The sequence below is a fragment of the Ochrobactrum sp. BTU2 genome, assembly GCF_024539785.1.
GTDB lineage: Bacteria > Pseudomonadota > Alphaproteobacteria > Rhizobiales > Rhizobiaceae > Brucella > Brucella anthropi.
This window is the reverse complement of sequence record NZ_JAHWRG010000003.1, coordinates 115343-172019: the sequence shown is the minus strand read 5'-3', so window position 1 is coordinate 172019 and position 56677 is coordinate 115343. Positions and strand designations below refer to the sequence as shown.

Genomic DNA, 56677 nt, shown 5'->3' with positions numbered 1-56677 from the left:
ACCGATATGGGTCAGGTCTTCTAGACTGACCGATCGACCGAAATGTTCCATTCCGTCAAGCCAGGCTGCGGCTTTCTCCAACCCCGGGGGAACGGATCCCGGTTCGAGCAGGAGAAAGCCGCGCTGCATGCCGTAGGTCGGCATGATGAATGGTGTACCCGACATGATCAGGCGACGGCGCAACTCGATCATGGAATTATCTGGCGTCACAAAAACCAATTTGGCTTTCGCAATCCCTTCAATCGCCAGCAAGCGATCCGTAGCTGCCTCTACTCCTTCAAAGTCCGGTATGAATTCCGAGAATTTGAAGTGGAAGCGTGCATCAGGGCGCGCGACGTCTTTCAGCCGATCCCAGATGCGCTGCCGTGTATTGCGGGAATACGCCATGGAGAATCCATGAATTTCAATGTTTCACTATCAATGAAACAAATGTTTCAGTATTGCAAGAGGCGATGATAAGCTTTTTTAGTGCACAGAGAGATTCGGAATAAACGCACATGGCTTCACGTCTGGTACTGCGCATACAGGAGCGCTACGCAAAGCTCACGGCAGGCGAGCAGAAAATCGCGCAGCTCGTTCTCGAGCGCGAGGACGACATTCTGATTCATTCCGCTACCGAAATCGCGGAGATGGCCGGCGTATCCAAGGCTACCACAGCTCGCTTCTTTCAGCATCTGGGCTATGCCGATTTCAATGAAGTGAAACTTCAGGCGCGTGAAGAGCGCAATCGCACTGAACCTTTTGAATATTCGAGTACGGTTGACGAAGAGGTGCCGCTGGTGCGTACCATCAGCGCACATCTCGATCTGGAGATCGCCAATATAACCCGAACATTCGAGGCGCTTCGCTCCGACAAGATGCGCGAAGCTGCCGAACTTATTGCAGAAGCGCCGCGTGTCTGGGTGATCGGGCTTGGTGACGAGGAAGGGTTTGCGCGCTACGCGCGGCTTCTGTTTTCAAGGCTGCGCCACAGCGTGATGCTCCTGGGCATCAACCAGGGGTCATGGGCTGAGGACCTGGCCATGACTGGTCCGAAGGATGTGTTGCTGCTGATCACATTGCCGCCGCATCGGGCATTGCTGAAACAAATTCTGGGCTACGCCGCAACGAGCCGGTTGAATATCGTGACTATTACAGATCGTGGATCAGTTTTTGAGGCACAGCGTTACGCGCGTGTTGTTCTCCCATGTCATGTAGACAGTATCGCATTGGGCGCATCTTATACCGCCGTCAGCAGCGCCATCCGGCTTTTGGCGCTGACCTATGCTTCATATGCGGGGAAATCGGCGCAACAGCGGCTGGAAATCGTCGCCGGTATTCACGACGAACTTGACGATATGGACTGAAACTCAGCCGTTCAGTTGTTTCTGACATGTTCCGGGCGGAAGCCGACACCGATCAACCTGCCCGCAAGATGTGCAAGAATGGGCCAGCGTGCGAGGTGACGCATAAAGGTGGGTGGCCCATCGCGTCTGGTATTGTTTGTTTCACGCTTGCGACGATCACTGCGCATCATCAGTTGCAGTTTCTGCGTTGCCTTTGTGGGAAAGCGACGTCGGGCTTCGACTGCTTGGAGATACGGTTCCAAAGTTTGGTTATCCTTAAGCGGTGCGGCCAGAATATTGGCTGCTGCAACGGCATCCTGAATGGCGAGATTGACCCCAAAGCCACCAATTGGCGACATGGCATGGGCGGCATCGCCGATACACAGAAGCCCCGGTTTCCACCACGTTTTAAGTCGGTCGATGCGTACGCTCAAGAGATGAATGTCATCCCATGTGCCTATTTCGTTCATTCGGTCAGGAGGCAATGGAGAGACTTCTGCAACTGCCTTGCGGAATGCATCGAGTCCTCCCTGCCTGACTTCGGCAAAGGTCTGTTTGCGGAGTACATAACCGCATTGCCAGTAGTCACCGCGATCAATCATGACGAAACCTTGTCGAGGGCCGCCATGGCCCATCGTATAGGGTGGGTCATTGGGAGCGTGCGACAGCTTCATCCAGAGAATTTCGCTTGGCGAGCCAAAACTTTCGACCTCCAGACCGGCTTTTGCGCGCACCACGGAGTTTCTTCCGTCCGCACCCACAACAAGTTTGGCATTGATATTTATGGTTTCAACTGGTGTTGTCGCGACGAGGCCGGTAACACTTCCGTCCCTCTCGGTCAGATTGATCACACTTGCAGGCATAAGGAGCCTGAAGTTTGAATATTTCGCAGTTTCGCGTGCAATGTAATCCAGAAATTCCCATTGCGGCATGAAAGCGATGAAACGACACTGAGCGGGAATTCTCGAAAAATCGGCTATCGTGATGTCCTTGCCGCCGATTTCCGCATGTAGCCGATGCGCCTTGGTATGGGGCAAGTCAAGAAGACCGTCCAGCAAGCCGAGTTCATGCATGACTTGAAGCGTGGACGGGTGAATTGTGTCCCCGCGAAAATCACGCAGAAAATCTGGATGCTTTTCGAGAACGGTCACGTTCACACCAGCGCGTGCAAGCAAAAGTCCCAGCATCATTCCTGCTGGCCCACCACCCGCTATCGCGCAATCGGTTTCGATATAGCTTATTGGCTGCGTCATGACTGTTCCACTCGACCGCGCTTGTTTTGCACAAGACATAAAAAGACCGGCGCTCTCAATAGGTCAAGCGCCGGCTGGAAGTCTACGCGACCAGTAGAGGTCAAAACATGAATTAAATTATCAAGTTTAATTTGTCAAGCCGGTGAGCCCCGTCGTTGGGTCAGTGATTGGAGCTGATTTGACGGAAAGTACTCGAAACCTCTGACTCGTCGGTATATCAGGCATTGAGAATTGAAACCTATCCAAGCGCGGGTGGATTTCTTTTGCCAAGCTGCCGCTCGCGGAAGACCGAGAACAATCCGGCGCTGACGACGATGACCGCACCGGCAATGATGTTCCATGTCAATTGCTCGTGGAACACTGTGACTGCGATACACGCGCCGATAACGAGCTGCAGATAGGTAAGCGGTTGTACTTCTCCTGCCTCCAGAATGTTGTAGGCACGGATGAGGAAATAATGGCTTGCTATACCGCAGGCACAAAGGGCTGCCATCCAAAACCAGTCGCTTCTGGCAATAGGCATGAGATAGAAACTGCCGACAAATGTGAGGGCAACAGCACCTGCTATGCCAGTGTAGAAGAAGCTGGTCATGGCATCGTCGCTCTTGCTGACGGCGCGTGTCGCAACCGCGTAAACGGCGAACATGACCATCGCCGCCACGGGTAGAAGCAGGCTTGCGTCGAATGTCGCGTTCACTGGATTGATAATCAGCAGAACACCGATCAACCCGACAATAATTGCAGTCCAACGTCTCCAGCCAACCTTTTCGCCAAGGAAGGGCACCGAGAGCATGGTCACCAATAGCGGCGCGCCCTGAAAAATCGATTGTGCCGTTGCCATGCCCGCGCGACTGAGGGCGAATATGAATGTAACGATTTCAGCAGCAAGCAGGATGCCGCGAAAAACCTGCAAAAAGGGACGTTTCGTTGCTGCGGCCTTGGCAATGCCTCCGGAGCGGATTGCAAGCAGGAGAACGAAGGCAGCAAAGACCCAATAGCGGATCATCGTTATGAGGATCGGCGAATAATGGGTGCCAAGATACTTCGAGATACCATCCTGCGTTGCAAAAATGGTAACCGCGAGAAGTGTGAAGAGATAGCCCTGGCCTTTGCGTGTCATGGCGCACTCATATCGACACAGCTTTGGTGCTGCCACCCATAAAATCCGAAATGCCCACATTGTATGAGCATTCCATCGTTATCGACGGAAGATTTTCAGTCGATGTACTTTGATGGATTGACACCTCCAAGTTCTCGGTTATTCTTTTATAAAAGCCTATATAACATAATTGTGGAACAAATCAAAAATGGGGGTTCTGCCTTGCGGATCAAATTAGCACTCCTTCTGGCTTCTGCCATGATCTTCAGTCCCGGCGTTTCGCTGGCTCAGGACAAGGGTGGTGTCATCAATGTCGCGACCATTGGCGAGCCGCCGACGCTCGACCCGATGGTATCCACTGCCGATCTTGTGGGTATCGTCACGCAGCATATCTTCGAAACGCTCTATACCTTCGACAAGGAATGGAAGCCGACGCCATTGCTGGCAGAAAGCCTGCCTGAAATCAGCGCGGATGGAAAAACCTATACGATCAAGCTGCGTTCCGGCATCAAGTTCCATGACGGTAGCGACATGACGTCGGAAGACGTGGTTGCGTCGCTGGAGCGCTGGACGAAGCTGGCTTCGCGCGGAAAGCAGGCGTCAGCCTTCATCGAAAACATTGCCGCTACCGATCCGGCTACGGTGACCATAACGCTCAAACAGCCTTATGCGCCATTGACCTCTTTGCTTGCCTTCAACAATTCTGCGGCGATCATCATACCGTCAGAAAAGCAGGCTGAGCCGATGAATGAATTTATCGGTACCGGTCCCTATATGCTCAAGGAACGAAAGGCAGACCAGTATATTCAGCTCGTGCGTTTCGATGGTTACAAGTCGCGCGACGGTGAGAGTGATGGTTACGGTGGCGCACGCCATCAATATCTAGACGAAATCCGTTTCGTGTCAGTCCCGGATGCTAACACCCGTGTCGAGGCAGCGGTTTCCGGACAGTATGATTATGTCGATTCCATTCCGGTTGAATCATTTGACAAGATCAAATCTTCCACAGCTTCCCAGCCATTGCTTCTCAAGCCCTTCGGCTATCCTGTCTTTGTTTTTAACACCAAAGAAGGTGTGGCGTCGAAACTGCCGGTCCGAAAGGCCGTGACACATGCGTTGAGCATGGAAGACATGCTTGCAGCGGCATTTGGCAGCACGGAATTCTATGCATTGGACGGCGCTTTCTATCCGTCCAATTTTGTCTGGAATACAGAAGCTGGCGTCGAAGGGAACTACAATGTGGCCCAGCCGGAAGCTGCGGCGGAAGAATTGAAGGCGACCGGCTACAACGGCGAGCCGCTGCGTATTCTGACCAGCCGCCAGTACGAGTTCCATTACAAGATGGCACAGGTGGCTGCCGAATATCTGAAACTTGCCGGTTTTACAGTGGATTTGCAGGTTGTCGATTGGGCGACACTGACACAGCGCCGCGCAGATCCCAAGCTCTGGGATATCTACATAACGCACAGCCCCTTCCTGCCCGAGCCTGCTTTGATGGGCTCTCTGTCGACCAGCTCGCCGGGTTGGTGGGACACGCCAGCGCGTAAAACCGTAGTCGATGCTTTCACGTCCGAATCCAATCCGGAAAAGCGCGTTGCGCTGTGGGCGGACGTTCAGAAGACCATCTATGACGAACTGCCCCTGATCAAGATCGGCGACTTCAATGCCGTTGCAGCGATGTCCACCAAGCTGGAGGGCGTCGAGCCAGCGCCGTGGCCTTACTTCTGGAATGCTTCGTTGAAGAAGTAACTTCCAGCAAGGCGAATGCCGTCCGTCTGGTCGGCATTTGCTGAATTGTTCAATCTGGAGAATCTGATCGCATGGTGCGCTACATCCTTCAGCGGTTTGTCGGCATGGCTGTCGTCATGTTTCTGGTCGTAACGATCGTATTTGTGATCGTTCGTGTGACGCCCGGCGATCCTGCCGCCGTCATGCTTGGGCCGGACGCATCGGCGCAGGACATTGCCGATCTGCGCGCTCGGCTCGGACTCGATCAGTCGCTGGTCATCCAATACTTCTACTACATCGGTCAGCTACTGAAGGGCGATCTCGGTCAGTCGATCTTCCTCAACATGCCGGTTGGTGCAGCATTGCTCGACCGGGCTGAGCCGACCTTCTTTCTGACCGTTCTTTCGCTTCTGATTGCCTGCATCATTGCGCTACCGGTTGGAGTTTATGCAGCTTATCGGCGTGGTTCTTTTGTCGATCAGGCGGCGACAACGGTCGCTATGCTTGCAGCGAGCATACCGAGCTTCTGGCTCGGTCTCATCCTCATGCAGTTTTTTGCCGTCCGGCTGAACCTGTTTCCGGTATCCGGCTATGGCGGGCCGGGTTCGAGCTTCATCGATCGAATGTACCATCTGATCCTGCCAGCCATCGCGCTGGGGCTGGTTTCCTCCGCTCTGATCCTGCGTTTCACGCGCGCCTCAATGCTTGATGTTCTTGGTGACGATTACATCCGCACGGCGCGCGCAAAGGGGTTGATCGAGCGGCGCGTGATCATGAAGCACGCATTGAAGAATGCGCTTATCCCTATCCTCACAGTCGTCGGTCTCACTGCTGCTGTTCTGATCTCCGGCGCTGTGGTGACGGAGACTGTGTTCGGCCTGCCGGGGGTTGGCAATCTTGTCGTGTCTGCGGTCCTCCGACGGGATTATCCGGTAATTCAGGGCGCGCTGCTCGTCATCGCGGGGCTCTATGTCCTGATCAATTTCATCATCGACATGCTCTATCTGTTCGTAGATCCGAGGGTTCGTTACTGATGGCCGATCTTGTTACGACCACGCAAAAAGCCCCTTCGGAACGCGCTTTGTTCATCCGTCGGCTGTTCAAACGCAAGACGGTGGCGGCAGGCATCATTGTGCTTGCCGTCTTCGCTATCCTCGCGCTGCTGGCACCCTGGATCGCGCCTTATTCACCGTCGAAGCTTTCTATCGTCAACCGGCTCAAGCCACCAAGCGAGATGTTCTGGTTCGGTACGGATGAGTTCGGGCGCGATGTCTTTTCACGCACGATCTATGCCGGGAGGCTGTCACTTATGGTGGGCGCGGCGGTCGTTGTCCTGTCGGCGATCATAGGGGTTACGCTCGGATTGCTCGCAGGCTTCTTTCATCGTCTGGATACACCGATCGCTCGCCTGATCGATGCGATGATGGCATTCCCCGACATTCTGCTGGCCATTGCGCTGGTCGCGGCGCTCGGCCCGTCGCTGGCGACGGTCATCGTTGCGCTGTCTGTTGTTTATGCACCGAGGCTGGCGCGCATTGTGCGCGCCTCAACGCTGGTCATCCGTGAGCTGCCCTATGTCGAAGCGGCCCAATCGCTTGGAATTTCGACATTCCACATCATGACGCGGCACGTGCTGAGAAATCTAATCTCACCGATCATCGTGCAGTGCACTTTCCTTTTTGCGAGCGCAATGCTCGCCGAAGCGGGGCTCTCCTTCCTCGGTCTCGGCGTTAGCCCCGAGATTCCAACCTGGGGAACCATGATTGCGGCAGGACGCCAATATATCGGTCAGGCCGACTGGATGACCTATTTCCCCGGCTTCGCCATCATTCTTTCCGTCCTCTCGCTCCAGATGGTGGGGGATGGACTACGCGACATGCTCGATCCAAGACTGCGAAGGGATTTGTAATATGATTTCCGGTGAACAGGCGAAGCCGCTTCTTATCACCAATGTCAAACCGGTAGCCTTCGGGGTGGAACACTCCGACGCGACGACCGATATTCTGGTCGGAAAAGACGGTAGTATCAGCGCCATCGGCAAGTCGTTGAACGCACCAGCCGATGTGGAGCGTGTCGATGGCAAAGGAGCCTGGATTTCGCCGGGTTGGGTCGACCTGCATGTCCATATCTGGCATGGCGGTACGGATATTTCGATACGCCCTTCAGAGTGCGGCGCTGAACGAGGAGTGACGACGCTCGTCGATGCCGGTTCGGCAGGAGAGGCCAATTTCCATGGCTTCCGGGAGTATATCATCGAGCCGTCCAAGGAACGGATCAAAGCCTTCCTCAACCTCGGCTCAATCGGCCTTGTTGCCTGCAACCGGGTTCCGGAACTGCGAGACATCAAGGACATTGATCTCGACCGTATTCTCGAATGCTACGCAGCCAACAGCGAGCATATTGCTGGGATCAAGGTTAGGGCCAGTCACGTCATAACCGGGTCATGGGGCGTTACACCGGTCAAGCTTGGCAAGAAGATCGCCAAGATACTCAAAGTGCCCATGATGGTGCATGTGGGCGAACCGCCGGCGCTCTATGACGAAGTTCTGGAAATCCTTGGGCCAGGCGATGTGGTCACGCATTGCTTCAACGGCAAATCCGGCTCCAGCATCATGGAAGACGAAGATCTCTTCAATCTCGCGGAACGCTGCTCAGGCGAGGGCATCCGGCTGGATATCGGCCATGGTGGGGCATCCTTCTCGTTCAAGGTCGCCGAAGCGGCAATTGAACGCGGTCTCCTTCCATTTTCGATCTCGACGGACCTGCATGGCCATTCGATGAACTTCCCTGTTTGGGATCTGGCGACAACCATGTCCAAACTGCTGTCGGTCAACATGCCGTTTGAAAATGTCATCGAAGCCGTCACACATAATCCGGCGTCGGTGATCAAGCTCTCGATGGAAAACCGGCTGTCGGTTGGGCAACGTGCTGATTTCACGATCTTTGATCTGGTTGACGCCGACTTGGAAGCGACGGATTCCAATGGCGATGTGTCTCGCCTGAACAGGCTATTTGAACCCCGCTACGCCGTCATCGGTGCCGAGGCCATTACGGCCAGCCGCTATATACCGCGTGCGCGCAAACTCGTTCGCCATAGCCATGGCTATTCGTGGCGCTGAAACTGTCGGCGCAGCATTGAATTTGCGGGAACGTCCCGTGACGAAATGATGAGGAAAATTCGTGTCTCATTCTCCCCAAACGACCGAAGTACAGCATTCTCCCTACGACCGGCTGGCTTCACTTGGCATAACTTTGCCGCCACCGCCGCCGCCTATCGCGAATTTTGTCACGCATGTTCGGGAAGGCAATATCCTCTATCTTTCCGGGCAAGGGCCGCGGGAAGAGAGCGGATATTTGCGTGCGGGTAAAGTCGGTGGCGACATCGGCGTGGATCAGGCTTATCAGGATGCACGTCTGACGGGTATCAATCTGCTGGCCGTCATGCACGAGGCGCTTGGTGACCTTTCCCGTGTCAAGCGGGTCGTGAAGCTATTGGGTATGGTCAATGCCGTGCCAGATTTCGAACTGCACCCCAATGTCATCAATGGCTGCTCCGATCTTTTCATCGAAGTATTTGGCGCTGCCGGCCAACATGCGCGTTCAGCCGTCGGCTTCGGTTCATTGCCGGGCAATATCACGGTTGAAATCGAAGCGATCGTCGCCCTGAACGACTAGGACAGCGTCAATGATTGCGCCAGCCCATCAGCTTTTCGATCTTCGCTGCCGAAGCACGCACCTGACTGGTGTAGCGGCTTTCGTCGGAAAGCACCTTCTGTTCGGGAAGCACGATGGAAATGGTCGCAACGCATTGTCCATCGCGGTCGCAGATCGGGGAAGCAATACAGGCCACCGCATAGTCGGATTCCGCAATCTGGATCGAGAGCCGCTCATCGAAGGCTTTCGCTGCAGCCTCCGAGAGACTTGTGGCGTCGATTTCGGCCCGACCGGTTGGAGAAGTCCGGGCGCAGCGCTTGAAAAGCTCGATCCGTTCATTCGCAGCCAAATGACCGACCAGAAGGCGTCCGGACGCGGTCCAGTTCAAAGGCACTCTTGTGCCGACACGCGAGGCAACCTGAAACGGGCTTGGTCCGTCCGCCATGGCCAGAACGAGCATATGATCTCCGTCCCGGCCGCAAAGCTGCACCGCTTCGTTTGCTTCGCGGCAGAGATCATGCATCTCGTGCGTAGCGACGCTCATGAAATCAAGCGACCGCGCATAGGCAAGACCGTAGTGGTAGAGCCGCGCGCCGAGCCAGATTGCACCATCCGCGTTGCGGGCGAGCATGTTCTTTTCAACGAGATCGTCGATGGTCACATAGACTGTCGACAAAGGCGCCTTGATCGCTTTTGCAATCGCATAGGGACCAGCTGGAGCGCCGGTTTCATAAAGATAATCAATCACTTGCAGTGCGCGGTCTATGCCGCTCACGCGCGAGCGGCGTGTCGACTTGTTTTCAAGGTCGTCCGCAGGGGACGTTTCGGCGGGGACGGTGGGTGATGATGTGCTCACTCAAGTGCTCCATGTGAAACTCAAGAAGTTATTACATTATTATGGCATATTCGTCTATGCCCGAGGCAGTGAAAGAAATGGGAGAAATGAAATGACCGATGATATTCGCCGCAAGATCGGGCTTCGACCGGTCATCAATGTTTCTGGTACGATGACATCACTTGGTGCATCCATCGTTGTGCCCGAGGCAGTAGAGGCGATGGCGGCCATCTTGCCACAATTCGTCGAGGTCAATGATCTGCAGCGTAAGGCGAGCGAAGTGATCGCACGATTGACAGGTGGCGAAGCTGGCTTCGTCACCGCGTCCTGCTCATCAGGCATTACGCTTGCCGTTGCCGGAGCTATGACAGGCAACAACCTCCTAGCGATTGAACGATTGCCGGATATCACGTCGGAAAAGAACGAAGTTCTGGTGCAGACCGGTCACGTGGTCAGCTACGGCGCGCCGGTCGATCAGGCAATCCGGCTTGCGGGAGGCAAAGTCGTCCTGATCGGACAGGCAACATCGACCCACCGTTATCACATGGAACATGCGATTACCGAAAAGACGGCTGCGGCGGTTTATGTCGTATCGCATCATGTCGTGGACTACGGCCTTCTCCATCTCAGCGAGTTTGTCGAGATCGCACATGCCAAGGGCGTGCCGGTGATCGTGGACGCTGCATCTGAATATGACCTGAAGCTGTTTCTGGAAAAGGGCGCAGATATCGCAATCTATTCGGGACACAAGTTTCTGGGCGGCCCGACCTCTGGCATCGTTGCAGGCAGGAAGGAACTTGTCCGTAATGCTTTCCTGCAGAATCTTGGCATCGGGCGAGGCATGAAAGTCGGCAAAGAGAGCATTTACGGCGTCATGGCAGCGCTGGAAGCGTGGGAAAAGCGTGACCATGCTGGAATTCGCGAGAGGGAAACCGGATATCTGGAACTGTGGAAGAAGACGCTGGATGGTCGCCCCGGTATCACGGCTCTGATCGAACCAGATCCGACCAACAATCCGCTCGACCGCCTGCGAGTAATTGTATCAGCTGCTGATGCCCACATCACGGCCTGGGATTTGGTAACCGCTCTTGCGCGAGGGAACCCACCGATCATCACACGTGACCATGAGGTAGAGCACAACTATTTCTATCTCGATCCCTGTAATCTTCATCCCGGTCAGGAAACCGTTGTTGCGCAGCGTCTTGGTGAGGAGCTCGATAAAGCCCGGGCGTCTAATGAGATTATCGCCACTCCTTTTGAGGACCGAAGCAGACATCGTTTCGACGGTTTGCTGCGTTGGCCGGATTGATACTCGGAAGAGCCTGAGTAAAGCGGAGGAACATCATGACGTCTGAGAAAATAGCGACGGTTGGAAAACACGAACCTGTTTTATCCGTTCTAGGACTAACCACTTCTTTTCTGGTCGATGGTGTCTGGAAGCCTGTTGTCGATGATGTTTCCTTCGATGTCCACCCCGGAGAAACGGTGGCAATCGTCGGGGAATCCGGCTCGGGCAAGAGCGTAACCTCGCTGTCGATCATGCGGCTTCTGCAGAAGGATACGAGCCGCACCGAAGGCAGTATCAGGTTGGGAGATCGGGAGCTTCTGACGCTCCCGGAAGAGGAAATGCGCCGGATACGCGGCAATGAAATCTCCATGATCTTTCAGGAGCCGATGACCAGCCTCAACCCGCTCTTCACAATCGGAGACCAGATTTCGGAAGCATTGCTCTGCCATTCGCAAATGTCGAAGGCAGATGCGCGCGCTGAGACGATCCGCTTGCTTGAAAAGGTCCGTATCCCGTCGGCTGCTTCCCGCTTCGATGAATATCCGCATCGCTTTTCAGGCGGTATGCGTCAGCGTGTCATGATCGCGATGGCTCTGGCGTCGAGACCCAAACTGCTGATCGCCGACGAACCGACAACGGCATTGGATGTGACCATTCAGGGGCAGATACTCGATCTTATCAAGACATTGCAGGAAGAAGAGGGCACGTCCGTTCTTTTCATCACGCATGACATGGGCGTGGTGGCCGAAATATCGGATCGCACAGTCGTCATGTTTCGGGGAAAGCAGGTTGAGACAGGGCAGACTGCCGATATTTTCCGGCAGAGCCAGCATCCTTATACGCGAGCACTTTTGTCGGCGGTTCCTGTACTGGGTTCAATGCAGGGCTATCAACGTCCTCTGCGGTTTCCGATAGTAGACAATGCTACTGGCCTTTCGGAAACGCCGGTCGAGGTGGCGGATACGGTCGACAAGATCGATGTACCCGTGTTGGAAGTGAAAGGGCTTACCAAGCGCTTCGAGATTTATTCGGGCTTTATGTCTCGCCTGAGCGGGCGTGTTCATGCCGTGGAAAACGTGTCCTTCGATCTTCGCAAGGGTGAAACCCTTTCGCTGGTTGGTGAGAGTGGGTGTGGGAAATCGACGACCGGGCGCGCCATCATGCGGCTGAGCGAACCGGATTCCGGTGAAGTTCTGGTTGAAGGCCGAAACATTCTGTCCCTTGACAAACAGGCTATGCGCGAGATGCGACGGTCGGTTCAGATGATCTTTCAGGATCCCTATGCATCGTTGAACCCGCGCATGACAGTGGGTGCCGCGATCGCGGAACCCTACATTGAACACCGGCTGGGGAGTGTGCGGGACGCGAAGGATGTTGTCGCCGATATGCTGGAGAAAGTTGGCCTCACGCCTGATATGGCAAAGCGCTATCCGCATGAATTCTCTGGCGGGCAAAGGCAGCGTGTCTGTATCGCCCGCGCGCTTGCCTTGAAACCTAAAGTCATCGTGGCAGATGAGAGTGTGTCGGCGCTCGACGTCTCGATCAAGGCGCAGGTCATCAATCTCATGCTCGATCTTCAACAAAGTCTCGATCTAGCGTTTCTGTTCATCTCACACGATATGGCCGTCGTCGAGCGTGTAAGCCATCGTGTGGCCGTCATGTATCTGGGCGAGATCGTAGAAATCGGACCGAGATCGGCGGTATTTGAGAACCCTCAACATGATTACACACGCAAGCTGATGGCGGCTGTTCCTGTTCCTGATCCTGATCGACGCGGGGTGAAGCTTTCAAGCGAAACGGGAGAACTCAAGAGCCCAATCCGTCCTGCGGATTTCGTTGTGCCTTTGCGCGAATATCGAGAGGTATCGCCGCAGCACTTCGTGGCGTTGTAGAGAATGCAATTCATTATGGTGCGCCGAGACGATCCAGTGCAGTGCGAAGCGGAGTTTCGGAAATGTGGATCAGTCCGGCATAGGGGCTCGCCATATCTGAAATCACGAAAATCGCGCCGGCAACGGACAATGAGCATACGATTATTATCAGTATGACAGTGCTGTTTAGCGGGGCCTGTAGGCCAAAAGTTGCGAATAAAAGCGCCAGCCATGAAATCAGCACGATGAGAAATGGGACAGGCAGCCCTTCATCTGTCGTTTCCACTAATTGCCAGTGACCTTCTGCAATCATGCCGCTGACTTCAAGCGCGCGTGTTTGGAGAGAGCCTTGCGCGGCGTCCTTCGGGTTCAACGCGCGCAGACTGTCCTGAATATCCTCAATATCCTTGAACTCCGGCAAAGCTCCATTGGAGAGCTCATCGGCCCGCTCGGCATTCCATGCCCGATCGAGACGTTTCTGGATTATTTGCTTGAGTACGGTACGTGGATGCTCCGTTTCAGGACCATAGCGGGCCATGATCCGGTCCAGGAGAACAATACGGGCCGCCGATGTCTTCATCTCGGCTTGCGCATTGTCATAATCGGATTTTGCTGAAGCAATCAGAAGTCCGAGAGCGAGAGCGGAAAGTGTCCCGACAACAGCGGTGGCAAGGCGTATGACATCCTTGGACTCGGAGTTGAGATGATGCTCGGGCAAACGCGATCGAGCGAACATGCCAAGCATAGTCGCCAATATCAGGATGAAGAATACCAGTGCGCCAAGCAATAAAGAGTTCAACTTCGCCTTCCGCGACTTGCTCTCGAATGATCGCTCATTGAAACTTAGTATATCATCTGTGAGTTGAGATGCAGCTTCACCAAAAGGGTGGTGTTTTCGGCTCGATATGGCCCGGTATGCGAAGAAAGTGCATTCAATAAATTACGCTGCGATCAGATGAAAAAGGTCGGCACATATGGCCGACCCTTTGTTATCAAAACTGCTTTCAATCAGTTCTCTGTATGTTGCTGCTTGGCGAGGTCCTCAACGCTCATGTCCGGTTCGTTACGGGTTTTATACAGCGAATAAAGCACACCGCTTGCGAGGATAGCCAGCGTTACGACAAGCGACAGCAGCGTGTTGATGTGAACGCCCAGCGGTACAAGGAAAATCTTGATGCCGATCAGTACGAGAATGATAGCAAGCGAAACCTGTAGATAGCGGAACCGGTTCATCGCCGCAGCCAGCGCAAAATAGAGCGCGCGCAAGCCCAGAACGGCAAAGATGTTCGAAGTGTAGACGATAAACGTGTCCTGAGTGACTGCGAAGACGGCGGGGACAGAGTCGACTGCAAAGATCAGATCGACAGTTTCCACCATGATGAGCGCGACCGCCAAAGGGGTCAACCAGGTGACCATCTTGCCAGTTTTGGGATGTGGCTGTTTGACCGTGAAGTTGCGACCATGCAATTCGCGGGTGATATTGAACCGGCGACGAAGGAACTTGAAGACAGCGTTCTGCTCGATGTCGGGTGACTCGTCCTGATGGCCGAACATCTTGAAGCCGGTGAAAACGAGAAACGCGCCAAAGAGGAACAGAATCCAGTTGAACTCGTGCACAAGGGCTGCACCAAGTCCGATCAGGATTGCCCGGAAGGCGATAACGCCGAGAATACCCCAGAACAAAACACGATGCTGGTAAAGACGAGGAATGCCAAGAAAGCCGAAGATCGTTGCGATAACAAACATGTTGTCCATCGCAAGACTCTGTTCGATCAGATAGCCGGTATAAAATTCCAGGCCGGATTCCGCTCCGCGCTGCCACCACACCCAGCCACCGAAGGCGAGTGCGATCAGAACATAAAAGCCATAAAGCAGGAGGCTTTCCTTGGCTTCGATCTCGTGTTCGTCACGATGGAGAATGCCGAGGTCGAAGACAAGCAAGCCAACGACGACGACGATAAACGCCGCCCAGAAATATACAGGTGTGCCAAGAAAATCGCCCGAAAGGGCTACAATAAGCGAATCCATCGCCGGACCATCTCCATTTGAACAAGTGGAGCAGCCCCGACATCGCCATAGCGGTAGCCATGACCAGAGGGGCCCGGCGCTGCATTTCTTCAAATGTGTATGGTTTTGCCAAGTTCAAGAGTGGAACCTGAATTTTTTGTAATGTTCGATCCGGTATGTGTCCCGTTTTGAAAACTCTTAATGCGGGTTACGATATCTAAGTTGGGTACTGGAAGTTGGTTGCCGCTAAACGCGACATGAAAAAAGCCAGGAAGTATCCGGGCTTGTTGTCTATAACATTGATTTTCTTGAAGAAAGTATTGGCTGGGGAACCTGGATTCGAACCAAGACTAGCGGAGTCAGAGTCCGCTGTTCTACCCTTAAACTATTCCCCAGCAGGAATATGCAAATGCCTTCGATCTAGAGGCCTGCAAGCGCGATAAAGCGTCAGCTCATTCGCGACGGCTTCCATCTAGCGAACTCAAACACCGAACGCAATACTTTTCTTCGAAAAAAATCAAAGCGATTTAAGTTATCCAGCAATTGCTGATTTCATGCGATAGGGTCGCTGCAAATTGATGCGCTGAGGAATGGTTTCTGGAAGCCGGCGCATAAAAAAGCCCGGCCAGCGGAGGAGCGGCCGGGCAAAGGGCAGGCTGACCGGGAGGGGACCCGGTATGTGAAGGTGGCGCCTGCCAGATGATTTGTCTGCGGGCTCAAAAAGGCTGCGCCTTACTTACCCGAAGATATGTTGGTTCAGCAGATCAGGCGTGTAGCCTTGATCTGCAACCGAGCGTCTGCCAGCTCACTCAGAACCCGCGTAGGGTCTTCCGTGCCGCGATAATGAGCTGCCGTGTAAATATCCTCACGGCGAAGTCCGATATCGCGCAGCATGTGGTCGTCAAAGCTGCTCAGGTTCAGCACTTGCCGTCGACCATTGGAAAACGTCCAGCGACGCATGATCGACGTAAATACGGTCTTTACCATTTGCACGAACGTGGAGGTTTGTCCGCTTATTGCAGGTAAATGCGTTGTCGTTATCTTGCTTGTCGCTGTCATGTCCGCTCTCCTTTGATCTGGCGGGGCTAAGTGATCCTTATCGTCAGGGTCATTCGCTTTCGCGGCTCCTTTTCCTTTACGATGGCGGCTTTATCCAACAATCGAATTGATTGTTCCAACGAATGTTTTTAATGTAATTCTTCAATAATAATGATGGATGACGCCGATGAGCACGCCTCTGGATCTCGATCAGTTGCAGACCTTCATAGCGATAGCGGATGCGGGCAGTTTTACGCGGGCAGCCGATGCCGTTTTCAAGACGCAATCCGCTGTTTCCATGCAGATGCGCCGGCTGGAAGAGCGTATTGGTAAACCGTTATTTGAACGTGATGGACGGACCAATCGTCTTACTGAAGAGGGTGAGCGGCTTCTGCTTTATGCACGCCGCATGATGCAGCTCAATGGTGAAACCATCGCTGCGTTTGATGACACTCAACTGGAAGGCCACGTGCGTATCGGTACGCCGGACGATTATGCCGATCGGTTTTTGCCGGAAATCATGGCGCGTTTTGCGCGATCAAACCCGCGCGTCGAATTGTCGGTTGTGTGCGAACCGACCGTCAATCTGGACGAGATGATCCGCCGCGGAACACTGGATATTGCTCTTGTCACCCAGTGCGATGATAAGCGTCGCTCCGAGGTCGTTCGTACAGAACCACTGCTATGGGTGACTTCTGCCAATCATGCGGTGCATGAAGAGGCTGTCCTGCCGCTTGCTGTCGGGCGCCCGACCTGTATCTGGCGACATGCAGCCATTGATGTACTGGAAGCGGCCAGACGAGATTATCGCATCATCATCACAAGCTGGTCAGCGACCGTTCTGGCGGCGGCGGTTCTCTCCGGCCTTGCGGTCTCGGTTCTTCCAGAATGTGCACTGCGTCCCGGTATGCGGGTCCTGGGTGAAGCAGATGGGTTTGGAAAGCTGCCGGAATTCGGCATTGGCATCATGCGCGGCCATACAAAACAGAATGCCGTTGTCGACGCACTTGCACAGCATATTATTGAAAGTCTAGACAATATATCGTCACCGCAGCCCGGCGCGATGGCTTCGGCGGAAATTTCGCCGTTTCCGGCGGTTCGTACGAGGAGGGTGCGAGCCAACGAATTGCTGCCAGGATGGTGACGACTCCGTAAATCGCCGCATGGCTTCTTGACCAGCCATGCCACCTGGTTGCCTATGATGGGATGAGCATGGGTTCCGATTCGAGTTTTACCGGCGCATCGTCTAATGTTGCCGAGTATAGCGTTTCCGAGATTTCCGGCGCGTTAAAGCGCACGGTTGAGGATACGTTCGGGCATGTGCGCGTGCGCGGCGAAATTTCCGGCTATCGTGGTCCGCATTCGTCGGGGCATGCCTATTTCGCATTGAAAGATGATCGCGCGCGTCTCGAAGCCGTCATCTGGCGCGGTTCGATGAGTCGCCTCCGCTTCCGTCCCGAAGAGGGGATGGAAGTCATTGCTACAGGCAAACTCACGACCTATCCGGGCTCGTCGAAATACCAGATTGTCATCGAACAGATGGAGCCTGCCGGGGCTGGCGCCTTGATGGCGCTTCTGGAAGAACGCAAGCGACGGCTTGCTACTGAAGGGTTGTTTGATCCAGCAGTAAAGCAGCTTCTACCCTTTATGCCCCGTGTGATCGGAGTGGTGACTTCTCCGACCGGTGCCGTCATTCGTGATATTATCCATCGCATTGCTGATCGTTATCCGCTGCATGTCATTGTCTGGCCCGTGCGCGTGCAGGGCGAGACAAGTGGACCTGAAGTGGCCGCCGCGGTGGACGGTTTCAACGCTTTGCCCGACGAAGGGAATATTCCGAGGCCGGATGTGCTGATCGTTGCGCGGGGTGGCGGCAGTCTGGAAGACCTTTGGGGCTTCAATGACGAAATCGTCGTTCGTGCCGTTGCTGCATCGCATATACCGGTAATTTCTGCGGTCGGCCACGAAACCGACTGGACTTTGATTGATCTTGCAGCCGACATTCGTGCTCCCACGCCAACAGGCGCGGCGGAAATGGCGGTGCCTGTAAAGGCGGACCTGCTGGCAACGCTGGCGGGGCAATCCGCGCGGCTTTCGTCGGCCATGTCCCGCTTTATCGACCTTAAACGGCAAGCCCACCGTTCGGCAGCGCGAGCTCTTCCGTCGGCTGACCAGTTGCTGGCTTTGCCGCGTCGGCGTTTCGATGAAGCCGCTGCGCGCCTCACGCGGGCTCTGTTCGTCAATACGCAAAAGAAGCGGGTCCACTTTGACGGTCATGCGCGACAGTTATCGCCGCGCCTCCTTCAACGCCGGTTTACGGAACTGCAGCGCGATGTTTCCGCTCTTGGACAAAGACTGCCTCGTGCGCTCGAGGCATTCCTGCGTGAACGACGAACGGCTTTCATTCATCGGGCAAATCGCCTTTCGGCGGAGCCGATACTGCGGCGAACAAAACTTACGAGCGTTGCAATAGAACAGCTGGATCGTCGTCGCGATCAAGCCGTCCGTCTTCTCATTGAACGAGCTAAACGGCGTGGGCAGGAACTGGAGCGTCTTATGCGCACGCTTTCTTATGAAAGCGTTCTAGAGCGCGGTTTTGCGGTTGTCTTCGATGAAGAAGGGAAACCGGTGAAGCAGGCTGGATCCGTATCGGCTGGCGATGCATTGTCTATTCGGTTTCGCGACGGTGAGGTTGCCGTCGTTGCGGGTGATGAGGACGAGAGCGAGCCCGCAAAGCTTGTACAAACAAAAAAGGTTCAGTCTCCCGGCTCTGGCAATCAGGGATCGTTATTTTAGCAACAGTCAGTCGCTGTATTTTCCGTTTTCTGCTGAGATTGTTTGGCCTTAAGGCTGGCTTAAGCTTGGACGTCTTTTTCTCGCGCATCTGTCATTGTTAGAGATTCAGGATGTCGCGTAAAAAATCCCAGGACGACCTCACAAATGGCTTTGCGAAGGCTGCTTTCAGCCGTCGCGGCTTTCTTATAGGTGTAAGCGCGGTTGCGTTGTCGGGCTGTGTTTCCACGACGCAACAGCCACCTCAACCGGTGAAAAAACTGCCTGAACCTGCACCGTCGCGACCTGTGCCGCTGATGTACCAGGCGCTGCCGGAAGAACAGTTCCCGATCCCGGCTGTCGATACGAGCAAGGTTGATCCAAAATTCTGGCGGCAGGAAGTGGATTATCCAACGGACGAAGTCAGAGGCACTGTTATCGTCGATACGCCGAACAAGTATCTCTACCATGTACTCGGCAATGGGCGGGCCATGCGCTACGGTATCGGTGTCGGGCGCGATGGTTTTGCATGGGCCGGACGCGCCAAGATCGCTTATAAGCGCCAATGGCCGCGCTGGACGCCGCCGGATGAGATGGTTGCACGTCAACCTGCGCTGGAGCCTTACAGCATCGCCAATGGCGGGATGCCTCCTGGTATCAAGAATCCGCTGGGTGCAAGAGCGATGTACATTCACAAGGATGGGCGCGATACGCTCTATCGCATTCACGGATCGCCGGAAGCATGGAGCATCGGTAAAGCCGTGTCGTCGGGGTGCATTCGCATGCTCAATCAAGATGTGATTGATCTTTACAATAATGTACGCGATGGCAGCACGATTGTCGTGATACCCGATCCGAGCAAAGGCCAGCAGGTCACAAGCTGACTAAAACGAAAAGGGCGCGGATACCGCGCCCTTTTTGTTGGATGTGTTTTGCGGCTCAATGCTCAATAGGCATATTCGAGAAAGATTGGATCGACCGACCCTGCCCATACGCTGTTATATGCCTTCAGCATGCGCTCGGCATCCGTGACGCCCGCTGCTACGATTTCTTCAAGCGGCGCAAGGAAATGCGTTTCGTCATGGCCTTCGCTGTTGAGCTTGCTACGGTTCAAAAGACCGAGCCGGGAGATTTTCAAAGTCTCACGAGCGATCTGTTCCAGCGGCTTGCCCCGGAATGTCGTGTTCAAAGCTTTAGCGGGAACCTCGTTACGAAGGGCAAGGACCTCTTCGTAAGTCCAATCCTTGGTGAGAAGCTCGGCAGCAGTCAGAGCCTCTTCATCATAAAGCAGGCCGACCCAGTAGGCTGGAAGCGCACAGATGCGGCGCCACGGACCTCCATCAGCTCCCCGCATCTCAAGGAAGCGTTTCAGACGGACTTCGGGGAAAAGCGTGGAAAGGTGATTGGTCCAGTCGCCCATATTGGGAACCGGGTCGCTCACTTCACCTTTCAGCGCACCATTCATGAACTGACGGAACGTGACATGCGTACAGTCGTGATAATGGCCGTCGCGCAGGATGAAGTACATCGGTATATCAAGCGCCCATTCGACATAATCGGCAAAACCGAAGTTCTCCGAGAAGACGAACGGCAGCACGCCCGAACGCTGGTTATCGGTATCGCGCCAGATATTTGAGCGCCACGACAAAAGGTGGTTTGGCTTGCCTTCGGTGAATGGGGAGCTGGCGAAAAGTGCGGTGGCCACAGATTGCAGCTTCATCGAAACCTGCATCTTGCGGCGCATGTCGCGTTCCGAGCTGAAGTCGAGATTAACCTGAATAGTCGACGTGCGGTACATCATGTCCAGGCCTTCATGCCCGACTTTTGGCATATAGTTGGTCATGATCTTGTAACGCGATTTCGGCATGACAGGTGTTTCAGCCAAGGTCCATTTTGGACTGCCACCAACACCTAAAAATTGGATGCCCAGAGGCTCGGCAATTTCGCGGACCTGGGACAGATGCGCATTCACTTCACGACATGTCTGGTGAATGGTGGAAAGCGGTGCACCGGAAAGCTCAAACTGGCCTCCGGGTTCCAGCGAAATGGCACCCTGTCCGGTTGGCTCTACCAAGCCGATGATATTGCCTTCATCGATAATAGGCTCCCAACCAAGCGTGGCCTGCATGCCTTCGAGTATGGCTTTGATACCGCGCGGCCCCTCATAGGGAACGGGACTGTTATCGGCTGTGTAAAATGGAAATTTCTCATGCTCGGTGCCGATACGCCAGGCATCCTTGGGCTTGCATCCGCCAGCCAGATAGTTCGCCAGTTGTTCAACGCCCGTCAGTGCCGTTTCGTCAGTTGTATCGCGCGCCATGCAGTCTATCCCTAGCCTATTTTTCGCTTTTCAGCGTGATTGGACAAATTTGTCAAATCACGCAAGTCAATTCCATTGAACGTCAGATTTCGAGAACGTCATCCTGCATTCCGCCAGTCTCCGAGCACAGATTGTACCAGAGCCATCGCAGCGACAGCAGCTGTGTCGGCACGCAGGATTCGAGGGCCGAGCGGAATAGCTGTCACGAAGGGAAGATTTCGGAGCGTTTGACGTTCGTCTTCTGAGAAGCCACCTTCGGGACCAATCAACAACGCGACAGGGCCGGGCGCCATTTTCTGCAAAATGGTCAACGGATCGTCCGATTCGTACCCTTCATCGCAGAAGATCAAATGTCGGGATTTGTCCCATTGCTCAATGAAGCGGTCAAAGCGAATGGCCTCACAACATTCCGGTATGGAAAGTACGCCGCACTGTTCCGCAGCTTCTATCGCATTGGCCTTGATGCGATCGGCCCCCAGCCTTGGTACCTGAGTGTGCTGTGTGATGACAGGTTGCAGTATACCTGCGCCCATCTCGACAGCTTTCTGGACCATATAGTCCAGCCGCCCCTGTTTCAGAGGGGCGAAGCAATAAACAAGATCACTCGCTAAAGGCTGCGGACGCGTCTGTTCGAAGGGCATGAGAAACAGACGCTTTTTACCCTCCGGCTTCAGCCGTGATTTCCATTCGCCGTGGCGTCCATTGAATGCGAGAATTTCATCGCCATCTTTCAAGCGCAGGACGTGGGTGAGATAATGTGCGGCCTGCGGGGCGACCTCAATCTGGTCGCCGTCGTCGAGGTCGTTTTCAACGTATAGTCTCTGCATTTTGTAGTTTGCGCGCATGACAGCATCGATGGCAGAGGGCAGGGGCGGCGGTCAAGCGCTTTGGTAATGCATCAAGAGACAATTAATTAGCATTCCTACACAAACAATTGATGGGAAATATCATGGCAGTTGCATTTAATTAGATTGTATCCATATAGGTATGAAGCTATCTATTTGAATGGAATTGATGTGATGAAACAAACTTGGGTCGAATTCGCACCGCTTCTTGCAAGCACCGCCAGAGGATGGCGGAAAGCTTTCGATGCAGCGATGGCGGAACATGGTCTTTCCGACGCGAAAGCCATACCGCTGATGATCCTGTTGCGGCACGGAGATCGTATTCCCCAAGGTGTGCTGGCCGAACGGGTCGGTATCGAGGGAGCAACGATTGTCCGGGTTGTCGACGAGTTGGAGAAGGATGGCCTGATCCAGCGGGTTGCCGACGATGCTGATCGTCGCGTCAAGCTCATTCAACTGACAGAGGACGGTCGCGCCCTTGCCGCCAAGGTGGAAAAGTCTGCTGCCCGTCTTCGCGCCATTTTCCTCGGTGATTTCGATTCCGATGCGGTCGACATCGCCATGGAAGTGCTGCGCAAGCTGAATGAGAAGTTTCAAACACAATCTTTCTGATCGGTCGCGCGACCGGAAAGATGCGATGCATTCAACCGGTGCCCTCACAGCCATGACGAAGCCAGTCGAAACAACTCCGAAGTTCTGGGACGTAGTCTTTTCACTGAAGACTTTCGCTGCAGCCATGCTTGCGCTGTGGATCGGCCTGATGGCCAATTTGCCCAATCCTTACTGGTCCATTGCGGCTGTCTATATTGTTGCGCATCCGCTCTCAGGTGCGACGACATCAAAGGGTTTTTACCGTCTGATCGGTACGATTATCGGCGGAGCAGTGACCATTCTGTTCGTGCCGCATCTGGTCAATTCCCCTGAAATACTGACGCTGGCGATCGGTCTTTGGATGGGGCTCTGCCTTGCGATCAGCCTGCTTGATGGTACGCCGCGCAGTTATTTGTTTATGCTGGCTGGCTACACGGTGGCTATCGCGAGTTTTGCCGTTGTTTCCGTGCCTGAAACGACTTTCGACTATGCCGTGGGTCGTGTGGAAGAGATCGCAATCGGGATTATTTGCGCTGCTGTCGTCAATCGACTTGTTTTTCCACGTCACAGCGGCCCGGTGCTCGTCAGTCGTATCGATAATTGGCTGCGTGACGGCTCAAAGCTGGCGCTGGCAAGCATGCGGGGTGAAGGTGCTACACCTGAATTTCTTCGGGATCGCCAGCGTCTTGCAGCCGATGCGCTCGAGCTGCGCAATCTGACGACGCATGTTGCCTATGACACTTCATCAATCAGAAATGTCGGAACGCAGCTTCACGTTTTGCAGCAGCGTATGGTGGCTGTTCTTCCGATCATATCAAGCTTGCACGATGTGCTGGCGATGAAGCCTGGTGAAAACGAAAAGTCCTGGCATCCAGCGGTGCAGAAACTGTTGGACGAGGCCTGTGACTGGATCGAGAGCGGCGAAAACCTGACAGAGGAACGCCGTGCTGTTTTCTTGCAGTTGATCGACGAAATCGACCGGCATGGGAAGGATGCGACAAGTTGGGGTGAATTGCTGCCGTTCAATGTGGCTGCGCGCGTTCGCGATCTGGTTCAGATATGGAGCGATTGCATCACATTGCGTCAGGACATTGTTTCCGGTTCCCGACATTCGCTGCGCTGGCGTCGCTACGACGCACACTTGAAAGCTCGCCCTATGCATCGGGACTACGGCATGGCCTTCCTGTCTGGCTTTTCCGCCTTTCTGGCAACTTGTGTAGCGACTGCATTCTGGATTGCGAGCGGCTGGTCTCAAGGCAGTGCTGCAGCCATGATGGCCGGTATTTTCTGCTGCATCTTCGCAACCATGGATGATCCGGTGCCGGTCATGCGCAAGTTCAACTGGCTGCTTTTGATTGTCATCGTTGCCGCCTTCATTTTTGAGTTTGCGTTGCTGCCACTTGTGGATGGGTTCTTCCCGCTGGTTCTGGTGCTGGGACTGTTCCTCATCCCGGCAGGCTTGCTGCTTGCCATTCCTTCGCAATTTTTGCTCGGCATGGTGCTCTGCGTGAACTTGCCGAACATGCTCATGCTGCAGGGCCATCTGACCCACGATTTTGTCAGCTTTGCCAATGCCAATCTGGCCACCGTAGTGGGGATCGTAATCGCTGCCGTAGTGACTTCAATTGTCCGGTCTGTCGGTGCTGAATGGAGCGTACGCCGCCTGATCAAGGCGGGTTGGAACGATATTGCACTTGCTGCCGAACGGCGTCCTGGACGTTATCGTCGCCAGCGCATGAATCGCCTTTTGCTCCGGATGATCGACCGTATCGGCATGATGACCCCGCGTCTCGCGCTGGTCCCGGCGGCAGATGTCGCGAAGGTCGATCTGTTGCGCGATCTGCGAAACGGCATGAACACGATTGATCTCCAGCAATACCGCTCCAAACTGCCCGAAAACTGTCGGCCAGCTGTCGATGAAGTGCTGGATGGTGTTGGCGCGCATTACCGAGCCTTGGCCAACAAGCCACAGGAGGCAGGTGAAATCGACAGAAACCTGCTCACCTCCATTGATACGGCAATCACGACCATTATCGAGAGCGGATCGCCAGCAATAGCCAAACGTACGCGAATGGCGCTGGTCGCCCTTCGCTTCAATCTGTTTCCGAAAGCGCCACCTTTTGCCTTGCCGCCGCGTCCACTCATGGAACTCCCGCAAGCAGCCTAAGACAACGATGTGATTTGTGATGCAACCTGAACTCGATATCTACGGAATTTACATTCCGACCCTCGGCGTGCTGGCGCTTGGCGCTTATTTTGCAAATACGGTCATGCAACGCCTTTTGGCGCGGGCACGCCTTTATCGTTTCGTCTGGCATCGGCCTTTGTTCGATGCTGCGATGTATTTTTGTATTCTCGGTGTCGCCGCCGTCATTCTCAATGGAATACCGCTATGAAAAAGCTCTTTGCACATTCAGGCCGTGTCTTTGTAACCGTCGTCATGGTCACGATGGCAGGGCTCCTCGGTTGGCATTTGTGGGATTACTACATGAACGCGCCATGGACACGCGATGGCAAAATTCGTGCCGATGTCGTGCGCGTTGCGCCGGATGTCTCGGGCCTTGTTGGCGAAGTGCTCGTCCACGACAATGCGACTGTTCATCAGGGCGACGTTATCTTTCGCATCGATCAGGCCCGTTACAAGCTCGCCCTGCAAACAACGGAAGCAAAGGTTGATAGCAGCAAGGCGGCACTTGATATGGCAAACCGCGATCTGGTCCGCTATCGCCAGCTTAACGACACGACCGTGACACGCCAGAAACTGGAGCAGATTGAAACGACGGCCCAGCAAGCGGAAGCTTCCTATCGGCAGGCGCAACTGGATCGCGATCTTGCAGCACTCAATCTCGATAGATCGTCGGTAAAAGCGCCCGTCAACGGTGTGATTACCAACTTCTCGCTTCAGCCGGGTGATTACGTCTCCGCAGGCTCAGCGGTGACTGCCTTGGTGGATACGGACTCGTTCTACGTTTCTGGCTATTTTGAAGAGAACAAACTCGAGCGTATCCAGATTGGTGACCCGGTAGTGGTCGATATCATGGGCAGCAAAGTGCAACTCAAAGGAAAGGTTGAAGGCATCGCTGGAGGTATTGAAGATCGTGAGCGTAGCGATTCTTCCAGCTTGCTTGCGAATGTTTCGCCGACCTTCAACTGGGTGCGTCTGGCACAACGTGTGCCAGTGCGTGTGAAACTTGAAGAGGTGCCGGACAGTGTCCATCTCGTTGCTGGCCGAACGGTCAGCGTTTCGGTGGTGAACTGATTTAAAGGCCCGGCTGTCGTCCGGGCTTTTTCCATGTTAGCAAAGACAAAAGCGGTTGGGGATTTCTCATGGGTGTGCTGGTTGTCCAGAACTACGATGGGTCCGGATTGGGGCAGATCGAACCAATTTTGTCGGATGCTGGGCATTCGATTGATCTGCGTCATCCCTACAACGGCGATTCACTACCCTCCGATGACAATGGCTATCAAGCCTTGATCGTTCTTGGTGGTGAGCAAAATGCGCTTGCCGACGATGAGTGTCCTTATTTCCCCCATTTACTCGAGCTTATACGCCAGTTCGGCGGTCGCGATAAGGCCGTTCTGGGCATTTGTCTGGGCAGCCAGCTCGTGGCTCGTGCTTATGGTGGGGAGAATATTCTGGATCGCCCGATGGAATTCGGCTGGCAAGAAATTCGACTTACCGAGGAGGGTAAAAGCGATCCGGTCTTGTCTGCCGCGGGTGACATCTTTCCAATCTTTCATTGGCATCGCGATACGTTTTCGCTTCCGAAGCAAGCTTTGCATATGGCGATAAGCGATATGACACCTCATCAGGCTTATCGCATTGGACGCGCAGTCTATGGCACGCAATTCCATTTCGAGGCGAACACGCAGCTTGTGGCGGAGTGGAATGACCAGCTAAGCGAACTGATCGCGGGTTTCGCGCCGGATTGGGCGTTACAATATCCAGAGCTTGCAAAGAAGTTCGGAGCGCAGGCGGATGCCGCAGGTGCTGCATTAGCCAAGGCGTGGGTAAACCAAATCTAGAGGCCTCGTAACTGCGTCTTAACCTTAAGTCGAAGTATCGCGTTGCCGCTTTGCCACAGCGTTCAACCAATTCGGTTTTTCAAGAGAAAAGCGGTGGCTTGGCTGGAACCGTTCAGTTGCGGGTAACTTTTTTCGGGTGTAACTGAACGCCGTCTCCCCCGGGCAGCAACCGAATGAGCAAGGCTGATCGCCATGCTCTCAAGTGGCGGCTCGTCTACCGAACTTTATCCGGCCACCGTCGAAAGAGTTTCCGAATATGACCGCCAAGCATGCCGCTCTTCTCACCGTCCTGATGGTTTCCGCGATTGTATTCATGGCGGTCGGCATATTCACCGTCGATGCGGGCAACAACGCGATGTCTACTGACGGTTATGGCATTTCCAGCGCTCATTGAGCGCGTACTAGCTAGCTTCAATAAAACGTTTTTCAGAGCCGTCGATCACGATGGCTGATAGCTGCCCACTTCTCCATGCATATGTATCGAGATTGACCCTGTTGGGTTGAATATCGATAGCGCTTTGCGGTGTATGCCCGTGGATGATGACCTTTTCGAAGGGCTCAGTCCATTTGAGGAAAGCTGTGCGAATCCAGATCAATTCTTCCGGGTCTTGTGCATCCAGCGGCACGGCAGGGTTTATGCCTGCATGACAGAAGAAGAATTCGCCAAAAGCGACTGAGCGCGGCATGGCGCGAATGAAGTCGATATGGTTTTGGGGGACGGCCTCGACGAGCGCGGCATGACCTCGGTGCGCTGAATCTGCATCAGTAAAATCAATTTCTACACTGTAGGAGCGGGCGGTATCAATGCCACCGTGGAGTGCGAATATCCCGGCAACATCTCCCGTTGCTAGATAGGTAAGAAAACCGTCGTCGTGATTGCCCAACAGCGAAAGGACGCGCTTATCCCGACGTGACACATCAGTCAGAAAATCCAGCACTTCTTTCGAGCGCGGACCGCGATCGATATAATCACCAAGATGAATGATACGCCAGTCGTGAGCGGGGCGGTGGTCAAGGTCGGCGCGGATCAGCCCGTGCATATCCTGCAACAAGTCGAGGCGGCCATGTACGTCGCCGATGGCATAAAGGCGGATACCGTCGGGTCCTTTGGCATCCTTGAAAACTACGCCGTTCATTCGCTATCATTTTCCTTCATGTCCTTGCCTGACTTCGCACCCGCCCGCTGCCGATAGCGCAGACGCGAGACACGTTCGCGTTCTTCGTGAAGCTCGCGATCATGCGTGGCCTGTTCCACGAAACGAATGTGCTTTCGAACCGCTTCGCGTGCTGCTTGCGGATTACCGGCCATGACGGCATCGTAAATGGCGCGGTGCTGCGATAGAAACATGTCGGCGACACCGGGATAGCTGTAAATTAGGCTGCGATTGTAAAAAACGCCATCCTTCAGAAGTTGATAGCAAGACCGCAGGGTGTGCAGCAGAACGATGTTGTGTGCTGCTTCACCAATAGCATTGTGCAATTCCACATCGAGGCGTGCCTCCGTGTCGAAGTCGCTGACGCCATGAGCCTTTTCCATGGCCTCCATGATCTCGGTCAAAAGCGCTTTGTCAGCTGGTGTAGCTCGAAGTGCTGCATATTCTGCGGCAATGCTTTCGATTTCCCGGCGATATTCGAGATAGTCTGCGGTCGCCTTGCGATGATCGGCAAAAAGCTTGACCACGGGGGCGCTGAATACCTGTCCGATCACGTCTGCAACGAATGTTCCTCCACCATGACGAGAGATGAGGAGTTCGGCAGTCTCAAGCCTTTTTAGAGCATCGCGCAATATCGGGCGAGATATATCGAACTGGCGCGCCAGTTCACGCTCGCCGGGAAGCCGGTCGCCACCGCGCAGAACACCTTCGAGAATGAGCGTTTCGATCTGATGCACAACGTCGTCTGCCGTGCGGCTTGCCTGTATGCGTGAAAAAATTGTTTCGGCCATGCCGTCTGAAGCCCTCTCCATAACGGCGGCAAATTAGCCTTTAGGTCGATGCCCGGCAACGGAATATATTGAAAAGGAAAGTCCGATCGATGATGCGACCGGGCTTTCGGAATATATGATCAAAAAAATGATCAGGCTTTTTTGCGCTTGCGTGTAGCTACGAGTACGAAAAGACCTGCGACAAAGCCGTACATAGCCCATTTAAACGGGAGAGCGTCAGCGGTTTCGCTGCGGATCGGAAGTACAGTCACAGTGCCGGGGCGGCTTTCTACGCCCGATTTGCCTTCGGCTTTAGCTTGTTCGATCTGTTGTGGAGAAACGACCCATTCGGCGCCACGTGATTTGTCATAGAACATGAAACCACAGCCGACGATAACGGCGACGATGATTGCTAGAATAAAACGTAAAGGTGTGTTCATCATTTTTCCCAGAAAATCAGGACAACGGGAGAAAATCATCCGATTCGCTTGAATAACGGATTGCGGAATATTTAAGCCTTTTAGAATCAAAAGCTTAGTTAGCTTTATATGCTGGCACACTAATATAGCGCGCGCGACTTATTAACCGACGAATGAAAGCCAGTCTATTTCTTTGCTACTTCGTGCGGAGATGCGCCGCTTTCCCAGTAAGGAACAGGGCCATAAAGATCTGCCAGATAGTCGATGAACAGTCTGACCTTTGCCGGGAGGAACTGTTTCGACGGATAGACGGCATGAATTGCAACGTTGCGAGATGCGGCATAGTCGGGCAGAACCTGCACCAACTTGCCTGCTGCAAGTTCTGGGCCGATATCCCAGGTCGAGCGTTGCGCTATGCCGAGGCCTGCCAGGACTGCCTCGCGTACCATTTCGCTGGAATTGGTTTGCAGTGGCCCCACTGGGCGAATGACGATGGGGCCTTTGGGGCCTTCCAGTCGCCAGGGGTCGTTGTTGTGCGGTGCCAGACAGATATGGTCCTGCAAGTCCTCAATCGTCTGTGGTGTACCGCGTTCCGCGATATAGCCGGGTGAAGCGACGAGAATACGACGCACGGGTGCGAGACGGCGTGCGACGAGGGTTGAATCGGAAAGTTCGGCGATCCGAATGGCAAGATCGTATCCATCGCCCACAATGTCGACCATCTCGTCGGTGAGCTGCATATTGACGGTAAGGTCTGCGTTGGCGCGCATGAACGGCACGAGATAGGGCGCAATGTGCATGCGACCGAAAGTCGTAGGGGCTGAAATTTTCAATGTACCGCGCGCATCGGCAGAACGGCGGGCAACAAAGGCTTCAGCTTCTTCGATGTTGGAGAGAATGGCCAGAACCCGCTCATGATAACCCTGCCCGGCCTCAGTCAACGCGATCTGGCGTGTCGTTCGTTGAAGCAGTCGGGTTCCGAGTCGCTCTTCCAGTCGTCCCAGACGTTTTGAGACGACCGCTGGCGAGAGGCCCAGATCGCGAGCGGCTGCTGACATGCTGCCCGTTGCCACGACGCGGGCAAAGATTTCCATATCCGCCAGACTGCTCATCATGTTCTGCTATCCCACTCATTGCCGTGCTTTGCTAAAGCTTTGGGTTTAAAGCATCTAGCCGAGCGCTAGGAAACTAGGCAAGCAATTATGCCGCAGTGTGAAAACTGTTTAGCCGCTGACTAAAGTGGTAAAAATGATTTACCACTTGACGAGAATGGTGCGGAGTGCACTTTGACCACATAAGTGGTGGAGGAGAATATGAGCGGACTCATCATGCCGGAGCCGGACGCGTCCGTCATGCAGCGGCGCGAGCAGATCGTTGCAGACTTGCGCGACATCGTGCCGGGTGAAGGCGTTGTGGATGCTATCAATGCAATGCGCGTGTTTGAGAGCGATGGCCTGACTGCGCACCGTTCGTTGCCGTTGGTCGTTGTGCTGCCAGAAACGGTTGATCAGGTTTCGCAGGTTTTGCGCTATTGTCACGATAACAACGTTCGTGTCGTGCCACGGGGAGCGGGTACATCACTGTCCGGCGGTTCCATGCCGCTGCAGGATGCGGTTTTGCTTGGCATGTCGCGCTTCAATCGCATTCTTGAAATCGATTATCCGAACCGCGTCGCTGTGGTGCAGCCAGGCGTGACCAATCTCGGCATTACCAAGGCTGTTGAACACGAGGGGTTTTATTATGCGCCTGATCCCTCGTCACAGATTGCCTGTTCCATCGGTGGCAACGTCGCGGAAAATGCGGGTGGTGTGCATTGCCTTAAATACGGTCTGACCGCCAATAATGTGCTCGGCATCGAAATGGTGCTTATCACCGGAGAAGTTATCCGGCTTGGCGGTAAGCATCTCGACAGCGAGGGTTATGATCTTCTCGGTCTGATGACCGGCTCAGAAGGACTGCTCGGTGTCGTGACAGAGATTACGGTCCGTATCCTGCAGAAACCGGAAACGGCGCGTGCAGTCATGGTCGGCTTTCCCTCCAGCGAGCAAGCCGGTCAGTGTGTCGCTGACATCATCGGCGCAGGCATCATTCCCGGCGGCATGGAGATGATGGACAGGCCAGCCATCAAGGCCGCCGAAGATTTCGTGCGGGTCGGTTATCCGCTCGATGTTGAAGCGCTGCTGATCGTCGAACTTGATGGACCGCCCGTCGAAGTGGACTATCTGATAGGTCGGGTCGAAGCACTGGCGCTTACAAACGGTTCCACAACCTGCATTCTGTCGCAGTCGGAAGAACAACGTCTGGCTTTCTGGGCAGGCCGGAAGGCGGCTTTTCCGGCGGTGGGGCGCATTTCGCCCGACTATCTTTGCATGGACGGCACCATTCCGCGCAAAGAGCTGCCGCGTGTTCTGTCCGGGATGCGCGAACTTTCCGAGAAATATGGATTGCGGGTGGCCAATGTGTTCCACGCGGGCGACGGCAACCTGCATCCGCTTATCCTCTATGATGCGAATATTCCTGGCGAACTGGAAGCTGCGGAAGATTTTGGCGCGGACATTTTGCGCCTTTGCGTGAAAGTCGGTGGTGTTCTCACTGGCGAACATGGAGTAGGCATCGAAAAGCGCGATCTGATGCCGGAAATGTTCAACGAGATCGATCTTGACCAGCAGATGCGTGTCAAATGTGCTTTCGATGCCAAGCACCTTCTTAATCCCGGCAAGGTCTTTCCGCAATTACGCCGCTGCGCCGAGCTTGGTCGTATGCATGTGCATCGCGGCGAGCTGGCCTTCCCGGATATTCCCCGATTCTGAGTTGTGGTTTGATCATGAGCGATGCAAATATTCTAAAGCCGCAGGATGAGGCGGGCGTTCTGGAGGCGGTGCAGGATGCACTGGCCAGTTCTACGCCGCTGGAAATCATCGGCCACGGCTCCAAACGCGGCATCGGACACAGGGTTGATGCCGGTCGCGTGCTCGACGTTTCCAAACTGTCGGGCGTGACCTTGTATGAGCCGGACGAACTGGTGCTCTCGGCAAAGGCCGGAACGCCGATGGCCGAGATCGAAAGGCTTTTGGCCGACAACAATCAGTGCTTTCATTTCGAGCCTATGGATTACGGTCCGTTGCTTTCGGGTGAGAGCGGTCGCGGTACGATCGGCGGAGTGCTTGCCGCCAATCTGTCCGGTCCGCGCCGTCTCAAGGCAGGTGCTGCCCGCGATCATGTGCTTGGGGTACGCGTCGTGTCCGGGCGTGGCGAATTGTTCAAATCTGGTGGTCGCGTGGTCAAGAACGTGACGGGCTATGATTTGTCCAAAGGCATGGCTAATTCCTGGGGCACACTGGGCGTTGCCACCGAGGTGACGTTCAAGGTTCTGCCGAAGCCGGAAACGGCGGCAACGCTTGCCGTGCGCGGTCTGACCGACGAACAGGCGGCGCGTGTCATGGCAATGGCTATGGGATCGCGAGAGGAAGTCGCTTCCGCTGCGCATCTGCCACCGACCGTTGCCAATCGCTTCCTTGACGGTAAGCTCGGCTGGGATGCGGCAACCGTGCTGCGGCTCGAAGGCTTTGCACCTTCGGTCGAGCACCGTAGTCGGCAATTGCAGGCGCTGCTGGGCCAATCGGGTGAAGTCGAGATGCTTGATGGGCAGCAGTCGCATCGGCTCTGGCGTGAAGTGCGCGACGTCCTGCCTTATGCCAATGCAGGAGACAATCGCGCCGTCTGGCGCGTTTCGATGACGCCGATGCAAGGCTGGCGTATGGTGGACGAGTTCCGGCGTTATGCAGGTGTCGATGCCTATTACGACTGGCAGGGTGGGCTGATCTGGATGCGGATGGAAGCGGACCCGGAAGCGCAAACTTTGCGCAAGCTGATTACCAAATATGGCGGTGGCCATGCGACGCTCGTGCGCGCATCGGAACATATTCGCGCAAGCAATGCAGTGTTCGAGCCGCAACCGGCAGCACTTGCAGCGCTTTCTCAGCGGTTGAAGCAGCAATTCGATCCAGAAAATATCCTCAATCCGGGGCGTATGCATCCCCGTCAGGCCGGAGCTTGAAGCCATGCAGACCCATTTCAGCCCCGATCAACTGCGCGATCCCGGCGTCAGTGAAGCCGAAAAAATCTTGCGCAAATGCGTGCATTGCGGCTTCTGTACCGCAACATGCCCGACCTATGTGACGCTCGGCAACGAACTCGACAGCCCGCGTGGCCGCATCTATCTCATCAAGGATATGCTGGAAAACGGCCGCCCGGCGGATGAGGAAATCGTGCGCCATGTTGACCGCTGCCTGTCCTGCCTTTCCTGCATGACGACATGTCCTTCCGGGGTCAACTATATGCATTTGGTCGATCATGCGCGGGCGCATATCGAAAAGACCTATAAGCGCCCATTTATGAACCGCTTCCTCCGTGGGGTTCTGGCGCAGGTGCTGCCCTATCCGGGGCGCTTCCGTGCAGCACTAAAGCTTGCGAAGATCGGCAAGCCGTTTGCGCCGCTTTTGCGAAAGAGCCAGGCCTTGCGACCGATGGCGGCAATGCTCGATCTTGCTCCACAAAAGTTGCCAGCCGCCGCCAATGTTGAAACGATCAGTGCCGCCAAGGGCGAGAAGCGAGGTCGAGTGGCGATCCTCAATGGCTGCGCCCAACCTGTGCTCAATCCCGGCATCAACGCTGCAACCTTGCGTCTTCTGAATCGCTTTGGCATTGAAGTCATCACACCGAAAGGCGAAGGTTGCTGCGGTTCGCTGGTCCATCATATGGGCCGCGAGGAGCAGGCGCTTGAACAGGCGCGGCACAATGTCGATGTCTGGACGCGTGAGATCGAAGCGGGCGGTCTCGATGCGATCATCGTCACGGCGTCCGGCTGCGGCACGACGATCAAGGATTATGGTTACATGCTGCGGCTTGATCCGGCCTATCAGGACAAGGCTGCGCGCGTGTCGGCGCTGGCAAAGGACATCACCGAATATCTCACCGGCATCGATCTGCCGGAACCCGATGCGCCGCAGGCGCTGACAGTCGCCTATCACTCGGCCTGCTCGATGCAGCACGGGCAGAAAATTGTGCGGCAGCCGAAAGACCTGCTGTCAAAAGCGGGCTTCACGGTGAAGGAACCGCTGGAAGGGCATCTGTGCTGCGGATCGGCTGGCACCTATAACATCATGCAGCCGGAGATTGCCGCCAAGCTGCGTGACCGCAAGGTAAAGAACATTGAGGCGACAGGCGCCGATCTGATCGCTACCGGCAATATCGGCTGCATGACCCAGATCGCCACTGGCAGCCAGCTACCCATCGTGCACACGGTGGAACTGATCGACTGGGCCTATGGTGGGCCGAAGCCTCAGGGATTGTCACAAATAGCTGCATAAAAAAACCGGGCAATTGCCCGGTTTTGTCTTCGATGTCTGCTCAGCCAGCCGAAAAGGTACTCGGATTCGGGCCGATCCGGCCGTCTGCCTTGTCCAGTTTCGTAATCGCATCGTGATCGGTTCCGTTGAGACGGAAATCGAAAATATCGAAATTTTCTTTGATACGGGCGGGCGTAACGGACTTGGGAATGACGATATTGCCCGTTTCGATGTGCCAGCGCAGGATGATTTGTGCGACCGACTTGCCATGCTTTTCCGCGATGGCCTTCAGCGTGGCATCCTCCAGAATTTTACCCTGACCAAGTGGGCTCCACGCTTCCGTCGCGATGTCGTGTTTGCTGTGGAACAGACGCAACTCGTCCTGCTGGAACTGTGGGTGCAGCTCAATCTGATTGAGAACCGGCGTTACGCCGCTTTCCGTGATGATGCGTTCGAGATCGGCTGTACGGAAGTTGGATACACCAATGGATTTGGCTCGACCCTCTTCTCTCAATTTGAGAAAAGCGCGCCATGTTTCCATGAAAAGATCTTTCGATGGCATCGGCCAGTGGATGAGATAGAGATCCACATAATCCGTGCCAAGCTTTTTCAAGCTGGCTTCGAATGCTTTCAGCGTCGATTCATAGCCTTGTTCACCGTTCCACAGTTTCGTGGTGAGGTAAATGTCGCCGCGCTCGATTCCGGAACTCTTGATCGCCTTGCCGACGCCTTCTTCATTGCCGTAAATGGCAGCAGTGTCGATGTGACGATATCCTGCTTTCAACGCTTCGCTGACAGCGGCCACTGCTTCGTCATTACCTACTTGCCAGACACCGTAACCGAGCTGCGGAATGTGATTGCCGTCGTTCAGTTTAACCGTCGGTACGGTCATGATTTATCCTTTCCCTCCGAAGCATTCAGCGCAAAGGTGGATCCTTTGATGCGCATGAATGCTATTGACCTGCATGCCGGTTCTTTCTCCAGCACGAACTGCCATCTGGCAGCCATTTTCATATCTCTTTGGACTTTGCCACTGTCAGCATATGGGTGTTCGGGGGAAAAGGAAAAGCCCTTTCAATCATGTTTCCAAGTCTGCAATCATTCTTTCTGTACAGAAATTTTGATCTTTTCAGATTTATGAAAACAATACGACCGCCTCCGAGAGAAGGCGGTTGTAAATGGCATAAAAAAGATGGTTCGATTAGCGGACAACCACCTTTGCGCCGACCGGGACACGTTCATAAAGATCGGTGACGTCTTCATTGCGCATGCGAATGCAGCCGGACGACATTGCCTTGCCGATAGTCCAAGGCTGGTTAGTCCCGTGGATACGATAGAGTGTTGAACCGAGATAAAGCGCGCGCGCGCCAAGCGGGTTATTTATCCCCCCTTCCATACGCGCCGGGAGGATACGCCCCTTCTTGCGCTCGCGGGCGATCATTTCCTTCGGCGGTGTCCAGGTTGGCCATTCAGCCTTGCGGCTGATGCGCTGCGAACCCTTCCAGCTGAAACCTTGTTTCCCGACGCCGACGCCATATCGCATCGCTTTACCGCCGGATTGAACGAGATAAAGGAAGCGCTTGCCTGTATCGATGACGATTGTGCCCGGTTTTTCGTTGCCGGAATAGGAAACCGTCTGCGGCAGGTAAGCGGGATCGATCTGGTGCTTTCGTACTGTGGTTGCCGGATTCGCAGCCGGGCGTTGATACGAAACCTGACGATAGCTGGATTTGGCTTTCTGCTTCTGTCTGGCGGCAACACGTGGCGCTGGCTGCAAAGATTGCGGTACGGCCTTTATGCGGGCAGGCTGTCCATGCAATTGAGCTACCCATGGCGCGGAAAGATCAGGACTCACACGTACCGGCGGCAGCGTTGCATAGCGGTCGTTGGCAAAGGCCATGCCCGTGCTGACGATGGAAACGGCAATCGCCGCAAGCGACCCGATTAAAAGAAGATGCCGTGGTTTCATAATCCCGATCCGTATCTTTGCGCCTGAAAATCTTTGTGACGCAGTTGCCCGTTGCAGCTCCTGACATCTGCTGTCAGGAGAGCGACCCTCATGCTCGTGTGGGGATTGTGTGCCGGAATGGAATCGTAAAGGTAAATTTTGGTCGCGTGTTTTGCCTGACGGCCCTTCCAATTAAAGTTGTGGTTAGTGTCAGGTTGCGCGACATAATTAATTATGGATGAAACTTGAGAGGCGGAACAATGAGCGATGTCGCTGAGGCAAAAACCGGTCTGATCGTCGGCGCCGATGGAATGACGCGTTGCTTCTGGCCGGGTGAGTTACCCGATTATCTTGCTTATCATGACAAGGAATGGGGTGTTCCTGTCTCTGACGATTTCCGGCTTTTCGAAAAAATCTGCCTTGAGGGTTTCCAGTCAGGCCTGTCGTGGCTCACGATTTTGCGAAAACGCGATAATTTTCGGGCAGCTTTCGATGGCTTCGACTTTCATAGTGTTGCGCAGTACAATCAAGAAGATGTGGCGCGCTTGCTGGCCGATAAGGGTATCGTGCGCCATCGCGGCAAGATCGAATCTACGATCAACAACGCCAAGCGCGCAATTGAGCTGGTTGCCGAAAAGGGTTCACTTGCGGCCTATTTCTGGTCATTCGAACCGGGCGTAAAAGATCGCCCTACCGTGGTGGACTATCCAACTCTTGTTGCCAATCCGAAGACTGAAACATCAATTCGCATCTCCAAAGATTTGAAGAAGCGCGGCTGGTCATTCGTTGGTCCAACGACTGTCTATGCTTTCATGCAAGCAATGGGGCTGGTGAACGACCATATTGAAGGTTGCCACTGTCGGACACACATTGAAAAATTGCGACAGCGTTTCAAACGACCCAGCTAGAGCAACGATTGCTAAGCCGCATCATTTCTGCGAGAAACATCCATCTTTGAGTATGGGAGACGATCATGGATTTGGTGTCGTTGTTGGCATTTGCCGGTATTCTGGTTGTGGCGGCGGGTACGCCGGGGCCGAATGTCGGCGCGCTGGTGGCGCGCGTCATCAGCCGCGGCCACAAGGGCGTCTTTCCATTCATGTTCGGTCTGTGGCTTGGTGATGCTATCTGGCTTTCACTCGCTGTCTGGGGACTGGCCGCGCTGGCCAACACATTTCACACTGCGTTTCTCATCCTCAAATATGTCGGCGTAGCCTATCTGATCTATCTTTCGTGGAAGATGTGGATCGCACCGGTAGATGAAGTTGCGGATGAAAATGCCATTCCGCGTCAGGGTGAGGCTGGGAAGCTCTTCCTTAGCGCGCTGGCGATAACACTTGGTAATCCGAAGATCATGGTGTTCTACCTCGCCATTCTGCCGACGGTGGTTGATATCACCCATGTTTCGCTGGTTGGTTGGGCTGAATTGCTGGTGGTCATGTTTGCTGTTCTCGCTGCAGTTGATACGGCGTGGGTGGTGCTTGCCGCGCAGGCAAGACGGTTTCTGCGCAGTCCTCGCATGATGCGGATCGCTAACAGAACCAGTGCTGGCATGATGGCGGGTGCAGCCGTCGCCATTGCGACACGCTGAACACGCTTCCTGCACTTGCCGCAACGGACTTGATCGGTTAGGAAACCGGCAACAGAATTGATGCCGGTTCCAATCGGCATGTGTGTATAAATCAGCGATCAGGCAGGAAAAATGGCCGATAAAGCGGACAAGATGAAGGCGCGGTTGCCGCGCGGGTTTGTCGATCGGGTGCCGGATGATTTGCGCGCCGCTGAAAAGATGATGGCGACAATCCGTGAAGTTTACGACCTCTATGGCTTCGAGCCGGTGGAAACTCCGCTCGTGGAATATACGGATGCGCTCGGCAAGTTTCTGCCGGATCAGGACCGCCCGAACGAAGGCGTGTTCTCGTTTCAGGACGACGATGAACAATGGCTGTCGCTGCGCTACGATCTGACTGCGCCGCTGGCACGTTTTGTTGCCGAAAACTATGAGTCGTTGCCAAAGCCTTATCGCAGCTATCGCAATGGTTGGGTGTTCCGCAATGAAAAGCCGGGACCGGGTCGTTTCCGTCAGTTCATGCAGTTCGACGCTGACACGGTCGGTGCGCCGAATGTCTCGGCCGATGCCGAAATGTGCATGATGATGGCCGACACGATGGAGCGCCTAGGCATCAGTCGTGGCGATTATGCGATCCGCGTCAATAACCGCAAGGTTCTTGACGGTGTGCTGGATGCTATCGGTCTTGAAGGTGAGGGCAATGCCGCCAAGCGCCTCAATGTACTGCGTGCCATCGACAAGCTCGACAAGTTTGGACCTGAAGGCGTTCGTCTTCTGCTCGGCGAGGGCCGTCTTGATGAAAGTGGAGATTTCACTAAAGGCGCAAATCTTGATGATGAGCAGATCAAGCGCATGATGAACTTCATCACAGTCGCGGCACGTGATTACGATGATATCAGTCAAAGGAAAGCAATTGATCCCGTATTTCCTTACTTCTCTCCCGAAGGTGGGGAACCCATCGGAAAAACGCTTTTACAAGCTATCCGGGAAAGCGACTTTAATAAAAGCTCTATTATGCTCGAAGGATTGAAAGAACTCGAAGATATTCGAGATTTAGCAATAGCGGCTGGGTACGATGACGGTCGAATTATCATTGATCCTTCTTGTGTGCGTGGTCTTGAATATTATACGGGGCCGGTTTTCGAAGCGGAACTGCAATTCGACGTTACCAATGAAGACGGTCAGAAGGTCGTGTTTGGTTCTGTGGGCGGTGGTGGCCGGTATGATGGTCTCGTGTCACGCTTCCGCGGCGAGCCAGTACCAGCGACGGGCATTTCCATTGGTGTTTCGCGCTTGATGACGGCTTTGAAGAACCTCGGCAAACTTGATGTTTCCGATGTCGTCGGCCCGGTAGTGGTTCTGGTTATGGACAGGGATACAGAAAGCCTTGGCCGCTATCAGAAGATGGTCTCCGACCTGCGTCAGGCGAGCATTCGCGCTGAAATGTATGTCGGCGGGTCCGGCATGAAGGCGCAGATGAAATATGCTGATCGTCGTGAAGCGCCTTGCGTCATCATTCAGGGCTCGCAGGAGCGTGAGGCAGGTGAGGTGCAGATCAAGGATCTGGTCGAGGGCAAGCGCCTTTCTGCGGAGATTGAGGACAATGTAACCTGGCGCGAAAGCCGCCCGGCTCAGATCACGGCCAAGGAAAATGGCCTCATTGATGCCGTCCGTGAAATCCTTGTCAGCCAGGCGCGAGATCGCGCAGAACAGTCGAAGTGACGGAAGCCATGGCTGGATCGAGCTCGTCTGGTGTTTTCAATTCTCTTCGTGCGACGCTTGATGCGCGCGAAGCCGAACTTGTCGAAATTCCGCTGATTCAGCCAGCTGATCCATTCCTGGATATGGCGGGCGAGGATTTACGCCGTCGTATTTTTCTCACTGAAAACGAGAACGGCGATAGTTTGTGCTTGCGGCCGGAATTTACCATTCCCGTCTGCCGCAACCACATCGCCCTGAATGCTGCCACGCCGAAGCGCTATGCCTATCTGGGCGAAGTGTTCCGTCAGCATCGTGACGGTGCGGCTGAATTTCTTCAGGCCGGTATCGAAGACTTGGGTGCTTCCGACGAAGCCGCATCGGATGCGCGCTCGATTGCTGATGCGCTTTCCTGTGTTCGTGCGGCGGCTCCTGAAGCAGAGCTTGAGATTGTTCTGGGAGACCAGTCGGTCTTTGCGGGTATGCTGAAGGCGCTAGGCTTGCCACAAGGTTGGCGCAAGAAGCTTCTGCGTTCTTTCGGCGATGCGAATTCCATGGAACAGGTACTTGCTGAACTAACCGGCGCACAACGGCGTGATCCGTTATCGGAAACGCTTGCCGGGCTGGTGGCAGAGGGCGATGAATCCGGACTTGCACGTATGCTGGAAGCGGAAATGCTCGAAGCTGGCATTTCGCCCAGTGCAGGACGTTCGCCGGCCGAGATTGCACGCCGGTTGATCGAGAAGGAAGATCTTGCGGCTACGCGCTTTCCTGCATCCGCGCTTGATCTTCTGAAACAGTTTCTTGAAACGCGCGTCACGCTTGATTCCGCAGCCGTTACCTTGCGGGCATTTGCTTCGGAACACGCCCTTGATCTTGCTGCAGTCTTGCAAAAGTTTGAGGCGCGCAGTGAAGCTATTGCGAATGCGGGCATCGCCACAAAAGATATTATCTACGATGCCTCCTTCGGGCGTCCGCTCGATTACTATACCGGTCTCGTTTATGAAATCCGGGCTCCGGGTGTTGAAAAGGAAGGCGTTCTCGCTGGCGGCGGTCGCTATGACCGGCTTCTGACCATGCTTGGCGCTTCGGAAAACATTCCCGGTGTCGGCTTTTCCATCTGGCTCGACCGACTGCAAATGCTGGTGGGAGAGAAAAAATGAGTGTGACTCTGGCATTGCCGTCCAAAGGGCGCTTGAAGGAACAGACGCTCGCAGTGCTAGACAAGGCAGGTTACAAAGTGATCCTGCCGGATGACTCGCGCAATTACCGGGCTCGTGTTGAGGGCGAAACTGATCTCGACATTCTGTTCCTTTCGGCTTCCGAAATCGCCCGTGAACTGGGATACGGCAGTGTTGATCTGGGCGTTACAGGCGAAGATCTTGTTCGCGAAACATTGGCGCATTCGGAAGAACGCGTGGCCATCGAAGCGGAACTGGGGTTCGGTCATGCTGACGTTGTGGTGGCAGTTCCGGAAGTCTGGCGTGATGTGACCAGCATGGCTGACTTGGACGATGTGGCGGCAGATTTCCGCCAGCGTCATGGTCGCCGTCTGCGTATCGCCACCAAATACTGGCGACTGACACAGCAATTCTTTTCGCAGAAGCATGGCATTCAGGTTTACCGCATCGTTGAAAGCTTGGGGGCTACTGAAGGCGCTCCGGCTGCAGGTTCTGCAGACATGATCGTCGATATTACATCGACGGGTTCAACACTGCGGGCTAACCGCCTAAAGGTTCTGGAAGACGGCGTTATTCTGCGCTCGCAGGCTTGCCTTGTTTCAGCGCGCCGCAGTCGCGAGAATGCACGTGTCACAGAAGTTGCGACCCGTATTCGTAAAGGACTGGGCGGGTAGATAACTTCAAGTTTGTCTTTTATGTTGCGAGTTGCCATTTCACAATTGGAACTCGGAACAGTTCAGATGAATAGTGTGCGGAAATTGATTGGACGTTGTACCTGCGAAGCAGTCCGTTTCACAGTGACGGATGAATTCGAATATGCCCTGAACTGCCATTGCTCATTATGTCGTCGTGCCACTGGCAGTGCATTCAAGGCTTTCGGTGGAATAAAAACCCACGCACTCGAAGAGACGAATAGTAAATCGTCGCTCATGCTTGTCGGCAACGAGATCGATCACGATGTGCGATGCGCTTCGTGTGCTTCTTTTCTATATTCCATCGTTCGCGGGGGCGAATATGTTCACGTCAATTATGGCGTGTTGGCTGAGGAGCCAAAGCTGAAGCCGTCTGCTCATATTTTCGTCGGCTCGAAAGCTCCATGGTATGACATTCTGGATGACTTACCTCAATTCGAGGAGAATCCTCCTTTCTAACCATTGGCAGCAAGACGCTGGAAATTAAAAAACCGCGCCATCTGAATAGCGCGGTTTCTTTATGTTGTGTTGGTGATGTCTGATCAGCTGCGCTTGGCGTCAATCGAAAGCGAACCTGCACCATGCAGGGCAAGGATGAAGAGGCCACCCGCAATTGCGAGGTTTTTCTGCGCCATCATGGCGTTCATGCCTTGCGAGAAGTCCATATGGGCAACAAGCGTCGCGCCGATGGTGAACAGACCGACAATGGCTGCCGCGATGCGGGTCTGAAAGCCGACGAGAATTGCGAGACCGCCGACAAATTCCACCAGACCGACAATGACAGCCGTAACGGTTGGAACCGGAAGGCCGAGACCAGCGAAGTAACCTGCAGTGCCCGAGATGGCGGTCAGCTTGCCGTAGCCGGCAAGAATGAAGAGGATCGAAAGAAAGATGCGGGCGATGAGCGTTACAGCGCCATTGGACTGTGGAGTGATAGAGGACATGCGGGGCTATCTCCTGTTGAACTGAAGCATCAATTAACGACTGCAGACTGTCAAGGAAAGCCGTCTAATCCTCGACAGTTTGTTTACAGTATGAATACCAATTCACTCTGGTGCAATCATTCTCTCTGCCCGCACCAGCCGCTCATAGTCTTCTGCCGACACCAATCCGCTCGCCAATGCTTCTTCACGTAAGGTCGTTCCATTCTTGTGCGCAGTCTTGGCGATCTTGGCTGCATTGTCATAACCGATCGCCGGAGCCAGCGCGGTCACAAGCATCAGCGAGCGGTCCAGCAGTTCCTTGATACGGTTCAGGTTCGGTTCGATTCCCTCCACACAATGATCGGCAAACGACACCATGGCATCACTGAGAATGCGGATCGATTGCAGGACATTATATGCGATTACCGGTTTGAACACGTTAAGCTCGAAGTGACCCTGGCTTGCGGCGACCGTAATTGTGGTCTGGTTGCCAAACACCTGTGTTGTGACCATAGTCAAAGCTTCTGCCTGGGTCGGATTGACCTTGCCCGGCATGATTGAGGAGCCGGGTTCGTTTTCCGGCAGTGACAGTTCACCAAGCCCGGAACGCGGACCCGAACCGAGGAAACGAATGTCATTCGCGATCTTGAAAAGGTCTGCCGCCAAAGCATTCAGGCTGCCATGGAAATTAAGGATAGCACCGTGGCTGGCAAGAGCCTCAAATTTGTTGGGCGCCGTCTTGAAAGGGAGGCCGGTAATTTCGCTCACGGCTTCAGCAAAGCCCGTATCGAAACCGATTGGCGCGTTCAGGCCCGTGCCGACTGCAGTCCCGCCTTGTGCGAGCAGAAAGACGTCTGCGAGCGATTGCTCGATGCGATGGCGCGCATATTCCAACGCGGCGCGATACCCGGAGAATTCCTGTCCCAGTGTAACCGGCGTTGCATCCTGCGTATGGGTACGACCGATCTTGATGATATCCTTGAAGGCCTCTTCCTTGGCCTGGAGCGCCTTGGTCAGATGTTCAACCGCCGGATAAAGCCGATCGACAGCCTCAACTGCCGTGGCAACATGGATTGCCGTTGGGAAGCTATCATTGGACGACTGGCTCATATTCACGTGGTCATTGGGATGGACCGGCTTCTTGGACCCCATTTCACCACCGAGAAGTTCGATAGCCCGGTTTGAAATGACCTCGTTGGCATTCATGTTCGATTGCGTTCCCGAACCAGTCTGCCAGACGACGAGCGGAAAATGATCGTCGAGCTTGCCTTCAATCACTTCGGAGGCTGCAACCGCGATCACCTGACCGAGAACCGGATCGAGTTTGCCAAGCGCAATATTGGTTTCTGCTGCCGCGCGCTTGACGACACCCAGTGCGTGGACCAACGAAAGCGGCATGCGCTCCCCGCCGATCTTGAAGTTTTGCAACGAGCGTTGCGTCTGAGCGCCCCAGTAGCGGTCTGCAGGAACATCAATCGGTCCGAACGTATCTGTTTCGGTACGCGTAGCGGTCATTTCAGGTCTCCGGGTAATTGGACTCGAAACCGAGCCTTCCAAAGCAAATATAGCACCGCTAGGTGCTTGGCGGGCTAATGTTTCTTCGTGAAACTTTTATAACGCAATCATTTGATAAAACATGACTATAAAAGTCAATTTTTGTTGACCGGGACCTCCACGGTCAAGCGTCGTCCTCTTCGTCACCGTTATCCGTTTCGGAAATCCAGGCGGTCGGTTCGATCTTGCGCTGAGTTTTGCTATCGGTGAATGTCCACCAGCCAGTATCTGTCTCATCCCACTGACCGCCACCGGCCTGCAATTGGGCTAGCGTTCGATACTGCGCAATTGACTCATTACGCTGCTCATCTTCATCGGTCCAGACGACTGTAATCTTACGACCGTCTTTCGGAGCTGTGGCGATAGGAAGTTCTTTACGCATATGATCATCCATTACATTGTGACTGCGGATAATCATAGGGCATACAATGCTAGCGGCAAGCCGGAACTCTAACGTTCCGGCTTGCCGTCTTATTCAGACCGCACGCGCCGACTTAAGTGCCTTGCCCCACCAAACCAACTGATCCAGCATGTTTTTGGCTGCTTCTGCCAGATGAGGGAAGTCGTCCAGCTTATTCTCGCCTTTGACGACGGCGAGATAATCAGGGAAAAGTATATGAACGCCGGTCTTGACTGACATAGAAGACATTTCGACTGCAATCATCCGCAGTTGTTCGACAGCGCGAGCACCACCGACGCCACCATAGCCGACAAATCCCATTGGCTTCTGAATCCAGTCACCATAGTCGATGGCGTTTTTTAGAACAGCAGTAGGAGCGTGATTGTATTCAGCCGCAGTCAGGATATAGGCGTCGAACTCGCGCAGCTTGTTTTTCCATTTGTCAGCAGTTTCTGCTTGTGCGGTCGTGGTGGAAGTGTCGCCATAGAAGCCCATCGGATAATCGGCGACATCGAGAATTTCCACGTCCAGTTCCGGGCGTTCTGCCACGAGTTTCGCAATCCACTGAGCAGGGACTGGAGCAAAACGCTGTTCACGTGTACTGCCGACGATGACGGCGACTTTGAGCTTAGACATTGATAGCACCTTTAATTAGAGTGGTAACCGTTAGAAACTGACGCTATATAAGTGACTTACCTGGCGCACAAGGAGGCACTTTTATGAAACCCGGTGACTTCAAGGAAACCAGTGCATGCAGGACCGTTGCGGATATTTTGTCTCGCGTGGGCGATAAATGGACGGTGCTTGTGGTGAGCTATCTCGGTAATCATCCAATGCGTTTCAACGAATTGCGTCGAAGCGTAGATGGTATTTCTCAGAAAATGCTGACGACGACGTTACGCAATCTGGAGCGAGATGGTTTCGTCACGCGTACGATCTTTCCGACAATTCCGCCCAAGGTCGAATATGAACTGACTGAAATGGGAAGCGATCTCTTGCGGCCTGTGCGCGCATTGGGTGAGTGGGCGATAGCCAATGAAGCAAAGGTAATGATGGCCCGCGCACGTTATGACGCCTCGATATCAGGAAAGGCGCAGATTGACGCCGCAGAATAGAAGCTGAATTTTTGGAAGTGCAAGTGGAAAGACAGGCCGAAGCCTGCCTTTCCTGTTGCCTGAGACAGGACTTCCAAAGTGCGGGGGCAAACAGGAAGTCCATCTCTGTGTCATTCGGGATTGACCATGATTGGTGGTTATGAGTCAATCAGAAGTTTCTAAAATAAAGACTTCGGTGCAGCAAAGCGCGAGCAGAGTAAATTTTTCATAAATCACAAACGGTTACGCAACGTAAAAAGAAAGGCGGCCCAAGGCCGCCTTTCTCGCATTTTCATTAAAGTAAGCTTGATGGACTTCTTGGAAGTCCATGCCGCCACCCGCACCGCTTTGCGGTGCGAGCTTATTACCTGATGGGCGTGCTTTATGGACTTCTTAGAAGTCCATGCCGCCCATGCCGCCCATACCGCCAGGCATGCCAGCCGGAGCTGCATCCTTCTTCGGCAGTTCAGCGATCATGGCTTCCGTCGTGATCAGGAGGCCGGCAACCGATGCAGCATTCTGCAGGGCGGTACGGACAACCTTAACCGGATCGACAACGCCAGCCTTGATCAGGTCGCCGAATTCGCCATTGGCAGTGTTGTAGCCGTATGTTTCAGAGGCATTCTCAAGGATCTTGCCAACGATAACCGAAGCTTCTTCACCGGCATTGGTCGTGATCTGACGAGCTGGAGCCTGCAGAGCGCGACGAACGATGTTGATACCGGCTTCCTGGTCGGCGTTGATGCCCTTGGCGGAGATCTTGGCCGAAGCGCGGAGGAGGGCGGTGCCGCCACCAGCAACGATGCCTTCTTCAACCGCAGCGCGGGTTGCGTTCAGGGCGTCGTCAACGCGGTCCTTCTTTTCCTTCACTTCAACTTCCGTTGCACCGCCGACGCGGATCACGGCAACGCCACCAGCAAGCTTGGCAAGACGTTCCTGAAGCTTTTCACGGTCGTAGTCCGAAGAAGTTTCTTCGATCTGCTGCTTGATCTGGCTAACGCGAGCGTCGATTTCAGCCTTCTGGCCTGCACCGTCAACGATCGTGGTGTTTTCCTTCGAGATCGAAACCTTCTTTGCACGGCCGAGCATGTCGAGCGTAACGGTTTCGAGCTTGATGCCGAGGTCTTCGGAGATAACCTGACCGCCGGTGAGGATCGCGATGTCTTCGAGCATGGCTTTGCGGCGATCGCCGAAGCCAGGAGCCTTGACAGCAGCGATCTTCAGGCCGCCGCGCAGCTTGTTGACGACGAGCGTTGCAAGAGCTTCGCCTTCGACGTCTTCAGCGATGATGACGAGCGGCTTGGAGGTCTGAACGACAGCTTCCAGAACCGGCAGAAGAGCCTGGAGGTTCGAGAGCTTCTTTTCGTGCAGAAGGATGTAGGCGTCTTCGAGGTCAGCAACCATCTTTTCAGGGTTGGTGACGAAGTAAGGCGACAGGTAACCGCGGTCGAACTGCATGCCTTCGACGACTTCGAGTTCGGTTTCAGCGGTCTTGGCTTCTTCAACCGTGATCACGCCTTCATTGCCGACCTTCTGCATCGCATCAGCGATCATCTTGCCGATTTCGGCTTCACCGTTAGCGGAGATGGTGCCAACCTGAGCAACTTCTTCCGACGTGTTGATCTTCTTGGCCTTGCCGAGAAGTTCAGCAACAACTTCGGTTACTGCGAGGTCGATACCGCGCTTCAGGTCCATCGGGTTCATGCCGGCGGCAACAGCCTTTGCGCCTTCCTGAACGATTGCCTGACCGAGAACGGTAGCGGTCGTCGTGCCGTCACCGGCAGTGTCGTTGGTCTTCGAAGCCACTTCGCGCAGCATCTGTGCGCCCATGTTTTCGAACTTGTCTTCCAGTTCGATTTCCTTGGCGACCGATACGCCGTCCTTGGTGATGCGCGGAGCACCGAAGGACTTGTCGATGACAACGTTACGACCCTTCGGGCCGAGCGTTACCTTTACAGCGTCAGCGAGGATATCGACGCCGCGCAGCATCTTTTCGCGCGCAGAGCGACCGAATTTTACGTCTTTTGCAGCCATTTTACTCTCCTGGGAATTGTCCCGGTCAGATTATGGTGAATTGGTTTGTGGTATATGATCGACTCCGTATGTAGGCCATATTAGCCGACGATACCGAGCCGGAGGCGTTAGCCGACAATACCCAAAATGTCGGATTCCTTCATGATCAGCAGGTCTTCGCCGCCGATCTTGACTTCGGTTCCCGACCACTTGCCGAACAGAACCTTGTCGCCAGCCTTGACTTCCAGAGCGATCAGCTTGCCAGCTTCGTCACGGGCGCCTGCGCCAACAGCGACGATTTCGCCTTCCTGCGGCTTTTCCTTGGCGGTGTCAGGGATGATGATGCCGCCAGCGGTCTTGGCTTCCGATTCAACGCGACGAACGACGACGCGGTCATGAAGCGGGCGGAACTTGATATCAGCCATGGTATAACCCTTGGTGTTATAGACGTTGAACCCTGTTAACGGATCGAGCCGATCCGCGCTTGTTAGCACTCATCATGTGAGAGTGCTAACGTGGCTCTGAGATAGAAGCCGGACCTTATCTTGTCAAGATTGCCTGAGAAATTTGACAGACGAATGATGGTTAATTTGCACCATCCTTAACGCGGAGCGGCCACGGGTTGACTATGTCCGATCCGGCATATGGTGATGTCGTTGGCAATATCAATCCACAATGCGCAAATTGGAGAGTTCGTCGCCGATCTGCCTGAATGTTTCGCTTAGTTCACCGCCGGTTGAGTTCCAGAAAAGCTTGGCTGGTCTGCCGCTCTCCGTGCGAACGCGCGAGTTTGAAGAGCAGGATCTCAACAGATCTATTTGTGCTTTCTCGGTGCTGTTCGTCTCGCTGAGATCCAATGCGACTGTCATAACGATGATATTGGCTGACTTGGCGTTGTCGCAGAGCTTTGCAAAACGCGCATTCATAGCCTTCGTATATGTACTGTTATTTTGCGAAACCGAAACGCCGCTTTCCTGAAATAAACGGGCCTGGCTGTAGTGTTTGGTTATGCGAGCAGTGTAGCCGTGCGCTGAATAGTAGGAAAAGTTTGCAGCTCTGTCGGGACCCGAGCCAGCCAGTCCGTCATATTTATAATAGGTGTTGGCGCCGTCGGTCAGCACGATCACAACTTTATCATTGCCGCGTTCGGTCGAAGGCCGGGCTTCTGTAAACGGTGCTCCTCGGACGATCGTTCGCCAGCCCCAGGCCATAGCCTCGGGAACATTCGTACCGCCGCTTGGTACCATCGCCTTGATTGCGGTTTGAATTGTTTTCATCCCCTGTTCGGTAGTGACGTCCGTCAATGGGGTGAGAGGTGATGATGTGCAGCTATAGTTGGGGCCACCATCATTCGATCTGCCACCTCGGTAAATCTTGTCGAGGGAATCGCGCAGATAGTATTTCTTGAGATCGCTTTGCCGGGGCGAGTAAGCCAAGGATGTGTCGTCTTGCCACCAGCTGTTCAAAACGGTGGAAGTGACGTTTCCCCTGCTATCGGTATTGTAGTACTCGGCCGGGCCGAACATGGGGACAAATAATGTGTCTGGGTTGTTGTCAGAAGGAGGCGTTACATCCAGCGCATAGGTGCCCGGACGAGACTCGACACAACCCTGCCAAGGGAGCCAAGTCTCTTTCGATCGCAGGGAAAGGTCGGCATAAAGTTCTGCACGCGAATAAGGTTTGTTATTGCGTTCTCCCCAGCCAGTTCCGGATTTGTAGTATCGCCCGCTGCCTACCGGCTTTTCTTCTATCTTGCGTGTACTGTCGATGGTGACAGGCAGCGTAAAGTTTTCGAGATTGACGGGAGACCTGCCTTCCGGATCCATCCAGGCTGCGTTCAAATATTGCGGGCCGACATTTACTGAACCAGCAAAGGGAACGAGTGAAAATTGCACAGGGTTTTCAACGTGGGTTATGAGCGTGGATTGCGCGGCCATTGTCTCCACGAGCTGTGAGGCGGCTTCTTTCAGAAGGTCGATGCGCTTTTTTGTCGACCCGCTTCTGGTTTCATCCATGGAGCGGGAATTGTCGAGAACGAGAGCGACTTCAATCGTGTTCTTAAGCCTGACCGAAGAGCTGAGCGTATATTGGTTTTGATCCCAATCATCTCCTGTAAGGCGAGAAGCAATGACACCAAACAGGGACTTATAAGTGAATCCAGCGGTCGCCTGTATCTGTTGATCAGTTGTTTTATCTTTGGGAAAAGCGACGTCGAAATTGACCGCATCTGCGCTCAGTGCGGTAAGGTTGGCGGTAAAAACTTGCGCACCGTAGACCTGCACGACAGTTTGACTTTCGCCAGTGGAAAATCTCCTACCCACAGCAAGTGCCGCAGCATCGAGCGAAGCCTGCACATTGTTGCGCACGCGCATGAGATTGGCGGAGTCGACTGCAACCATGCCGGCAAGCAACAGGGGCACCAGCACCAAAGCCATTATCATCGCAAAATTACCGCGCTCGTCTTTGGCAAAGCGCAGGCTCATGGGTTGAGTCAAATGGCGAAAACTACGCAGCGCAAGACTGCTGGTTTGAGTGATCCAGTTTTTCAATGTAGCCCCCGCCGACGGTTGTGTCTGCGACACATGAAATGAAAGGTTGTATCCGCTCCTACCAGCATCTTTCTAACAGTCAGTCACGAAGCACGGTAAATGATCGGTGAAATCACCTATGGGATAATTGGACGCGCTTTGCCGGTCGGATATCCAGGCCAAAGACCGTGACAGATGTGATTGGCTGCGTTAGATGGAGCGCTGGCTGCCTTCTCGGCAGTCTTAAAGACACCCTATAGCGGTTCTCGCCTTACCGATGGATTATCAAGAGGAAACCATGAAGCAGCTCGAACGCCTCGACGATCTGACCGACCAGTACGATGTGCTCTTCTGTGATGTATGGGGCGTGGTGCATAACGGTGAAGCCGCGTATCCGGCTGCAATCGAGGCGCTAAAGCGCGCGCGCGCCAAGGGTGTTACGGTCATTCTGGTGACGAATTCTCCAAGGCCTCATCCTGATGTCGAAAAGCAGATGTTGGGTCTTGGCGTTCCCGCCGATGCCTATGATCGTGTGGTCACGTCCGGCGATGTAACCCGTGATCTGATCGCCGAAGGTCCGCGCAAGGTGTTTCACATCGGCTGTGAGCGCGAGTTGACCATCTATGACGGTCTCGATGTTGAATTGGTCGAAGAATTCGAAGCTTCGGGGGTCGTCTGCACCGGACTTTATGATGATGAAAGTGAAACACCGGACGATTATAAGGAATTGCTGGTCCGACTACGCTCGCGCAATCTTCCGTTCATCTGTGCCAATCCGGACATTATGGTTGAGCGCGGTACGCGGCTGATCTGGTGCGCTGGTGCCCTTGCGCGCGAATATGGCCAGCTCGGCGGACGCACTCTTATAGCTGGAAAGCCGCATCGCCCGATTTACGAGGCAGCACTGAGGTTCGCTGAAGAGATCCGCGGTGAGACAGTCGAGAAAAGCCGGATTCTCGGTATCGGAGACGGTGTCTTGACCGATGTGAAGGGAGCTGCCGATTTCGGACTGGATGTGCTCTACATCTCCGGCGGAGTTCATGCTGCGGATTATACGACCGATGGCACGGTTGACATTGCCCGAATGGAAGCGTTTCTCCAGAAGCATGGCAATCGTCCGGTTGCTGCGCTTAATGCGCTTGTTTGAGCACGAGCAATCTCGTTACGACCAACGAAGTTCGGATCACAATGACCCCATCCAGCTTTCAGCGCCTTTCTGGAACGGATTCTTTACCGGAACGCCTGCAGAATTGTGTCGTGGCAATCGGTAATTTCGATGGTGTCCATCGCGGCCATCAGGCTGTTCTGGAGCGCGCGCTGGAGATTGCTGAAAAAAGCGATCTGCCAGCAGTAGTCCTGACTTTTGAGCCGCACCCGCGTAGCTTCTTCAAGCCAGATGCGCCGATCGATCGTTTGACCGCAGCAGCAAAGAAGGCTGAGATTCTGCGTCTGATGGGTTTTGATGCGGTCGTCGAGCAACCATTTACCGGTGAGTTCTCGTCTCGCTCTGCGGAGGACTTCGTTGAACACATTCTGGTTGAAAGATTGCAAGCAAGCTGTGTGGTCACCGGTTATGATTTTCATTTCGGCAAGGGCCGGCGCGGAACACCGGAATTTCTTCAGAAAGCTGGAGAAAAAGCCGGTTTCACGGTTACACTTGTCGACGCCTTTTCAGACGAAGGCGATAACCTCGTCTCATCGACCCGCATAAGAAATCTGCTTTGCGAAGGGGACGTCGTTCAAGCAGCGGGACTTCTTGGTTATCGCTATATGGCTTGCGGTAAAGTTATTCACGGCAAGAAGCTCGGACGTACGCTTGGATTTCCGACCGCGAACATGCAAATCGACGCGCAAGCGGGCTTAAAGCACGGAATCTATGCTGTCAGGTTCAGGCGTGAGAACGGCGATCTTTATGACGGGGTTGCGAGTTTTGGTCGTCGGCCAACCGTCGACAGTGACGGTACGCCTCTGCTTGAAACATTTCTTTTTGATTTTTCGGGCGACCTTTATGGTGAGATCGCTTGTGTATCCTTCTTTGGCTTTCTGCGCGGGGAAATCAAGTTTGATGGCCTTGATCCGCTTATCGATCAGATGAAGCGCGATGACGCAGAGGCACGAGCCCTGCTTGCAAGTGCAAAGCCACTGTCAGAACTGGATCGCTTGCTTTCTTTTGAGTGAGGCGAAGTCCTGGTTTCGTTTTCCACTTAAGATTTAAATCAAATTTTACTTATTCTCGACAAAAAGTGATAAATGCCTCAAAATTTGTTGGGGGCGCTTTTTGTTGGAGTTTAATGTGGCACGTATTGTTCCTCTGGCGCTCGTTGCAGGTGCCGCATTCCTAACGAGTAGTTCGCTCGCTTTCTCCGCCGATGTACAGCAAACCGATATTTATGCGGCGGAAACCGTTCAGCCCGCTCGCAAGCATTTCTGGTCCGGCGATTGGTATCTCAAGGTCGGCGCGGCAGGCCTCGTCGCTCCAAAGTTCGAAGGCTCGAACAAATATCGCTTTTCTGCCCAGCCGCTGATCTCACTCGGCCGACAGGGGCAGGCGACGCGCTTCTCATCGCGAAATGACAACGTATCCTTCGCGTTGATCGACAATGACCGTTTCCGCGTGGGGCTCGCCGGTAAGCTGTTGTTCGAAAGGGATGACGATATTCATGGCCTGAAAGACACGAAGTTTGGTGGTGAAGCAGGTGCTTTTGTCGACGTCTACCCGACCGACTGGTTGCGTGTGCGTGGCGAAGTGCGTCACGGTATCCGTGCGCATAATGGCGTCGTAGCCGATATTGCTGCCGATGCATTCTATGATGTTACGCCGACTGTTCGTGTGTCGGGTGGTCCGCGTGCGACTTTCGCATCAAAGGATTACTTCAAAACCTATTTCGGCGTCGATGCCGAGGAAGCGGTTGCGTCGGGACTTTCCGAATATAGTCCGGGCGGTGGCTTCAAGTCAGCTGGTGTTGGTGGTGCAATTACCTGGAAGACAACCGACAAGATCGATACGAGCCTGTTTGGTGAGTACAGTCGTCTGCAAGGTTCGGCAAAGGATTCAAGCATCGTGAAGGAACGCGGCTCCCCGGACCAGTTCATGGTCGGCGTTTCTGCGACTTATCGTTTCGATTTCTCGCTGGACTGACCTCAACGGTATCAATGTGAACACTTTCAGGGGCAGGGATGCAGTTTTATTGCGTCTTTGCCCCTCTGGCCTCTTTATTCCTGCGAAGCTCATTGCTAAAAGCGTGCCCATGATGACGGATTTTCGGCTTATCATGACAGCCATACGAATTATTGGCCCGGTCTCCCGCTTTGCCTGAATGGCTGCTTTGCCAGGCAATATCTGGCGCGGAGGTCCGGGAGCGACCGGCTGTGCTCTACAGCCCCCTGTTTTCTTTGATCCACTTGCCCGCCATCTCCGGCCGGGGCTTCACAGGCGAATACCCTCATGACTGAGACGACCAAAATCGATTATTCCAAAACCCTTTATCTGCCGCAGACCGAGTTTCCGATGCGTGCTGGCTTGCCGCAGCGCGAGCCCCTTTTCGTCGAGCGCTGGGAGGGAATGAATCTCTACAAAAAGCTGCGCGAGCAGGCGAAAGACCGCCCGCTTTATGTGCTGCACGATGGCCCACCCTATGCCAACGGCAATATCCATATCGGCCATGCGCTGAACAAGATCCTCAAGGACGTCATCACCCGCTCGTTCCAGATGCGCGGTTATAACTCGAACTATGTTCCGGGCTGGGATTGCCACGGCCTGCCGATCGAATGGAAGATCGAGGAAAAATATCGCGCCGAGGGTAAGAACAAGGACGAAGTGCCGATCAACGAATTCCGCAGGGAATGCCGCGAATTCGCGACCAACTGGATCAAGGTTCAGACGGAAGAGTTCAAGCGCCTTGCCATCCTCGGCGATTTCGAAAACCCCTATACGACGATGAACTTCCACGCTGAATCGCGTATCGCTGGCGAGCTTCTCAAATTCGCGGCTTCCGGTCAGCTTTATCGCGGCTCCAAGCCGGTGATGTGGTCGGTCGTCGAACGCACGGCGCTTGCCGAAGCGGAAGTCGAGTATCACGATGTCGAGTCGGATATGATCTGGGTCAAGTTCCCGGTCGCCGGCCAGAATGATCTCTCCGGCAGCGATGTTGTGATCTGGACGACCACGCCGTGGACCATTCCCGGCAACCGTGCCGTGTCCTATTCGTCGCGCATCGAATACGGGCTTTATGAAGTCACGGAAGCCGAGAACGACTTTGGCCCTCGCCCGGGCGAAAAGCTCATCTTCGCCGACAAGCTGGCTGAGGAAAGCTTCGCCAAGGCAAAGCTTCAGTTCAAGCGCCTGCGCGGTATTTCGGCAGACGAGCTTGGCAAGATCGTCCTCGACCATCCGTTGAAGGGCTTTGGCGGTGGTTATGAATTCATCGTGCCGATGCTTGATGGCGACCATGTTACCGATGATGCAGGTACGGGTTTTGTGCATACTGCTCCAAGTCACGGCCGCGAAGACTTTGAGGCATGGATGAACAATGCCCGCGAACTGGAAGCACGCGGTATAGATCCAAGTATTCCGTTCCCGGTCGGGGATGATGGCTTTTACACCAAGGACGCGCCGGGCTTCGGTCCTGACCGTGAAGGTGGTCCCGCGCGGGTTATCGACGATAACGGCAAGAAGGGCGACGCCAACAAGTCCGTTGTGGATCAGCTGATCGCACGCGACAAGCTTTTCGCGCGTGGTCGCCTGAAGCATTCTTATCCGCATTCGTGGCGTTCCAAGAAGCAGGTCATCTTCCGCAACACGCCGCAGTGGTTCGTCTATATGGACAAAAACCTTGGTGACGGTACGACCTTGCGTTCGCGCGCGCTGAAGGCCATCGACGATACGCGGTTCGTACCGGCTGCCGGTCAGACGCGCCTGCGTTCGATGATCGAAGGCCGCCCGGACTGGGTGCTTTCGCGCCAGCGCGCCTGGGGTGTACCGATCTGCGTTTTCGTGGATGAAGAAGGCAACATTCTGCAGGATGATGCAGTCAACAAGCGTATCCTCGATGCTTTTGAGGCAGAGGGGGCGGACGCCTGGTTTGCCGAAGGTGCCCGCGAGCGCTTCCTCGGAAGCCGTGCCAATGAAGGCTGGACGCAGGTGCGCGACATCCTTGACGTTTGGTTCGATTCCGGTTCGACGCACACCTTCACGCTGGAAGACCGTCCGGATATGAAGTGGCCAGCTGATGTTTATCTGGAGGGCTCTGACCAGCATCGCGGTTGGTTCCATTCGTCGCTGCTGGAAAGCTGCGGTACGCGTGGCCGGGCACCATATAATGCCGTCGTGACCCATGGTTTCACTATGGATGAGCACGGCAAGAAGATGTCGAAGTCGCTCGGTAATACGGTCACGCCGCAGGATGTCATCAAGGAATCCGGTGCGGATATCCTGCGTCTTTGGGTCATGACGACCGATTATTGGGAAGATCAGCGCCTCGGCAAGAGCATCATCCAGACTAACATCGACGCTTATCGCAAGTTGCGCAACACGATCCGCTGGATGCTGGGCACGCTCGCTCACGATAAAGGCGAAAATCTTCCCTATGCGAATTTGCCGGAACTTGAGCGCCTGATGCTGCACCGGTTGACTGAATTGGATGAAGTTGTTCGCTCTGGATATGATGCTTTCGACTTCAAGCGCATCGCTCGCACGCTTATCGACTTCATGAATGTCGAGCTCTCGGCCTTCTATTTCGATATCCGCAAGGACGCGCTTTACTGCGATGCGCCGTCGAGCGTTCGCCGTAAGGCAGCGTTGCAGACTGTGCGTGAAATCTTTGATCACTTGACGACCTGGCTGGCGCCAATGCTGCCTTTCACCATGGAAGAAGCTTGGCTCGACCGCTATCCGCAATCGGTTTCGGTTCATGCCGAGCAGTTCCGGCCGACACCTGCCGAATGGCGGGATGATGTGCTGGCGGAAAAGTGGCGCAAGGTTCGTGCGGTGCGTCGTGTCGTTACTGGCGCTCTGGAACTGGAGCGTGCGGATAAGCGCATTGGATCGTCGCTCGAAGCTGCTCCGCTCGTCTACATTTCCGACAAGAGCTTGACCGATTCGCTCGAAGGTCTTGATTTTGCGGAAATCTGCATCACCAGCGGTATTTCGTTGAGCGATGCGGCTGTACCGGAAGACGCTTTCACGCTTTCTGATGTGAAAGGCGTTGCTGTTGTGCCCGTACGCGCCGAAGGTGAAAAGTGCGCCCGTTCGTGGCGTTATACGACGGATGTTGGTTCCGATCCCGAGTTTCCCGATGTCTCGGCGCGCGACGCTGCTGCTCTCCGGGAACTCAAGGCACTCGGCAAGCTTGAAGCTTGATGGAGTTCTGAAAGTTTTACCCTCGGCGTTTCATATGTTGGGGGTATTTTCAGAAGGAAACGGGTTGCAATCCTTTCTTCGGACATGGTGAAATACCGATTAACATCGGATTGCCGCATGGGTTGCACTCATGTACAAGGCATTCCTCGGATAATTTCAAGATCTGCCTTGGAGTTGCCGGTTTCTTCAGTCAAGGCTTGCTTGAGCAAATTTTGGTGAAGATAAAATCGGCAAGCGTAAAAGAAGTGGCGCTAATGAAGATTGAAGGACGAGTTCTGGTGCTTATGACAGCGATAGCGGGCGTTTCGCTATCCGGCTGCGTTTCTTCGCCAACCTATGGAACCGACAAGACCGCAGGAGCACAGCTCTTTGACG

At 54.4% G+C, this 56677-nt stretch carries 54 protein-coding genes and 1 tRNA gene (2 of these 55 cut by a window edge); 32 read left to right on the top strand and 23 right to left on the bottom strand.

The window, feature by feature from the left end:
* Positions 1-387, bottom strand: the 5' portion of a protein-coding gene (locus KWJ32_RS09865; protein ID WP_011982710.1) for a 5-formyltetrahydrofolate cyclo-ligase. It extends 351 nt beyond the left edge of the window; only the first 387 of its 738 coding nucleotides appear in the window; its start codon is at positions 385-387; the stop codon falls past the left edge of the window.
* Positions 388-497: 110 nt separating this feature from the next.
* On the opposite strand from KWJ32_RS09865, the gene KWJ32_RS09860 reads away from it, so the two are divergent.
* Positions 498-1346, top strand: coding sequence for a MurR/RpiR family transcriptional regulator (locus KWJ32_RS09860; RefSeq protein ID WP_011982711.1), 849 nt, complete (start codon positions 498-500; stop codon positions 1344-1346).
* Between the two features lie 11 nt (positions 1347-1357).
* On the opposite strand, the gene KWJ32_RS09855 is transcribed toward KWJ32_RS09860, so the two are convergent.
* Entirely contained in the window at positions 1358-2578 is a 1221-nt protein-coding gene (locus tag KWJ32_RS09855; RefSeq protein WP_040128455.1) for an FAD-dependent oxidoreductase, read from the bottom strand.
* A gap of 238 nt (positions 2579-2816) precedes the next feature.
* Entirely contained in the window at positions 2817-3698 is an 882-nt protein-coding gene (locus KWJ32_RS09850) for a DMT family transporter (protein ID WP_029928014.1), read from the bottom strand.
* Positions 3699-3899: 201 nt separating this feature from the next.
* On the opposite strand from KWJ32_RS09850, the gene KWJ32_RS09845 reads away from it, so the two are divergent.
* The 5 genes from KWJ32_RS09845 (at position 3900) to KWJ32_RS09825 (ending at position 9080) form a co-directional block, all read left to right on the top strand.
* Positions 3900-5426, top strand: a complete 1527-nt coding sequence (locus tag KWJ32_RS09845) for an ABC transporter substrate-binding protein (protein ID WP_151610209.1) — start codon at positions 3900-3902, stop codon at positions 5424-5426.
* 71 nt (positions 5427-5497) lie between these two features.
* The gene (locus KWJ32_RS09840) at positions 5498-6439 is read left to right on the top strand and encodes an ABC transporter permease (protein WP_010660949.1); all 942 of its coding nucleotides are present in this window, start codon (positions 5498-5500) and stop codon (positions 6437-6439) included.
* A complete protein-coding gene (locus tag KWJ32_RS09835; protein WP_011982715.1) occupies positions 6439-7314 on the top strand; it encodes an ABC transporter permease in 876 nt (291 codons plus the stop codon). Before KWJ32_RS09840 ends, KWJ32_RS09835 begins: the two co-directional genes overlap by 1 nt.
* Before the next feature lies 1 nt (position 7315).
* Positions 7316-8524 (top strand): amidohydrolase/deacetylase family metallohydrolase, encoded by a 1209-nt coding sequence (locus KWJ32_RS09830; protein WP_256885972.1) that lies wholly within the window; start codon positions 7316-7318, stop codon positions 8522-8524.
* Positions 8525-8585: 61 nt separating this feature from the next.
* Entirely contained in the window at positions 8586-9080 is a 495-nt protein-coding gene (locus KWJ32_RS09825; protein ID WP_011982717.1) for a RidA family protein, read from the top strand.
* A 7-nt stretch (positions 9081-9087) separates the two neighbouring features.
* On the opposite strand, the gene KWJ32_RS09820 is transcribed toward KWJ32_RS09825, so the two are convergent.
* Positions 9088-9915 carry an IclR family transcriptional regulator gene (locus tag KWJ32_RS09820; protein ID WP_011982718.1) on the bottom strand — a complete coding sequence of 276 codons (828 nt, stop codon included), beginning with the start codon at positions 9913-9915 and terminating at the stop codon, positions 9088-9090.
* A gap of 91 nt (positions 9916-10006) precedes the next feature.
* Here KWJ32_RS09820 and KWJ32_RS09815 point away from each other — a divergent pair, with 91 nt between their 5' ends.
* Positions 10007-11203 carry an aminotransferase class V-fold PLP-dependent enzyme gene (locus KWJ32_RS09815; RefSeq protein WP_011982719.1) on the top strand — a complete coding sequence of 399 codons (1197 nt, stop codon included), beginning with the start codon at positions 10007-10009 and terminating at the stop codon, positions 11201-11203.
* Between the two features lie 35 nt (positions 11204-11238).
* Entirely contained in the window at positions 11239-13074 is a 1836-nt protein-coding gene (locus KWJ32_RS09810) for an ABC transporter ATP-binding protein (RefSeq protein ID WP_011982720.1), read from the top strand.
* Between the two features lie 13 nt (positions 13075-13087).
* On the opposite strand, the gene KWJ32_RS09805 is transcribed toward KWJ32_RS09810, so the two are convergent.
* From KWJ32_RS09805 to KWJ32_RS09790, 4 genes are all read right to left on the bottom strand, one after another.
* Positions 13088-13852 (bottom strand): DUF4239 domain-containing protein, encoded by a 765-nt coding sequence (locus KWJ32_RS09805; protein ID WP_040128450.1) that lies wholly within the window; start codon positions 13850-13852, stop codon positions 13088-13090.
* A 209-nt stretch (positions 13853-14061) separates the two neighbouring features.
* Positions 14062-15081 (bottom strand): TerC family protein, encoded by a 1020-nt coding sequence (locus KWJ32_RS09800; RefSeq protein ID WP_151610210.1) that lies wholly within the window; start codon positions 15079-15081, stop codon positions 14062-14064.
* Positions 15082-15381: 300 nt separating this feature from the next.
* Positions 15382-15455: transfer RNA gene (locus tag KWJ32_RS09795), tRNA-Gln, on the bottom strand.
* Positions 15456-15816: 361 nt separating this feature from the next.
* On the bottom strand, positions 15817-16119 hold the full coding sequence (locus KWJ32_RS09790; RefSeq protein ID WP_010660959.1) for a DUF1127 domain-containing protein: 303 nt from the start codon (positions 16117-16119) through the stop codon (positions 15817-15819).
* Positions 16120-16285: 166 nt separating this feature from the next.
* On the opposite strand from KWJ32_RS09790, the gene KWJ32_RS09785 reads away from it, so the two are divergent.
* The 3 genes from KWJ32_RS09785 (at position 16286) to KWJ32_RS09775 (ending at position 19754) form a co-directional block, all read left to right on the top strand.
* Entirely contained in the window at positions 16286-17242 is a 957-nt protein-coding gene (locus KWJ32_RS09785; protein WP_040128448.1) for a LysR substrate-binding domain-containing protein, read from the top strand.
* 68 nt (positions 17243-17310) lie between these two features.
* Positions 17311-18894 (top strand): exodeoxyribonuclease VII large subunit, encoded by a 1584-nt coding sequence (xseA, locus tag KWJ32_RS09780; RefSeq protein ID WP_011982723.1) that lies wholly within the window; start codon positions 17311-17313, stop codon positions 18892-18894.
* 110 nt (positions 18895-19004) lie between these two features.
* The gene (locus KWJ32_RS09775; RefSeq protein ID WP_010660962.1) at positions 19005-19754 is read left to right on the top strand and encodes a L,D-transpeptidase; all 750 of its coding nucleotides are present in this window, start codon (positions 19005-19007) and stop codon (positions 19752-19754) included.
* Between the two features lie 62 nt (positions 19755-19816).
* Here the strand turns inward: KWJ32_RS09775 and KWJ32_RS09770 are convergent, their stop codons facing one another.
* Positions 19817-21190, bottom strand: a complete 1374-nt coding sequence (locus tag KWJ32_RS09770) for a glutamate--cysteine ligase (protein WP_011982724.1) — start codon at positions 21188-21190, stop codon at positions 19817-19819.
* Between the two features lie 98 nt (positions 21191-21288).
* Positions 21289-22035 (bottom strand): 16S rRNA (uracil(1498)-N(3))-methyltransferase, encoded by a 747-nt coding sequence (locus KWJ32_RS09765; protein WP_011982725.1) that lies wholly within the window; start codon positions 22033-22035, stop codon positions 21289-21291.
* Between the two features lie 174 nt (positions 22036-22209).
* On the opposite strand from KWJ32_RS09765, the gene KWJ32_RS09760 reads away from it, so the two are divergent.
* The 6 genes from KWJ32_RS09760 (at position 22210) to KWJ32_RS09735 (ending at position 27046) form a co-directional block, all read left to right on the top strand.
* A complete protein-coding gene (locus KWJ32_RS09760) occupies positions 22210-22647 on the top strand; it encodes a MarR family transcriptional regulator (RefSeq protein WP_010660965.1) in 438 nt (145 codons plus the stop codon).
* 52 nt (positions 22648-22699) lie between these two features.
* Positions 22700-24793, top strand: a complete 2094-nt coding sequence (locus KWJ32_RS09755; RefSeq protein WP_011982726.1) for an FUSC family protein — start codon at positions 22700-22702, stop codon at positions 24791-24793.
* A 19-nt stretch (positions 24794-24812) separates the two neighbouring features.
* The gene (locus tag KWJ32_RS09750; protein WP_010660967.1) at positions 24813-25022 is read left to right on the top strand and encodes a DUF1656 domain-containing protein; all 210 of its coding nucleotides are present in this window, start codon (positions 24813-24815) and stop codon (positions 25020-25022) included.
* Positions 25019-25885 carry an HlyD family secretion protein gene (locus KWJ32_RS09745; RefSeq protein WP_011982727.1) on the top strand — a complete coding sequence of 289 codons (867 nt, stop codon included), beginning with the start codon at positions 25019-25021 and terminating at the stop codon, positions 25883-25885. Before KWJ32_RS09750 ends, KWJ32_RS09745 begins: the two co-directional genes overlap by 4 nt.
* Positions 25886-25953: 68 nt before the next feature.
* Positions 25954-26652 carry a type 1 glutamine amidotransferase gene (locus KWJ32_RS09740; RefSeq protein WP_011982728.1) on the top strand — a complete coding sequence of 233 codons (699 nt, stop codon included), beginning with the start codon at positions 25954-25956 and terminating at the stop codon, positions 26650-26652.
* 256 nt (positions 26653-26908) lie between these two features.
* Positions 26909-27046: a hypothetical protein gene (locus tag KWJ32_RS09735; RefSeq protein WP_010660970.1), complete on the top strand. Its 138-nt coding sequence runs from the start codon at positions 26909-26911 to the stop codon at positions 27044-27046.
* Positions 27047-27053: 7 nt separating this feature from the next.
* Here the strand turns inward: KWJ32_RS09735 and KWJ32_RS09730 are convergent, their stop codons facing one another.
* The 4 genes from KWJ32_RS09730 to KWJ32_RS09715 all read right to left on the bottom strand — a co-directional run bounded on the left by KWJ32_RS09730 (position 27054) and on the right by KWJ32_RS09715 (position 30110).
* Complete coding sequence (locus tag KWJ32_RS09730; protein WP_011982729.1) at positions 27054-27788, bottom strand: metallophosphoesterase; 735 nt, start codon at positions 27786-27788, stop codon at positions 27054-27056.
* Positions 27785-28597, bottom strand: coding sequence for an FCD domain-containing protein (locus KWJ32_RS09725; protein ID WP_011982730.1), 813 nt, complete (start codon positions 28595-28597; stop codon positions 27785-27787). Before KWJ32_RS09725 ends, KWJ32_RS09730 begins: the two co-directional genes overlap by 4 nt.
* A gap of 131 nt (positions 28598-28728) precedes the next feature.
* Entirely contained in the window at positions 28729-29016 is a 288-nt protein-coding gene (locus tag KWJ32_RS09720; protein WP_010660973.1) for a hypothetical protein, read from the bottom strand.
* Between the two features lie 164 nt (positions 29017-29180).
* Positions 29181-30110, bottom strand: coding sequence for a LysR family transcriptional regulator (locus KWJ32_RS09715; RefSeq protein WP_010660974.1), 930 nt, complete (start codon positions 30108-30110; stop codon positions 29181-29183).
* A 198-nt stretch (positions 30111-30308) separates the two neighbouring features.
* Here KWJ32_RS09715 and KWJ32_RS09710 point away from each other — a divergent pair, with 198 nt between their 5' ends.
* Genes KWJ32_RS09710 through glcF form a run of 3 tightly spaced genes read left to right on the top strand, consistent with a single transcriptional unit; the run spans position 30309 to position 34364 of the window.
* The gene (locus tag KWJ32_RS09710) at positions 30309-31805 is read left to right on the top strand and encodes an FAD-linked oxidase C-terminal domain-containing protein (RefSeq protein WP_011982731.1); all 1497 of its coding nucleotides are present in this window, start codon (positions 30309-30311) and stop codon (positions 31803-31805) included.
* A 14-nt stretch (positions 31806-31819) separates the two neighbouring features.
* On the top strand, positions 31820-33052 hold the full coding sequence (gene glcE / locus KWJ32_RS09705; protein ID WP_011982732.1) for a glycolate oxidase subunit GlcE: 1233 nt from the start codon (positions 31820-31822) through the stop codon (positions 33050-33052).
* A 4-nt stretch (positions 33053-33056) separates the two neighbouring features.
* Positions 33057-34364, top strand: a complete 1308-nt coding sequence (glcF, locus tag KWJ32_RS09695; protein ID WP_011982733.1) for a glycolate oxidase subunit GlcF — start codon at positions 33057-33059, stop codon at positions 34362-34364.
* Positions 34365-34404: 40 nt separating this feature from the next.
* Here glcF and KWJ32_RS09690 read toward each other — a convergent pair whose 3' ends face one another.
* Both KWJ32_RS09690 and KWJ32_RS09685 read right to left on the bottom strand, forming a co-directional pair.
* On the bottom strand, positions 34405-35235 hold the full coding sequence (locus tag KWJ32_RS09690; protein WP_011982734.1) for an aldo/keto reductase: 831 nt from the start codon (positions 35233-35235) through the stop codon (positions 34405-34407).
* Positions 35236-35544: 309 nt separating this feature from the next.
* Positions 35545-36312 (bottom strand): L,D-transpeptidase, encoded by a 768-nt coding sequence (locus KWJ32_RS09685; RefSeq protein ID WP_011982735.1) that lies wholly within the window; start codon positions 36310-36312, stop codon positions 35545-35547.
* A gap of 239 nt (positions 36313-36551) precedes the next feature.
* Here KWJ32_RS09685 and KWJ32_RS09680 point away from each other — a divergent pair, with 239 nt between their 5' ends.
* From KWJ32_RS09680 to KWJ32_RS09655, 6 genes are all read left to right on the top strand, one after another.
* Entirely contained in the window at positions 36552-37199 is a 648-nt protein-coding gene (locus KWJ32_RS09680) for a DNA-3-methyladenine glycosylase I (RefSeq protein WP_011982736.1), read from the top strand.
* A 65-nt stretch (positions 37200-37264) separates the two neighbouring features.
* Positions 37265-37882: a LysE family translocator gene (locus KWJ32_RS09675; RefSeq protein ID WP_011982737.1), complete on the top strand. Its 618-nt coding sequence runs from the start codon at positions 37265-37267 to the stop codon at positions 37880-37882.
* Positions 37883-37993: 111 nt separating this feature from the next.
* Positions 37994-39583, top strand: coding sequence for a histidine--tRNA ligase (gene hisS / locus KWJ32_RS09670; RefSeq protein ID WP_011982738.1), 1590 nt, complete (start codon positions 37994-37996; stop codon positions 39581-39583).
* Positions 39584-39591: 8 nt separating this feature from the next.
* Positions 39592-40722, top strand: coding sequence for an ATP phosphoribosyltransferase regulatory subunit (locus KWJ32_RS09665; protein WP_151610211.1), 1131 nt, complete (start codon positions 39592-39594; stop codon positions 40720-40722).
* Positions 40719-41414, top strand: a complete 696-nt coding sequence (gene hisG, locus KWJ32_RS09660) for an ATP phosphoribosyltransferase (RefSeq protein ID WP_010660984.1) — start codon at positions 40719-40721, stop codon at positions 41412-41414. The genes KWJ32_RS09665 and hisG overlap by 4 nt, the downstream gene beginning before the upstream one ends.
* A 123-nt stretch (positions 41415-41537) precedes the next feature.
* Positions 41538-41891 carry a GFA family protein gene (locus KWJ32_RS09655; RefSeq protein WP_231771518.1) on the top strand — a complete coding sequence of 118 codons (354 nt, stop codon included), beginning with the start codon at positions 41538-41540 and terminating at the stop codon, positions 41889-41891.
* An 83-nt stretch (positions 41892-41974) separates the two neighbouring features.
* Here KWJ32_RS09655 and KWJ32_RS09650 read toward each other — a convergent pair whose 3' ends face one another.
* From KWJ32_RS09650 to KWJ32_RS09635, 4 genes are all read right to left on the bottom strand, one after another.
* Entirely contained in the window at positions 41975-42376 is a 402-nt protein-coding gene (locus tag KWJ32_RS09650) for a DoxX family protein (protein ID WP_151610212.1), read from the bottom strand.
* A gap of 102 nt (positions 42377-42478) precedes the next feature.
* Complete coding sequence (gene fumC / locus KWJ32_RS09645; RefSeq protein ID WP_125300732.1) at positions 42479-43870, bottom strand: class II fumarate hydratase; 1392 nt, start codon at positions 43868-43870, stop codon at positions 42479-42481.
* A gap of 163 nt (positions 43871-44033) precedes the next feature.
* Positions 44034-44291: a hypothetical protein gene (locus KWJ32_RS09640; RefSeq protein ID WP_125300731.1), complete on the bottom strand. Its 258-nt coding sequence runs from the start codon at positions 44289-44291 to the stop codon at positions 44034-44036.
* 93 nt (positions 44292-44384) lie between these two features.
* Entirely contained in the window at positions 44385-44945 is a 561-nt protein-coding gene (locus KWJ32_RS09635; RefSeq protein ID WP_010660989.1) for an NAD(P)H-dependent oxidoreductase, read from the bottom strand.
* Positions 44946-45028: 83 nt separating this feature from the next.
* Between KWJ32_RS09635 and KWJ32_RS09630 the strand changes: the two genes are divergently transcribed.
* Entirely contained in the window at positions 45029-45424 is a 396-nt protein-coding gene (locus tag KWJ32_RS09630) for a helix-turn-helix domain-containing protein (protein ID WP_010660990.1), read from the top strand.
* 372 nt (positions 45425-45796) lie between these two features.
* Here the strand turns inward: KWJ32_RS09630 and groL are convergent, their stop codons facing one another.
* The 3 genes from groL to KWJ32_RS09615 form a co-directional block, all read right to left on the bottom strand.
* Complete coding sequence (groL, locus tag KWJ32_RS09625; RefSeq protein WP_010660991.1) at positions 45797-47437, bottom strand: chaperonin GroEL; 1641 nt, start codon at positions 47435-47437, stop codon at positions 45797-45799.
* A gap of 107 nt (positions 47438-47544) precedes the next feature.
* Positions 47545-47841, bottom strand: coding sequence for a co-chaperone GroES (groES, locus tag KWJ32_RS09620; protein ID WP_006472506.1), 297 nt, complete (start codon positions 47839-47841; stop codon positions 47545-47547).
* Between the two features lie 240 nt (positions 47842-48081).
* Complete coding sequence (locus tag KWJ32_RS09615) at positions 48082-49965, bottom strand: pilus assembly protein (RefSeq protein ID WP_231771517.1); 1884 nt, start codon at positions 49963-49965, stop codon at positions 48082-48084.
* Between the two features lie 277 nt (positions 49966-50242).
* Here KWJ32_RS09615 and KWJ32_RS09610 point away from each other — a divergent pair, with 277 nt between their 5' ends.
* From KWJ32_RS09610 to KWJ32_RS09590, 5 genes are all read left to right on the top strand, one after another.
* Entirely contained in the window at positions 50243-51091 is an 849-nt protein-coding gene (locus KWJ32_RS09610; RefSeq protein WP_010660993.1) for a TIGR01459 family HAD-type hydrolase, read from the top strand.
* A gap of 41 nt (positions 51092-51132) precedes the next feature.
* A complete protein-coding gene (locus KWJ32_RS09605; protein WP_011982747.1) occupies positions 51133-52122 on the top strand; it encodes a bifunctional riboflavin kinase/FAD synthetase in 990 nt (329 codons plus the stop codon).
* A 115-nt stretch (positions 52123-52237) separates the two neighbouring features.
* Entirely contained in the window at positions 52238-53083 is an 846-nt protein-coding gene (locus tag KWJ32_RS09600; RefSeq protein ID WP_231771516.1) for a MipA/OmpV family protein, read from the top strand.
* A gap of 306 nt (positions 53084-53389) precedes the next feature.
* Positions 53390-56302, top strand: coding sequence for an isoleucine--tRNA ligase (gene ileS / locus KWJ32_RS09595; RefSeq protein ID WP_011982749.1), 2913 nt, complete (start codon positions 53390-53392; stop codon positions 56300-56302).
* A 254-nt stretch (positions 56303-56556) separates the two neighbouring features.
* On the top strand, positions 56557-56677 hold the start of the coding sequence (locus tag KWJ32_RS09590) for a hypothetical protein (protein WP_011982750.1). Its footprint extends 554 nt past the window's final position; 121 of the gene's 675 nt are visible here — the first part of the coding sequence; its start codon is at positions 56557-56559; its stop codon lies beyond the right edge, outside the window.

What these genes read in the sequence shown, in the direction of transcription:
- KWJ32_RS09860 (WP_011982711.1), top strand. Translation starts at nt 498, where the DNA reads ATGGCTTCACGTCTGGTACTGCGCATACAGGAGCGCTACGCAAAGCTC.
- KWJ32_RS09855 (WP_040128455.1), bottom strand. Translation starts at nt 2,578, where the DNA reads ATGACGCAGCCAATAAGCTATATCGAAACCGATTGCGCGATAGCGGGT.
- KWJ32_RS09850 (WP_029928014.1), bottom strand. Translation starts at nt 3,698, where the DNA reads ATGACACGCAAAGGCCAGGGCTATCTCTTCACACTTCTCGCGGTTACC.
- KWJ32_RS09840 (WP_010660949.1), top strand. Translation starts at nt 5,498, where the DNA reads ATGGTGCGCTACATCCTTCAGCGGTTTGTCGGCATGGCTGTCGTCATG.
- KWJ32_RS09835 (WP_011982715.1), top strand. Translation starts at nt 6,439, where the DNA reads ATGGCCGATCTTGTTACGACCACGCAAAAAGCCCCTTCGGAACGCGCT.
- KWJ32_RS09830 (WP_256885972.1), top strand. Translation starts at nt 7,316, where the DNA reads ATGATTTCCGGTGAACAGGCGAAGCCGCTTCTTATCACCAATGTCAAA.
- KWJ32_RS09815 (WP_011982719.1), top strand. Translation starts at nt 10,007, where the DNA reads ATGACCGATGATATTCGCCGCAAGATCGGGCTTCGACCGGTCATCAAT.
- KWJ32_RS09810 (WP_011982720.1), top strand. Translation starts at nt 11,239, where the DNA reads ATGACGTCTGAGAAAATAGCGACGGTTGGAAAACACGAACCTGTTTTA.
- KWJ32_RS09800 (WP_151610210.1), bottom strand. Translation starts at nt 15,081, where the DNA reads ATGGATTCGCTTATTGTAGCCCTTTCGGGCGATTTTCTTGGCACACCT.
- KWJ32_RS09790 (WP_010660959.1), bottom strand. Translation starts at nt 16,119, where the DNA reads ATGACAGCGACAAGCAAGATAACGACAACGCATTTACCTGCAATAAGC.
- KWJ32_RS09785 (WP_040128448.1), top strand. Translation starts at nt 16,286, where the DNA reads ATGAGCACGCCTCTGGATCTCGATCAGTTGCAGACCTTCATAGCGATA.
- xseA (WP_011982723.1), top strand. Translation starts at nt 17,311, where the DNA reads ATGGGTTCCGATTCGAGTTTTACCGGCGCATCGTCTAATGTTGCCGAG.
- KWJ32_RS09775 (WP_010660962.1), top strand. Translation starts at nt 19,005, where the DNA reads ATGTCGCGTAAAAAATCCCAGGACGACCTCACAAATGGCTTTGCGAAG.
- KWJ32_RS09770 (WP_011982724.1), bottom strand. Translation starts at nt 21,190, where the DNA reads ATGGCGCGCGATACAACTGACGAAACGGCACTGACGGGCGTTGAACAA.
- KWJ32_RS09765 (WP_011982725.1), bottom strand. Translation starts at nt 22,035, where the DNA reads ATGCGCGCAAACTACAAAATGCAGAGACTATACGTTGAAAACGACCTC.
- KWJ32_RS09760 (WP_010660965.1), top strand. Translation starts at nt 22,210, where the DNA reads ATGAAACAAACTTGGGTCGAATTCGCACCGCTTCTTGCAAGCACCGCC.
- KWJ32_RS09755 (WP_011982726.1), top strand. Translation starts at nt 22,700, where the DNA reads ATGACGAAGCCAGTCGAAACAACTCCGAAGTTCTGGGACGTAGTCTTT.
- KWJ32_RS09750 (WP_010660967.1), top strand. Translation starts at nt 24,813, where the DNA reads ATGCAACCTGAACTCGATATCTACGGAATTTACATTCCGACCCTCGGC.
- KWJ32_RS09745 (WP_011982727.1), top strand. Translation starts at nt 25,019, where the DNA reads ATGAAAAAGCTCTTTGCACATTCAGGCCGTGTCTTTGTAACCGTCGTC.
- KWJ32_RS09740 (WP_011982728.1), top strand. Translation starts at nt 25,954, where the DNA reads ATGGGTGTGCTGGTTGTCCAGAACTACGATGGGTCCGGATTGGGGCAG.
- KWJ32_RS09735 (WP_010660970.1), top strand. Translation starts at nt 26,909, where the DNA reads ATGACCGCCAAGCATGCCGCTCTTCTCACCGTCCTGATGGTTTCCGCG.
- KWJ32_RS09730 (WP_011982729.1), bottom strand. Translation starts at nt 27,788, where the DNA reads ATGAACGGCGTAGTTTTCAAGGATGCCAAAGGACCCGACGGTATCCGC.
- KWJ32_RS09725 (WP_011982730.1), bottom strand. Translation starts at nt 28,597, where the DNA reads ATGGCCGAAACAATTTTTTCACGCATACAGGCAAGCCGCACGGCAGAC.
- KWJ32_RS09720 (WP_010660973.1), bottom strand. Translation starts at nt 29,016, where the DNA reads ATGAACACACCTTTACGTTTTATTCTAGCAATCATCGTCGCCGTTATC.
- KWJ32_RS09715 (WP_010660974.1), bottom strand. Translation starts at nt 30,110, where the DNA reads ATGATGAGCAGTCTGGCGGATATGGAAATCTTTGCCCGCGTCGTGGCA.
- KWJ32_RS09710 (WP_011982731.1), top strand. Translation starts at nt 30,309, where the DNA reads ATGAGCGGACTCATCATGCCGGAGCCGGACGCGTCCGTCATGCAGCGG.
- glcE (WP_011982732.1), top strand. Translation starts at nt 31,820, where the DNA reads ATGAGCGATGCAAATATTCTAAAGCCGCAGGATGAGGCGGGCGTTCTG.
- glcF (WP_011982733.1), top strand. Translation starts at nt 33,057, where the DNA reads ATGCAGACCCATTTCAGCCCCGATCAACTGCGCGATCCCGGCGTCAGT.
- KWJ32_RS09690 (WP_011982734.1), bottom strand. Translation starts at nt 35,235, where the DNA reads ATGACCGTACCGACGGTTAAACTGAACGACGGCAATCACATTCCGCAG.
- KWJ32_RS09685 (WP_011982735.1), bottom strand. Translation starts at nt 36,312, where the DNA reads ATGAAACCACGGCATCTTCTTTTAATCGGGTCGCTTGCGGCGATTGCC.
- KWJ32_RS09680 (WP_011982736.1), top strand. Translation starts at nt 36,552, where the DNA reads ATGAGCGATGTCGCTGAGGCAAAAACCGGTCTGATCGTCGGCGCCGAT.
- KWJ32_RS09675 (WP_011982737.1), top strand. Translation starts at nt 37,265, where the DNA reads ATGGATTTGGTGTCGTTGTTGGCATTTGCCGGTATTCTGGTTGTGGCG.
- hisS (WP_011982738.1), top strand. Translation starts at nt 37,994, where the DNA reads ATGGCCGATAAAGCGGACAAGATGAAGGCGCGGTTGCCGCGCGGGTTT.
- KWJ32_RS09665 (WP_151610211.1), top strand. Translation starts at nt 39,592, where the DNA reads ATGGCTGGATCGAGCTCGTCTGGTGTTTTCAATTCTCTTCGTGCGACG.
- hisG (WP_010660984.1), top strand. Translation starts at nt 40,719, where the DNA reads ATGAGTGTGACTCTGGCATTGCCGTCCAAAGGGCGCTTGAAGGAACAG.
- KWJ32_RS09650 (WP_151610212.1), bottom strand. Translation starts at nt 42,376, where the DNA reads ATGTCCTCTATCACTCCACAGTCCAATGGCGCTGTAACGCTCATCGCC.
- fumC (WP_125300732.1), bottom strand. Translation starts at nt 43,870, where the DNA reads ATGACCGCTACGCGTACCGAAACAGATACGTTCGGACCGATTGATGTT.
- KWJ32_RS09640 (WP_125300731.1), bottom strand. Translation starts at nt 44,291, where the DNA reads ATGCGTAAAGAACTTCCTATCGCCACAGCTCCGAAAGACGGTCGTAAG.
- KWJ32_RS09635 (WP_010660989.1), bottom strand. Translation starts at nt 44,945, where the DNA reads ATGTCTAAGCTCAAAGTCGCCGTCATCGTCGGCAGTACACGTGAACAG.
- KWJ32_RS09630 (WP_010660990.1), top strand. Translation starts at nt 45,029, where the DNA reads ATGAAACCCGGTGACTTCAAGGAAACCAGTGCATGCAGGACCGTTGCG.
- groL (WP_010660991.1), bottom strand. Translation starts at nt 47,437, where the DNA reads ATGGCTGCAAAAGACGTAAAATTCGGTCGCTCTGCGCGCGAAAAGATG.
- groES (WP_006472506.1), bottom strand. Translation starts at nt 47,841, where the DNA reads ATGGCTGATATCAAGTTCCGCCCGCTTCATGACCGCGTCGTCGTTCGT.
- KWJ32_RS09610 (WP_010660993.1), top strand. Translation starts at nt 50,243, where the DNA reads ATGAAGCAGCTCGAACGCCTCGACGATCTGACCGACCAGTACGATGTG.
- KWJ32_RS09605 (WP_011982747.1), top strand. Translation starts at nt 51,133, where the DNA reads ATGACCCCATCCAGCTTTCAGCGCCTTTCTGGAACGGATTCTTTACCG.
- ileS (WP_011982749.1), top strand. Translation starts at nt 53,390, where the DNA reads ATGACTGAGACGACCAAAATCGATTATTCCAAAACCCTTTATCTGCCG.